At 62.9% G+C, this 57,671-nt stretch carries 52 protein-coding genes (2 of these 52 only partly in view); 2 read left to right on the top strand and 50 right to left on the bottom strand.

The annotated features are described in order from the left end of the window. The 22 genes from hflX to DMP08_RS01720 form a co-directional block, all read right to left on the bottom strand. Window positions 1-94: the start of a GTPase HflX gene (hflX, locus tag DMP08_RS01615; RefSeq protein ID WP_123191266.1), read on the bottom strand. It extends 1,220 nt beyond the left edge of the window; only the first 94 of its 1,314 coding nucleotides appear in the window; the start codon lies at window positions 92-94; the stop codon falls past the left edge of the window. Window positions 95-126: 32 nt separating this feature from the next. Continuing rightward, entirely contained in the window at window positions 127-1,083 is a 957-nt protein-coding gene (gene miaA, locus DMP08_RS01620) for a tRNA (adenosine(37)-N6)-dimethylallyltransferase MiaA (protein WP_123191267.1), read from the bottom strand. Then, entirely contained in the window at window positions 1,076-2,437 is a 1,362-nt protein-coding gene (gene miaB, locus DMP08_RS01625) for a tRNA (N6-isopentenyl adenosine(37)-C2)-methylthiotransferase MiaB (protein ID WP_123191268.1), read from the bottom strand. The genes miaA and miaB overlap by 8 nt, the downstream gene beginning before the upstream one ends. 13 nt (window positions 2,438-2,450) lie before the next feature. Continuing rightward, the gene (locus DMP08_RS01630) at window positions 2,451-2,798 is read right to left on the bottom strand and encodes a stage V sporulation protein S (protein ID WP_123191269.1); all 348 of its coding nucleotides are present in this window, start codon (window positions 2,796-2,798) and stop codon (window positions 2,451-2,453) included. A gap of 169 nt (window positions 2,799-2,967) precedes the next feature. Further along, a complete protein-coding gene (locus tag DMP08_RS01635; RefSeq protein WP_123191270.1) occupies window positions 2,968-4,068 on the bottom strand; it encodes an ATP-binding protein in 1,101 nt (366 codons plus the stop codon). Between the two features lie 12 nt (window positions 4,069-4,080). Next, window positions 4,081-5,613: a ribonuclease Y gene (rny, locus tag DMP08_RS01640; protein WP_123191271.1), complete on the bottom strand. Its 1,533-nt coding sequence runs from the start codon at window positions 5,611-5,613 to the stop codon at window positions 4,081-4,083. 302 nt (window positions 5,614-5,915) lie between these two features. After that, complete coding sequence (locus tag DMP08_RS01645) at window positions 5,916-6,569, bottom strand: regulatory protein RecX (protein ID WP_123191272.1); 654 nt, start codon at window positions 6,567-6,569, stop codon at window positions 5,916-5,918. A 6-nt stretch (window positions 6,570-6,575) separates the two neighbouring features. After that, window positions 6,576-7,634 carry a recombinase RecA gene (gene recA / locus DMP08_RS01650; protein ID WP_123191273.1) on the bottom strand — a complete coding sequence of 353 codons (1,059 nt, stop codon included), beginning with the start codon at window positions 7,632-7,634 and terminating at the stop codon, window positions 6,576-6,578. A 268-nt stretch (window positions 7,635-7,902) separates the two neighbouring features. Continuing rightward, the gene (gene pgsA, locus DMP08_RS01655; protein ID WP_211328367.1) at window positions 7,903-9,156 is read right to left on the bottom strand and encodes a CDP-diacylglycerol--glycerol-3-phosphate 3-phosphatidyltransferase; all 1,254 of its coding nucleotides are present in this window, start codon (window positions 9,154-9,156) and stop codon (window positions 7,903-7,905) included. 4 nt (window positions 9,157-9,160) lie between these two features. Then, a complete protein-coding gene (rimO, locus tag DMP08_RS01660; RefSeq protein ID WP_420541180.1) occupies window positions 9,161-10,498 on the bottom strand; it encodes a 30S ribosomal protein S12 methylthiotransferase RimO in 1,338 nt (445 codons plus the stop codon). 16 nt (window positions 10,499-10,514) lie between these two features. Further along, window positions 10,515-11,012 (bottom strand): YajQ family cyclic di-GMP-binding protein, encoded by a 498-nt coding sequence (locus tag DMP08_RS01665; protein ID WP_123191274.1) that lies wholly within the window; start codon window positions 11,010-11,012, stop codon window positions 10,515-10,517. Window positions 11,013-11,111: 99 nt separating this feature from the next. After that, entirely contained in the window at window positions 11,112-12,281 is a 1,170-nt protein-coding gene (locus DMP08_RS01670) for a helix-turn-helix domain-containing protein (RefSeq protein ID WP_123191275.1), read from the bottom strand. Window positions 12,282-12,285: 4 nt separating this feature from the next. Beyond that, on the bottom strand, window positions 12,286-14,814 hold the full coding sequence (locus DMP08_RS01675) for an FtsK/SpoIIIE family DNA translocase (protein WP_123191276.1): 2,529 nt from the start codon (window positions 14,812-14,814) through the stop codon (window positions 12,286-12,288). Between the two features lie 97 nt (window positions 14,815-14,911). Beyond that, window positions 14,912-16,816 carry a ribonuclease J gene (locus DMP08_RS01680; RefSeq protein ID WP_123191277.1) on the bottom strand — a complete coding sequence of 635 codons (1,905 nt, stop codon included), beginning with the start codon at window positions 16,814-16,816 and terminating at the stop codon, window positions 14,912-14,914. A 152-nt stretch (window positions 16,817-16,968) separates the two neighbouring features. Next, window positions 16,969-17,862 carry a 4-hydroxy-tetrahydrodipicolinate synthase gene (gene dapA, locus DMP08_RS01685; protein ID WP_123191278.1) on the bottom strand — a complete coding sequence of 298 codons (894 nt, stop codon included), beginning with the start codon at window positions 17,860-17,862 and terminating at the stop codon, window positions 16,969-16,971. Window positions 17,863-17,953: 91 nt separating this feature from the next. Then, window positions 17,954-18,727 (bottom strand): 4-hydroxy-tetrahydrodipicolinate reductase, encoded by a 774-nt coding sequence (gene dapB / locus DMP08_RS01690; RefSeq protein ID WP_123191279.1) that lies wholly within the window; start codon window positions 18,725-18,727, stop codon window positions 17,954-17,956. 118 nt (window positions 18,728-18,845) lie between these two features. Beyond that, window positions 18,846-21,077 (bottom strand): lectin like domain-containing protein, encoded by a 2,232-nt coding sequence (locus tag DMP08_RS01695; RefSeq protein WP_123191280.1) that lies wholly within the window; start codon window positions 21,075-21,077, stop codon window positions 18,846-18,848. A gap of 204 nt (window positions 21,078-21,281) precedes the next feature. Continuing rightward, window positions 21,282-23,522 (bottom strand): polyribonucleotide nucleotidyltransferase, encoded by a 2,241-nt coding sequence (gene pnp, locus DMP08_RS01700; protein WP_123191281.1) that lies wholly within the window; start codon window positions 23,520-23,522, stop codon window positions 21,282-21,284. 197 nt (window positions 23,523-23,719) lie between these two features. Further along, on the bottom strand, window positions 23,720-24,007 hold the full coding sequence (gene rpsO / locus DMP08_RS01705) for a 30S ribosomal protein S15 (RefSeq protein WP_114566115.1): 288 nt from the start codon (window positions 24,005-24,007) through the stop codon (window positions 23,720-23,722). Between the two features lie 257 nt (window positions 24,008-24,264). Beyond that, a complete protein-coding gene (locus DMP08_RS01710; protein WP_123191282.1) occupies window positions 24,265-25,434 on the bottom strand; it encodes a sensor histidine kinase in 1,170 nt (389 codons plus the stop codon). Window positions 25,435-25,469: 35 nt separating this feature from the next. Then, the gene (locus DMP08_RS01715) at window positions 25,470-26,165 is read right to left on the bottom strand and encodes a response regulator transcription factor (RefSeq protein WP_123191283.1); all 696 of its coding nucleotides are present in this window, start codon (window positions 26,163-26,165) and stop codon (window positions 25,470-25,472) included. Window positions 26,166-26,332: 167 nt separating this feature from the next. Further along, window positions 26,333-27,961 carry a hypothetical protein gene (locus tag DMP08_RS01720; RefSeq protein ID WP_148042316.1) on the bottom strand — a complete coding sequence of 543 codons (1,629 nt, stop codon included), beginning with the start codon at window positions 27,959-27,961 and terminating at the stop codon, window positions 26,333-26,335. Between the two features lie 304 nt (window positions 27,962-28,265). Here DMP08_RS01720 and DMP08_RS01725 point away from each other — a divergent pair, with 304 nt between their 5' ends. Beyond that, on the top strand, window positions 28,266-29,054 hold the full coding sequence (locus tag DMP08_RS01725; protein WP_244596742.1) for a C39 family peptidase: 789 nt from the start codon (window positions 28,266-28,268) through the stop codon (window positions 29,052-29,054). A gap of 36 nt (window positions 29,055-29,090) precedes the next feature. On the opposite strand, the gene DMP08_RS01730 is transcribed toward DMP08_RS01725, so the two are convergent. The 17 genes from DMP08_RS01730 to DMP08_RS01810 form a co-directional block, all read right to left on the bottom strand. Continuing rightward, window positions 29,091-29,339 carry a TIGR03905 family TSCPD domain-containing protein gene (locus DMP08_RS01730; protein ID WP_123191285.1) on the bottom strand — a complete coding sequence of 83 codons (249 nt, stop codon included), beginning with the start codon at window positions 29,337-29,339 and terminating at the stop codon, window positions 29,091-29,093. Window positions 29,340-29,357: 18 nt separating this feature from the next. Then, window positions 29,358-30,125 carry a DNA repair protein RecO gene (recO, locus tag DMP08_RS01735; protein ID WP_123191286.1) on the bottom strand — a complete coding sequence of 256 codons (768 nt, stop codon included), beginning with the start codon at window positions 30,123-30,125 and terminating at the stop codon, window positions 29,358-29,360. A gap of 7 nt (window positions 30,126-30,132) precedes the next feature. Beyond that, window positions 30,133-31,647 (bottom strand): PASTA domain-containing protein, encoded by a 1,515-nt coding sequence (locus DMP08_RS01740; protein WP_123191287.1) that lies wholly within the window; start codon window positions 31,645-31,647, stop codon window positions 30,133-30,135. Between the two features lie 157 nt (window positions 31,648-31,804). Next, the gene (era, locus tag DMP08_RS01745; RefSeq protein ID WP_123191449.1) at window positions 31,805-32,707 is read right to left on the bottom strand and encodes a GTPase Era; all 903 of its coding nucleotides are present in this window, start codon (window positions 32,705-32,707) and stop codon (window positions 31,805-31,807) included. 55 nt (window positions 32,708-32,762) lie between these two features. Next, window positions 32,763-33,221: a diacylglycerol kinase family protein gene (locus DMP08_RS01750; RefSeq protein ID WP_123191288.1), complete on the bottom strand. Its 459-nt coding sequence runs from the start codon at window positions 33,219-33,221 to the stop codon at window positions 32,763-32,765. Between the two features lie 33 nt (window positions 33,222-33,254). Further along, window positions 33,255-33,716, bottom strand: coding sequence for an rRNA maturation RNase YbeY (gene ybeY / locus DMP08_RS01755; protein WP_114565699.1), 462 nt, complete (start codon window positions 33,714-33,716; stop codon window positions 33,255-33,257). Window positions 33,717-33,719: 3 nt separating this feature from the next. After that, complete coding sequence (locus tag DMP08_RS01760; RefSeq protein ID WP_123191289.1) at window positions 33,720-34,676, bottom strand: PhoH family protein; 957 nt, start codon at window positions 34,674-34,676, stop codon at window positions 33,720-33,722. Between the two features lie 198 nt (window positions 34,677-34,874). After that, entirely contained in the window at window positions 34,875-35,999 is a 1,125-nt protein-coding gene (locus tag DMP08_RS01765; RefSeq protein WP_123191290.1) for a C39 family peptidase, read from the bottom strand. 130 nt (window positions 36,000-36,129) lie between these two features. Next, window positions 36,130-37,401 carry a MiaB/RimO family radical SAM methylthiotransferase gene (locus DMP08_RS01770; RefSeq protein ID WP_123191291.1) on the bottom strand — a complete coding sequence of 424 codons (1,272 nt, stop codon included), beginning with the start codon at window positions 37,399-37,401 and terminating at the stop codon, window positions 36,130-36,132. Further along, window positions 37,398-38,354, bottom strand: a complete 957-nt coding sequence (locus DMP08_RS01775; protein ID WP_123191292.1) for an RsmE family RNA methyltransferase — start codon at window positions 38,352-38,354, stop codon at window positions 37,398-37,400. The genes DMP08_RS01770 and DMP08_RS01775 overlap by 4 nt, the downstream gene beginning before the upstream one ends. A gap of 84 nt (window positions 38,355-38,438) precedes the next feature. Beyond that, window positions 38,439-39,575 (bottom strand): molecular chaperone DnaJ, encoded by a 1,137-nt coding sequence (dnaJ, locus tag DMP08_RS01780; RefSeq protein ID WP_123191293.1) that lies wholly within the window; start codon window positions 39,573-39,575, stop codon window positions 38,439-38,441. A gap of 75 nt (window positions 39,576-39,650) precedes the next feature. Continuing rightward, entirely contained in the window at window positions 39,651-40,664 is a 1,014-nt protein-coding gene (gene hrcA, locus DMP08_RS01785) for a heat-inducible transcriptional repressor HrcA (protein ID WP_123191294.1), read from the bottom strand. Between the two features lie 407 nt (window positions 40,665-41,071). Beyond that, a complete protein-coding gene (gene hemW / locus DMP08_RS01790; RefSeq protein WP_123191295.1) occupies window positions 41,072-42,184 on the bottom strand; it encodes a radical SAM family heme chaperone HemW in 1,113 nt (370 codons plus the stop codon). Then, on the bottom strand, window positions 42,174-43,145 hold the full coding sequence (gene dusB / locus DMP08_RS01795; protein WP_123191450.1) for a tRNA dihydrouridine synthase DusB: 972 nt from the start codon (window positions 43,143-43,145) through the stop codon (window positions 42,174-42,176). Before dusB ends, hemW begins: the two co-directional genes overlap by 11 nt. A 35-nt stretch (window positions 43,146-43,180) precedes the next feature. Next, a complete protein-coding gene (locus DMP08_RS01800; protein WP_123191296.1) occupies window positions 43,181-43,378 on the bottom strand; it encodes a hypothetical protein in 198 nt (65 codons plus the stop codon). 22 nt (window positions 43,379-43,400) lie between these two features. Beyond that, window positions 43,401-45,206: a translation elongation factor 4 gene (gene lepA, locus DMP08_RS01805; protein ID WP_123191297.1), complete on the bottom strand. Its 1,806-nt coding sequence runs from the start codon at window positions 45,204-45,206 to the stop codon at window positions 43,401-43,403. Window positions 45,207-45,299: 93 nt separating this feature from the next. Continuing rightward, window positions 45,300-45,737, bottom strand: coding sequence for a hypothetical protein (locus DMP08_RS01810; RefSeq protein ID WP_123191298.1), 438 nt, complete (start codon window positions 45,735-45,737; stop codon window positions 45,300-45,302). A 387-nt stretch (window positions 45,738-46,124) separates the two neighbouring features. On the opposite strand from DMP08_RS01810, the gene rpsT reads away from it, so the two are divergent. Further along, window positions 46,125-46,622 (top strand): 30S ribosomal protein S20, encoded by a 498-nt coding sequence (gene rpsT, locus DMP08_RS01820; protein ID WP_123191300.1) that lies wholly within the window; start codon window positions 46,125-46,127, stop codon window positions 46,620-46,622. Window positions 46,623-46,851: 229 nt separating this feature from the next. On the opposite strand, the gene holA is transcribed toward rpsT, so the two are convergent. The 11 genes from holA to carB all read right to left on the bottom strand — a co-directional run. Continuing rightward, window positions 46,852-47,826 (bottom strand): DNA polymerase III subunit delta, encoded by a 975-nt coding sequence (gene holA, locus DMP08_RS01825; protein WP_123191301.1) that lies wholly within the window; start codon window positions 47,824-47,826, stop codon window positions 46,852-46,854. A 9-nt stretch (window positions 47,827-47,835) separates the two neighbouring features. Further along, window positions 47,836-50,187, bottom strand: a complete 2,352-nt coding sequence (locus tag DMP08_RS01830; protein WP_244596743.1) for a DNA internalization-related competence protein ComEC/Rec2 — start codon at window positions 50,185-50,187, stop codon at window positions 47,836-47,838. Window positions 50,188-50,276: 89 nt separating this feature from the next. Then, the gene (locus DMP08_RS01835; RefSeq protein WP_123191302.1) at window positions 50,277-50,930 is read right to left on the bottom strand and encodes a helix-hairpin-helix domain-containing protein; all 654 of its coding nucleotides are present in this window, start codon (window positions 50,928-50,930) and stop codon (window positions 50,277-50,279) included. Window positions 50,931-51,159: 229 nt separating this feature from the next. Next, window positions 51,160-52,374 carry a tRNA uracil 4-sulfurtransferase ThiI gene (thiI, locus tag DMP08_RS01840; RefSeq protein ID WP_123191303.1) on the bottom strand — a complete coding sequence of 405 codons (1,215 nt, stop codon included), beginning with the start codon at window positions 52,372-52,374 and terminating at the stop codon, window positions 51,160-51,162. A 92-nt stretch (window positions 52,375-52,466) separates the two neighbouring features. Beyond that, window positions 52,467-52,727 (bottom strand): DNA-directed RNA polymerase subunit omega, encoded by a 261-nt coding sequence (locus DMP08_RS01845; RefSeq protein ID WP_114565713.1) that lies wholly within the window; start codon window positions 52,725-52,727, stop codon window positions 52,467-52,469. A gap of 7 nt (window positions 52,728-52,734) precedes the next feature. Then, entirely contained in the window at window positions 52,735-53,307 is a 573-nt protein-coding gene (gene gmk, locus DMP08_RS01850) for a guanylate kinase (protein ID WP_123191304.1), read from the bottom strand. A 6-nt stretch (window positions 53,308-53,313) separates the two neighbouring features. Next, window positions 53,314-53,622 carry an integration host factor, actinobacterial type gene (gene mihF / locus DMP08_RS01855; protein WP_114565715.1) on the bottom strand — a complete coding sequence of 103 codons (309 nt, stop codon included), beginning with the start codon at window positions 53,620-53,622 and terminating at the stop codon, window positions 53,314-53,316. Between the two features lie 208 nt (window positions 53,623-53,830). Beyond that, a complete protein-coding gene (pyrF, locus tag DMP08_RS01860) occupies window positions 53,831-54,556 on the bottom strand; it encodes an orotidine-5'-phosphate decarboxylase (RefSeq protein WP_114565716.1) in 726 nt (241 codons plus the stop codon). After that, entirely contained in the window at window positions 54,550-55,500 is a 951-nt protein-coding gene (locus DMP08_RS01865; protein ID WP_123191305.1) for a dihydroorotate dehydrogenase, read from the bottom strand. The genes pyrF and DMP08_RS01865 overlap by 7 nt, the downstream gene beginning before the upstream one ends. After that, window positions 55,500-56,300, bottom strand: coding sequence for a dihydroorotate dehydrogenase electron transfer subunit (locus tag DMP08_RS01870; protein WP_123191306.1), 801 nt, complete (start codon window positions 56,298-56,300; stop codon window positions 55,500-55,502). The genes DMP08_RS01865 and DMP08_RS01870 overlap by 1 nt, the downstream gene beginning before the upstream one ends. Window positions 56,301-56,432: 132 nt before the next feature. Beyond that, window positions 56,433-57,671, bottom strand: the 3' end of a protein-coding gene (carB, locus tag DMP08_RS01875; protein ID WP_123191307.1) for a carbamoyl-phosphate synthase large subunit. The gene runs 1,986 nt beyond the window's last position; only the last 1,239 of its 3,225 coding nucleotides appear in the window; the start codon falls outside the window, past its right edge — the gene reads right to left on this strand; the stop codon is at window positions 56,433-56,435.

Genomic DNA, 57,671 nt, shown 5'->3' on the forward strand with positions numbered 1-57,671 from the left:
CGGGGCGGTCGACTCCCACAAGAACGGCTCGCTCGCGCCTCACTTCAGCAGTAGGTGTCATGCCGCGCGTAATCACTGCTTCGAAATCGGACATCAAGCCATCCTTCCCAGAGAACATCGCTATCTTCAACAACCGCTTGCAAGCGGTTGGGTTTCTTCGAGAACCGTCAAAGACGCGCGCAGCATCGCGCCCATATCGAGGGTATTTGCATCGATCCAGCGGATGCGCGCATCTTTGCGAAACCAGGTACGTTGTCGCTTTGCATACCGGTGCGTTGCCGTTTTGATACCGAGAATCGCTTCCTCCATGGTAGTTTCACCGTCGAGCGCGGCAACGATCTCCTTGTACCCAATGGCTTGCGGAGCCGTGATCCCGTTTCTGAACCCCTTTTGGAGCAGGCGCTTCACCTCGTCGACTAAGCCGTCTTCGATCATCTGGTCGACACGGGCGTCGATCCGGACGCGAAGAACGTCGGGGTCGACGGCCAGCCCCACGAACACGGCGGGAATGTATTGCGGCAGCTGCGCAAGTTTGGCGCGCTGTTTGGCATACGTCGTACCGTCCTCGAGAAGCTCGAAAGCACGAGCAACGCGTTTCACATCGGCAGGCGGAATCAAGCCAGCGCTTTCCTTGTCGCGATCCGCAAGAAGCTTCCACAGAGCTTCGGGACCCTGCTCCCGCGCAAGACGGTTGCACCGATCTCGCACGGGGTTGCCGACCTGCTCTCCTTTGGGAAAATCGTAGTCGTCGATCGCCGCCCGCACGTAAAACCCCGTACCGCCGCAGAGCACGCTTCTTCGTCCGCGCGCGTCTACGTCGAGAAAACAATCTCGCGCATACGCCTGGAACAACGCCGCCGAATAAGGCTCACCCGGATCGACCAAATCGAATCCGTGATGAGCCACGATGCGATCCTGAACAGGAAGCTTTCCCGTGCCGATATCCATACCGCGATACACTTGCATCGAATCGGCGCTGATCACTTCGCCGTTCAATTTGAAGGCAAGCGCCTGCGCAAGTGCAGTCTTGCCCGATGCCGTGGGGCCTACGACGCATACAACAGGGGCCGAAAGGCTAAGCACCGTCTACAACCTCGCCCGCCAGATACCACGTTTTTGCTTCGTCGATGCGCACGCGCACCGTTTGGCCGGTCAGACTCTCCACCGAAAGCCCCGCAGGAACAGCTGCATGGACAGTTTGGTTCTTGGGGCTCTTACCCGTCAGAAGAGTGTCGTCGCGCTTCGATCCGCCCTCTACCAGCACATCCACCGTAGTTCCCAGGTCTTTCTGGTTCGCTGCGAACGCCTTGTCCTGCACAAGGTCCACCAAGCGATCGAAACGCTGCTGGATAACCTCGCGCGGCGTACCATCGTCCATGGAAGCGGCAGGCGTGCCTTCGCGCTTCGAGTAGATGAACGTGAACACCTGGTGGTAGCCTACCTCGTCAAGCAGCCGGTAGGTATCTTCGAAATCCTTGGCGGTCTCGCCTGGAAAGCCTACGATAATATCGGTCGACAGCGCGATATCAGGGCAAGCGTCGCGCAGCTTGGCGATAAGGCCCCGGTAGTGCTCGCGCGTGTAACGGCGATTCATTGCAGCTAAGACAGCATCGGATCCGGACTGAACCGGAAGATGCAAAGCGGGCATAAGGGAACGTAGCGAACCGAATTTCGCGATCACCTCGTCGGTCAAATCCTTCGGATGGCTCGTGGCAAAGCGGAGTCGCTCGATTCCCGTAGCATCGAGCGCGTCAAGCACCTGCGCGAAACGAGGCGATCCATACAGATCGCGACCGTACGAATTCACGTTTTGGCCCAACAGGGTGATCTCTTTTACACCAGCAGCCACATACCGCTCCGCTTCGCTGACGATGTCCTCGAGCGGACGCGACTTCTCCCGCCCGCGCACGTACGGCACGATGCAGTAAGAGCAGAAGTTGTTGCAGCCGATGGTGATGGGAAGCCAGGCCGCCCATTCGTGTTCGCGCGCCGTGGGCAACTCGGTCGGAAACGAAGAGGCCGCATCAAGCACTTCCACCTGATGTCCGCCCTCTTCTATAGCCGCTTGTAAAAGGCGCGGCAACGATCCTAAGTTGTGCGTTCCGAATACCACATCAAGATGAGGCAGTTCTTCGGTAAGCTTCTCTCCGTCACGTTGGCCGATGCAGCCTCCAACAGCCACAACGCGCTTGGAAAGGGGGGTGCCTTCGCGCAGCGGGATATTCTTGAGAGAAGCGACTTGGCCGTACAGGCGCGTATCGGCCGCTTCGCGAACGCAGCACGTCATGAACGCGACGATGTCCGCATCCTCGATGGAATCCACCATGAGAGCCCCCAGGCCCTCGAGCATCCCGGCAATACGCTCGGAATCATGTTTGTTCATTTGGCATCCGAACGTACGGATGCAGAACGTCAAGTTCGTAAAGGGAGTTTGCATAGGCTCGTCTATCTTAGAGGTCGGAAAGGGAGTCGCGACGCTCGTCGGAAACTGAAGTTCCGACGCCGCGCGTATAGCGAGGATCCACTGCGAATCGGATCGCGGTACGGTATTCACCGTCGATTACGATGTCGGCAAACGAAGGGACGCAGGCGATTTCGATTCCAATAGGTGACAGAAACCCCCGAGAAATAGCGATGGCTTTGACTGCCTGATTGACGGCTCCCGCTCCCACAGCTTGAATCTCGACAGAAACGCCGTCCTTCACCATGCCTGCGATGGCGCCCGCTACGGAAGCGGGAGACGATTTCGACGACACCTTCAGGCAGCCGACGTCTGGCTTATGCTCTGTAGTGGACATGCATATCCTTTTTCGTTTGGTCCGTTACGCGTGCGTTTAGTTCGATAAATATGCTTCGCTCAGCCTGCAATGTTTATGCATTCAACATTCTACCCATTCGATCTATGGCGTGCAACCTGCGGGTATGCCGAAACCATGGAGAACTCGAAGCAAGCAGGGCGTCCAGGCGTTATCGCAACTTGGCAATAGGAATGGTGATGCGAATGCACTCCTTCCCAACGCGAACCTCCGGGCTCACCCCCGATTCGAGGTAGTAGTCGCGCGCCACGTCTTCGAATGCTGCGGCAATGCGCCTCGAGAAGACCTCCAAGTCCTCGGTGGCGATTTTCAAGCCGCGTGCATCTTGCGTAGCTGCATGATCGCGCACGTTGCGCGGAGGCGTCGGGGCGCTGTCGGGTCCTCCAACAGCCTCGATGCGAATCCGATCGATAAGCGGCGACAACGGGACTATTTCTCCGTCCATGATGCGGCGTGCGCTTCGCTCGGACAATTCAAGACCCAATCGGGCTGCTTCCCGTGCGAACGAAGCGGGGTCAGCGCATACGGACAGCCGCTTGCTTACGGGAAGGCGAGACGGCTCTTTACAGAACGCCCTCGCTGACGAGGTCAGCGAAGCAAGCCCGAACGCGTATAGCGTGGCGGCTACGTCCGTGGCGGATCCCAGATACACCGTGCAGCTTGTTCTGCTCTCGATGGCGAACTCGCATGCCGTACGCAGTATGTTCTTAGGCCCGCGTACGACCACGCTCCCCGACTCGTTTCGCTCGAACGTGGGGAAACTCGACTGATCGGTCTTCTCCCCCACCTTGTCCAGGTTCGTCTCGACGTACAACGAAGATCCTTTGCCCGAATCCGAAGCCGCTACGTACGCAGACTCGGAATTGACGGCAATAGAGTACAGGGCCATGCCGCGTCCGTGAACGCCCCACTTATCCATGGACATGGTGTCGAGCTTCGAGGTAACGCGCGGTTCGAAGATGCGCTCGTGCATAGAAAGAGGAACGCCGTCTCCATCGTCGATCATGACCAATTTCCGCCGCCGATCCTCGCGGGTAACCGCGAGGAAGATACTGCGCGCATGGGCGTCGCGCGCGTTTCTCAACATCTCGATAACGATGTCTTCCGTTGACCGTATGTCATGCGCGGCTTGGCGCCGCTCGGCTTCCGCGCTCCTCAAACGGACGAAGCCATCCCCGAGGTCGGTTTCGACCCGGAGATGGCTTTCGCCGCAGACGTTCTCGATAAAGCTTTCGAGAGAGTCGTGCTTCACAGCAGATCCGCCTTACTTCGCGATGCCGACCGCACGGCTCTCGCGAATGACCACGACCTTCACCTGGCCGGGGTACTGCATCTCGTTTTCGATGCGCTGCGCAATATCGTGGGCGAGCACCGTAGTAGCCGCTTCGTCCACCGCTTCGGGTTCAACCATGACGCGCACTTCACGACCTGCTTGGATTGCGTAGGTGCGCTCAACGCCCTTGTACGAGTTCGCGATTTCTTCAAGTTTCTCAAGACGCTTGATATAGGCGTCAAGCGTCTCTTTGCGCGCACCGGGGCGTGCGGCAGATACGGCGTCTGCAGCCTGAACCAGAACGGCAAGCACGCTCGAAGGTTCTACGTCATTGTGGTGAGCTTCGATAGCATGCACGATATCGCCCTTTTCGCCGAAACGGCGAGCAAGGTCGGCGCCGATCACGGCGTGGCTTCCCTCGACCTCGTGGTCAACGGCCTTTCCCAAGTCGTGCAGCAAGCCGGCGCGCTTGGCCGGAATGGGATCGAGTCCCAGCTCCGAAGCCATGACGCCCGACAGGTACGCGACTTCGAGCGAATGGTTGAGCACGTTCTGTCCGTAAGAGGTGCGGTACCGCAAGCGACCGAGCGTCCGCACGAGCTCAGGATGCAGGTCGTGAATTCCCGTATCGAACGCAGCCTGTTCGCCGGCCTCCTGGACTCGTTGGTTCACGAACGCCTCGGCCTTGCCGAACATCTCCTCGATACGAGCCGGATGGATACGGCCGTCTGCAACAAGGTTCTCCATTGTGACGCGACCGATCTCGCGGCGCACCGGATCGAAGCAGGAGATCGTCACGCACTCGGGAGTGTCGTCGATGATGAGGTTCGTGCCTGTCAGCTGCTCGAACGAGCGAATGTTGCGACCTTCGCGGCCGATGATGCGGCCCTTCAGGTCGTCCGATGGAATATGGATGGTCGATACCGTGGTTTCAGCGGTATGATCGGCCGCAACGCGCTGGATTGCCAGGCTCAGGATCGAACGCGCCTTCTTGTCAGCCTCGGCCTTCGCGCGCGCTTCGGCATCGCGGATAATAGCTGCGGAGGCATGCGTGACCTCATCTTTCAACGTATCGAGCAACTCGGCTTTTGCCTCGTCAGGGCTCATGCCTGCCACGCGCTCTAAACGGTGGTTGATCTCCTGCTCCGCCTCGGACAAATCGCGTTCGCGACGATCGAGCTGCCCTTGCATCGACGAGATCTGATGTTCGCGCGAATCGAGCGATTCCACGCGACGGTCAAGCGATTCCTCGCGCTGGGATATGCGGCTCTCGGCGGCGCGCACTTCGCGCATGCGCTCCTTGCTTTCAACTTGCGCTTCCTGCTTGAGCCTAAGCGCTTCGTCCTTCGCCTCGACGATTGCTTCTCGGCGCAATGTCTCCGCCTGTCGTTTCGCATCGGTCACCACGGATTCCGCTTCTTGCGCCGCACGCTTAGTGGACGCATTGACGAGAAAACGCGTGATGACGAATCCGAGGGCGATGCCAGCTGCGGCTCCAACAACGAGCCAGATGATTTCAGGCATACGCTCCCCCCTTTCGTTTCGCATTCTGTCAGTGTGCTTCAAATTACTCGTAGGCATAAAAAATCCCGGCAAAACCGGGCATGAGCGAACGCACGCGATACGGGAAGCATCGTATGAATTTGTCTATAAGAAGTACCCTCATCAGGTACGTTTCACCCAAGCTTCTATACATAATAAGGCTTGTATGCGATTTGTAAAAGCCCTCGACAAGAAATATTCGGAAACGACAAGGCGAAACGCACCTTCACGAACAGGGCGGTAAAACGGAGGCATCGGACGCGCAAGCCATCCGACGCCTTGCCTTATCCTGTCTGATCGAACTGCGACGAGCGAAGGGATTCGTGCCATTGACGGGCAGCTGAGGAAGCGACCGAAGAACCGTAGCCCTTCTGGATGAGTTTTCTATACGCCGCCTCCCGAGCGTTCTTCGACCGAGGAGGCTTTCGTTCGAGCAAGGCGATGGCACGAGAGACCTCCGCGGCATCGTCGCCGACCCTCTGCCCTTCGGACAACGACGCAACTTCGTCAACGGCAATGCCAAGGTCCTCGAGTTCGGCGACGATGCCGCGGCGTCCCTTGCCCTGCGAAAGACGGCTTCGAACGAGCACGTCGGCATAGCGAAGGTCGTCGACAAGGCCGCATGCCAAAGCGCGCGCCACAGCCTCCTCGACGGCATCCTCGCAAAATCCCTCGCGCACCAAACGTCGGCGCAAAGCCTCGCTTGCCTGTTCGCGCACGCAGGCAAGGCGCTCGATCTTGCGAAACGCGCGTTCAGGCGAATCGTCCGACTCTTCTTTATCCCGGTCGGCGAAAACGCTCTCGTTCGAGGCGGGTCGAGCTTTTCGCTTGGAGCTCGCTGTTTGACGCGCGCCCGGCAGCGAGCTCCGCTTCCCTGATTCGATCGCAGCGATATTCGCCCGTAAGAGAGCTTTCACGTCGTCAGAGCCATGCGACATGACGCGCTACTTCTTTCCCTTGGGCTTCGCTACCGGAGAGAGGATGTCCGCTTCTTCTGCCGATCGCGTGATAATGGGGATATCGAACGCCTCGCGCACCTTGTTCTCCAGCTCGTCGCGCAGGTCGGGGTTCTCCCTAAGCGTCTGCTTCGCGGCCTCGCGCCCCTGTCCTAAGCGCTCTTCGCCGTAGGTGTACCATGCACCTGACTTTTTCGCGACGCCGGCCTCTACCGCCATATCGACGATGCAGCCTTCGCGAGAAATGCCCTCGCCGTACATGAGATCGAATTCAGCCTGGCGAAACGGCGGCGCCACCTTGTTCTTCACGACTTTTGCGCGCACGCGGTTGCCCACGATCTCGCCGTCTTTTTTAATGGAGTCGATACGTCGGATGTCGATGCGCACGCTTGAGAAGAACTTGAGCGCCCGTCCGCCGGTCGTGGTCTCGGGATTGCCGAACATGACGCCGATCTTCTCGCGCAGCTGGTTGATGAAGATGCACGTGGTGTTCGACTTGGAGAGCGAACCTGCCAGCTTGCGAAGCGCTTGAGACATAAGGCGCGCCTGCAAGCCAACCGTAGTATCGCCGATCTCGCCTTCGATCTCGGCCTTGGGCACAAGAGCCGCCACGGAGTCGATAACGATACAATCGATAGCGCCGCTTCGCACGAGCATGTCGCAGATTTCAAGCGCCTGCTCGCCGGTATCGGGCTGGGATATAAGAACTTCGTCGATATCAACGCCAAGACGCGCCGCGTACACCGGGTCGAGCGCATGTTCGGCGTCGATGAAAGCGACGATGCCGCCGAGCGCCTGCGCTTCGGCAAGCACCTGAAGCGCAAGCGTCGTCTTGCCGCTCGACTCGGGACCGTAGACCTCCACGATGCGTCCGCGCGGCACCCCTCCGATGCCCAATGCAGCATCAAGAGGAAGCGAGCCTGTGGGTATAGCGCCTATATTGAGGCTCTGATCGCTTTCGCCGAACTTCATGATGGAGCCTTTTCCGAACTTGGTCTCGATCTGATCGGTGGTCAGCTTGAGCATCTTCGATTTTTCTTCGTTCATGCGCTTCCTTCTCTTTCCGCAGGTGCGCCAAAGCGCCGCTTTTCGACTTCTCCTATTATACGAACATCTGTTTGTCGGTCAAGCATTTTTATCAGCAAGTCCGCAATTCAAGTATAGAAGCCCTTTCTAGCTGAATCATGACGTGCATACAGCCGAAAACCCGCTCGATCCTTTTCGGATCAAACGGGTTTCCAACATGGCTCTATCGAGGATCTGCACCGAATCTTGCTGAAGCGTCACGCGAATCTAGCAGAAACCTATCGCCGTTCTAGCGGCTCTCCAACGCATGCTGCATGACCTGGAGCGCAGCGCGCACCGTTTGGAGCCGCACCTGCTCGCGCGTGCCGGCAAAGCAGCGCATCTCCGCTTTGACCGTGCCGCAGTCGTCAGCGCAGCCGAGCCATACCGTCCCCACCGGTTTGCCCGGCTCCGCTCCCCCCGGGCCGGCTATGCCCGTCACAGCCACTGCCACGTCGCAGCGAAGCTCTGCGCGCGCACCTTGAGCCATGGCCTTCGCGGTTTGCTCGCTCACTACGCCATGCGCGGCGATCGTGTCGGGATCCACCGCAAGCACTAGGCTTTTGACCTCGGTCGCGTAACTGACCACGCTTCCGCGCATTACATCGGAACTGCCCGGGATCTGCGTAAGCGTAGCGGCGATCAGCCCGCCCGTCAGGCTTTCCGCCGTTGCGATGGTCTTTCCAGCCGCGCGCGCCGCGGAAAGCACGGTGGAGGCAAGGGTTTCAAGCGCCTCGGGGGCTATTCTGGCAAGATCCGCATCGGAAAGGCCCTGGCTCTCTGCGGGCGCGACGGGCGACACCGGTTCGGGCGTCACCGCGCGCGCATCTTTCGATCCCCGACGCTTCCGCTTCGGCTCCTTGGGCTTCAGCCCGATCAGGTGACGCGCTTTGTCGATGTAGTCCAGCATGGACACGATGGTCAGCACGAGCGCCACGATCATGACGAGCCAGCTGATCATCCACATCCAGTCCGAGAACGCAGCGTGCACGCTGCCCACCATATAGCTGTCCTTGATGGTGAACAGCACGATGGCCACCATCTGCGAAACGGTTTTCGCTTTGCCGTACCAGCTGGCAGCGATAACCACGCCCTCGCTGGCCGCCACCATGCGCACGCCCGAAACGATGAACTCGCGAGCCAAGATGACGAGCACCACCCAGCTGGGCAGGGCTCCCAGCTCGATGAGCGCCAGCAGGGCCGCTGCAACAAGGATCTTGTCCGCCAGCGGGTCCATGAACTTTCCGAAATCGGTGACTTCCCCCCGGCTGCGAGCCAGGTAGCCGTCAAGCCAATCGGTGCATGAGATCAGGATGAATATGCCAGCAGCGATGAGGCTCTTGGAGTCGTCCGCCACCTGCGGCAACCCGAACCACTGCGGCCAGGGACTGAGCAATGCTACGACGAACAGGGGCACCAGGCAGATGCGCACAAGCGTCACGATGTTCGCCGGCGTCCACAGCTTGTCGGTCGGCGTAGGCTTCATCTGGCTTGAGCTGGCCATGGGACTACTCCCCCTCCATCTCGTACAGCAGCGTGTCCGTGATTTTCACGCGCTTGATCTGCCCCGGCTCGCCCGCCTCCACGTACGTGACGCCGTCCACCTCGGGAGCTTGGCACATGGCGCGGCCGAACAACTGCCCGTCCTCCTCCACGCCCTCCACAAGCACGTCCAATTCGAGCCCCACGCGGGCGGCTATACGCGGACAGCACACCGCATCGGCCAAGTCGCGCAGACGCTGGGCGCGATCGGCCTTCTCGTCTTCATCTACTTGATCGGGCAAATCATAGGCCTTTGTACCCTCTTCGCGCGAATACGGGAAGACGCCCACGTAATCGAACAGGCCCTCCTCCACGAAATCGCACAGATCCTCGAACTGATCGTCGGTCTCTCCGGGGAACCCGGCTATCAAGGTAGTGCGCAGCGTAGCATGGGGAATGCGCGTCCTTACGCGGTTCGCAAGCGCCTCGAACTCGGCGCGCGAACCCGAACGATTCATAGCGCGCAAGATGGAGGGGTCGACGTGCTGCAACGGGATGTCGAAGTAGTCGCACACGTTTTCGTGCGAGGCTACCGCATCGAGCAGCTGATCGGTCAGTCCTTGCGGCTGGATATACATCACGCGGAACCAAGTATGGGAAAACTCTTCGGCTAAAGCGGAAACCAGCCATGCTAGAGAAGAAGGTTCATCGAGATCCCTGCCCCACCTGCCAGTGTCCTGGGCAATCAGAACGATCTCGCGAACGCCCCCGGCAACCAACCCGGCTACTTCGGCGCGCACGTCCTCGTACGCGAAGCTACGGTATCGACCGCGGATGTACGGAATGGTGCAGAAACTGCAGAATCGGTCGCACCCGTCGGATATCTTCACGTAAGCCGAGACGCTCGCTGAAGCTGCTTGTTTCGCGCAGACGGCTTCCACCGTATCGAAGCAATTCGATGCAGCGGGTTCTTCGCCGAGTCCGAGCGCGTCCACGAGAACCTGCGCTATGTCGTCCTCGCGGCTGCACGGAACGAACGCGCGCGCTTCGGTCAGCTCGCCTGCAAGGTCGTCGCCATAGCGGGCCGGCATGCATCCGGCAACGATGAGCGCGGCCCCCTTGGCCACGTTGGGAAGGCCTGCCACGTCGAACACGGCCTCAAGGCTTTCCTCGGTAGCGCTTTGGATGAACGAGCACGTATTGACCACGACGGCGTCCGCAGCCGCGGGGTCGTCCTCCAGCGCGAACCCTGCTTCCGCAAGGCGCGCTTTCATGTGCGCCGTATCGACCTCGTTTTTCGCGCACCCGAGCGTAACGAACGCCACGGCGGGAGCCGCGGCGTTCGGCTTTGTTGCTGACATCATGATAGGGCTGCCGTCCTTAGCGGTAGTTGACGTACTGAAGGGGCTGGCCGTAGTCCTTCTCTTTAAGGAAAGCGATGACCTCCTGCAAAGCATCGCGGGATGCGGAGCTTACGCGCAGCTTGTCGCCTTCGATCTGCACCTTCACCTTGAACTTTTCGGCCTTGATGTCTTTGTTGATCTTGCTGGCGGTCTCCTTGTCGATGCCTTCGACGACGGTGCCCTTCTGGCGCACGCTCTGCCCGGCGGCGGCCTCCGGATCGGCCCATTTGATCGCGCCCAGGTCGATGCCGCGGCGAATGATCTTGGAAGCGATCACGTCGATGACCTGCTTGGCCACGAAGTCGGCCGGAGCCGCCACCGTCATGGTCTTGTTCGCCTTGTCGAGCGAGATCTCGGCGCCCGAGTCCTTCAGGTCGTAGCGCTGCGCAAGTTCCTTCTTCGCCTGCTGAAAGGCGTTGTCGACCTCCTGCATATCAACCGTGGAGACGACGTCGAAGCTAGATTCCTTGGCCATGGAGACCGTCCTTTCCGTACAACGCGGCCTGCAAGAGCGCAGGCCGCTTGAGCGTTCGCATCATGACAGCATACCGCATTTCTGCAGGTGCTTGTTCGTTTATTCGGTGGAGGTGCCCGTAGATCCCGTCGCGCCGGTTGCCGTGCCGCTTCTCGAACCGGCACCCGTCGATGCACTCGAACCGGTCGACGCAGCGTCGGGATGATCGGCCTTCCATTGCTCCAAATACGCTTGGAAGTCCACCGTGCACTGCGGCATGCCGGACGCATCCTTGCCGTCGAAGCTCACGGCCTTGCCGTCCACCGTGATGGTCACCGCGTCAACGACCCATGTGGCAAAGCTCCACGTGCCCGTAACGTCGACGGTTTCGGTCACCGGGCCGGTGATCATCTGGGGCGTCTGGGTCCCGTCAGCCGTTATGACCGCGTACACTTCCTTTCCGGTTGCAACCTTGTACTCCACGGTCACCTTGGTGGGCGCGGTTTCCACGGGCTTCGCCTCCTGCGGTGCGGGCGTTTCCTGCCCGCCGCTCGACCCTTCGCCGTTCTGCGTCGTGTCCGTCACGCCGGTGATGGGGACCTTCGGAGCGTCGTCGGTATTGCCGCCTTTGCCGCCGAACGCCAGCACAAGAACCAGGATCAGCAGGATCAGGATGACGCCGCCCGCAATGATGAAGGGGAGTTTCGATTGCACGGCGTTGGGGGCCTTGGGCCCGGCATAGAAATTCGTGTAGTGTCCGTTAGGAAGCGCCGCATGCCTGCTTGGATGCGTGCGATCCTCTGAGTACAGACGCCCGGGTGCGCCGGCGCGCGAGCCGTAATCGCGCACGTATTCGCGGCGGTCGTCGTACATCGTGCGCCCGAGCGCGTTTTGGCGCGGCGGGCGTTCGGCCTCTTGCTGGGCAGCGCGCTCGCGCGGACGGACGGGTCCGCTGCTCCTTCCCGACGAGCTTTCCGCACGTCGGGACCCCGTCCCCATGTCGAAGCGCGCGCCGGTTTTCGTCTCAGTGCGCACACGCCCCACCTGATAAGCGTACGCCTCGTCCAGATACATGCGCGTCATTTCAGTGGGATTGAGTCCCACGAGGCGCGCGTAGGCGTTCACCATGTTGCGCGCGTAACCGCGCGGAGGCATGCGCGAGAAGTCGTTTTCCTCGATCGCACGCAAGATGTCGGGCCTGATGCGCAGCCGACGCGCGGCCGTGGCCAGATCGTAGCCTTTGCGCTCGCGCGCCTCGCGCAGAATCATCCCGAAATTAACCTGAGCCATCCTGTTACTCCTCCGGACCCGACGCGTCGTTCGCTTCGAACGCTTTCAGCGTTTCGAGCTCCATGGCGTCTACCAGCACTTCGCGGGGCTTGCTGCCGTTCGGCGGCCCCACGACGCCTTTTTCCTCCAGCATGTCCATTATACGGCCAGCGCGCGAATAACCCACCTTGAGACGGCGCTGGATGTTCGACGTGGATCCCAAGCCGCTCGACACCACGATGTCTGCAGCCTCCCAGATGAGCGGATCGTCCGAAAGCCCCGAGCCGCCGCTGCCGTCGGGCTGCGAGGCTCCCAAGGTGATGAGATTCGTTTGCAGGATCTCGGAATGATACTCGGGCTCGCCCTGCTCTTTGAGCATGTCCACCACGGCATTGATCTCGTCTTCCGAGACGTAGCAGCCCTGGATTCGCTGAGGCTTGGCGTATTCGGGCTTCGACAGCAAAAGGTCGCCCAAGCCGATCAGGTTCTCGGCTCCGGGCGTGTCCAGCACCACGCGGCTGTCGATGCCCGACGCCACGTTGAACGCGATGCGGTTCGTGATGTTCGCCTTGATGAGGCCTGTGACCACGTTCGTGGACGGACGCTGCGTGGCCACGATCAGGTGGATGCCCGCCGCACGCGCCAGCTGCGCGATGCGGCTGATGGAGAACTCCACCTCTTTGCCCACGTTCATCATGAGGTCGGCAAGCTCGTCGATGATGATCACGATGTAAGGCAGTTCGCCGCCCAGGTCGTTGGCGGGAGGCTCCTCGCCCGCTTCCGCAGCACGCTCGGCCTCGGCTTGCGCCGCTTGCACCTTGGCGTTGTACTGCCCGATATTGCGCGCGCCTACCTTCGAGAACACCTTGAGGCGGCGCTCCATTTCCGCCACGCCCCATGACAGGGCGCTAGCCGCCTCGCGCGGCTCGGTCACCACGGGCACGTACAGATGGGGAATGCCGTTGTAGGGCGTGAACTCAACGCGCTTGGGGTCGATCATGATGAAACGCACCTCGGACGGCGTCGCGCGCATGAGGATGGACATGATCATCGCATTGATGGACACCGATTTACCCGAGCCCGTGGTGCCGCCGATAAGCAGGTGCGGCATCTTGGCCAGGTCGGACACGATGGAGCGCCCTTCCACGTCCTTGCCGATCACGATTTGGAGCGGCCCGGCGGGCGCGTCTTTGATGACATCGCCCAGAAGCACGCTTTGGCGGGTTCGGTTCGGCACCTCGATGCCCACGTAGTTCGTCCCGGGAATGGGTGCGAAGATGCGCACGCCCGGAGCGGCCAGCGCAAGCGCGATGTCGTCCTCGAGCGCCGTAATGCGGCTCACGCGCACGCCGGCGGGCAGGTCGACCTTGAACAGCGTGACCGTAGGCCCGGCCACCCAGCCCACCACTTCCGCGAATATCTGGAAGCTCTCGAGCGATTCCTGCAGGCAGGCCGCAGTCTCCTTCAGTTCGACGTCCGACGCGACGTCCTTCTTCGCGTTCTTGGACGTGGCCAACAAGCTCATGGGAGGAAGCTCGAAGCCGTCTTCAGGGCGCGGAGCGGCCAACGGCGTGCTCGAACCCGACGAGGGCTTCGGCATGGAGGCGGTAGCATCAGCCTCGCGCTCGTGCTTGCGGCCAAGCTTGCGCGTAAGCGTCTGGGGAGCCTCTCCTGCCGTATCGGCGGCGGGGCCTACGCGCCCGATGGCTTGCGTGGCCAGGGACTGCGAGCTGCGGCGAGCCTTCGAGGACCGCTCCTTTTCGGCTTTGCTGCCCTTAGGAAGCACGTTGGTGGCCCCCTGCGAGAATGCGTCGCCCATCGTGGGAACGACGGGGATCTTCGAGCTTGCCGAGCGCTTGACGCGCGCGAAGGGCGGTGCAGCCAGCACGTCGTCGCCCTCCCCTGCTGCCGCCGCGCGCGCGTCCTGCACGCGCTCGATGAGCTTGGAAAGGGAGAAGCCGATGACGATCAACCCGGCCAAGATCACGCCGAGCATGATAATGCATGATATGACCTGGCCGAACAGACGAAGGCCAACCCAGGCGATGCCGGCACCCACGTATCCGCCGCGCGAAACGAGCTCCGCCTCGACGAACAGGCGATCGACGGCGTCAGGAACCTGTTCAGGCGTGAACAGGGCAAGCAGCACGAGCACCGCCACGAATATCATGACCAACCCCACCGTCACTCGCAAGGGAACGCGCTCGCGCTCGAACCGAGCTAGAAAGCTCGCCCCTACGACCAGCAGGAAGAACGGCAGAATGTACGCGCCCAACCCCAGCAGCAGATGCAGGGCGCTCGAAACGAACGAGGTCACCACCGCGTCGGAAGGCAGAACAGCCGTCACGAACAAGACGATGCCCGCAATGGCGAACGCGACGCCGGTGATGTCGCGACGCACGCGATCGTCGAACAGGCGCCGCTCGTCGGCCGCCGCCTTCGCGCGGCTCGAAGAGTTCTTGCCGCCGCGCTTCTCTGCGGGCGAAGCGGCACGTCCCTTTGACTTCGAAGCCGCTGCCTTAGATTTCGATGTGGTTGATGAGTTCCGGGCCACGCCCCGCTCCTTCGTGCTGCATTTGATCTACGTTTGATGAGTTCGTTTTTCGTCGGCGAGGGCCGCATGCGCCCAAGGCACATGCGGCCATTATAGCTTAAACCTCCAGCAAATTTACAATTACCATGGGGCGCGTCTTCGTGCGCTCCCACAGCAGCGAAAGGAGCGCGTCGCGCGCGGCCTTCTTGATCTCTTTAACGCCGCCATCCTTGGAAAGCGCGCGCCCGATGGCGTTCTTCACCGTAGTCTGAGCTTCGCGGACCAGGTAGTCGTCGTCTCCGCCCGTGATGCCGTGCATCTCGACCTGCACCGCTCCCGCCACGGACTTCTTCTTCCCCGAAACCGCCGCGGCCACGGCGGCGAATCCCTGCGCCGCAAGCGCGCTGCGCTCGTCGAGCACGCCCTGGGACGTATCGCCCACCGACAGCCCGTCCACGAACACGATGCCCGACTGGACGATCTCGCCGCGACGGACGCCGCGAGAGGTCAGCTCAAGGCTTTCGCCGTTTTCGCAGATGAACACATTGTCCGCGGGAACCCCGGTCGCCTCCGCCAAACGCGCATGAGCGCGCAGGTGCGTGGCCTCGCCGTGAACGGGCATGAACGCCTTGGGCTGCACGATGGAAAGAACGAGCTTCAGCTCCTCCGCTCCCGCATGGCCGGACACGTGCACGCGGGCACGGTTCTTGTCATACACGTCGGCGCCGATCTTCGCAAGCGAGTTGATGACGCGCGTCACGGCCTTCTCGTTGCCGGGAACCGGCGTGGCGGACACGATGACGGTGTCCCCTTCGTCTATGGAGATGGTGCGATGGTCGCCGTTGGCGATGCGCGCCAGGGCGGAAAGGGGCTCGCCTTGGCTGCCGGTGCACATGATGACAACCTGATCTGCGGGAATGCCTTTAAGATCGTACGCATCCACGATGTCGGTGTCGCTGATGTCCAGATAGCCCAGACGACGCGCGATATCGGTGTTCTGGATCATGGAACGGCCCGTGACCACCACCTTGCGCCCGTTGGCGACCGCCGCATCGCAGATCTGCTGCATGCGATGGATATGGCTCGCGAACGATGCGATGATGACGCGGCCCTTCGCCTGGGAGATGATCTTCGCCAGTTCCTTGCCCACTTCAGCTTCAGAGGGCGTGAAGTTCGGGTTCTGGGCATTGGTGGAATCGCTCATCATGAGGTCCACGCCCATGCTGCTGAACTTCGAAAGCGCCCCGAAATCGGTGGTCACGCCGTCGATGGGGGTCTGGTCCAATTTGAAGTCGCCGGTATGCAGCACGTTGCCGGCCGGACTCTGGAAGAACACGCCCACCGCGCCCGGGATGGAGTGGTTCACGGCGAAGAACTCGGCGGTGAAGCAGCCCAGCTTGACCTGGTCGCCCGGTTTGACTTCCACGAGCTTGGCGTTCTTGATCCTGTGCTCGGCGAACTTGCCCTCGATCAAGCCGAGCGTCATCTTCGTGCCGTAAATGGGAACCTGGCGGTCCAAGTCCTTCATCAAGTACGGCAGCGTGCCGGTGTGGTCCTCGTGCCCGTGCGTGATGATGATGCCGCGCAGCTTGTCGGCGTTCTGCAGCACGTAGGTGTAGTCGGGCAGGATCAGATCAACGCCCGGATGATTGTCGTCGGGAAACATCAGGCCGGCATCGTCGAGCACCATGTCGCCTTTGCACTCGAACGCGGTCATGTTCTTTCCGATGGCGTCAAGGCCTCCTAGGGGGATGATCTTGAGCGTGGCGTTCGGGTCCTTTTCGGGCGACGCGAAGTTGCGGCGCGCGTTCTGCTGGCCCGTCCCCGTAGTGCGACGGTTTCCGGAGCCCTCTTTCGAAAGCTGCGGACGCTGGCGGTCCAGCTTCACATGCTTGTACGAACGCGTTTTCTCGTTCGTCTGCGCCTTCCCGCCCTCGGCTTGAGCGTTCCCGCCGTTTTGACGGGGCTCGGTTTTGCGCGCACGACCGTTTCCGCGTTGCGCGCGCGGCTTGTTTTCTTCCATATCATTCCTTTTCATCATGCGCGCGCATCAGCGCATACGCAAGGAGCCGGGAGACCCGGCTTCCTCGCGCGAAGCCTGAACCAAAACGGCCAGCTTCTACGCTTCCGCACGTCGCGGCTATGTCAATGCGTCGTGACCGACGCTACATTCCTTTATTGCAGTACGCCCGTCTCGCGCATGATCTGCGCCAAACGCTCGGACTGTTCGGGCGTCGCGTCCACCAGAGGAAGACGGACGCCGCCTACGGGGAAGTCAAGCAGGCGAAGCGCCTCTTTGACGAGGATCGGGTTCGAGGTCTCGAACAGGCCCGTCATAAGCGGCATGAGACGCTCGTTGGCAGCGGCGGCCGCCTCCCAATCGCCAGCGGCGCACAGATCGACGATTTCCTTCATGCGAGCAGGCGCCACGTTGCCGATCGTCGAGATAACGCCGGCACCGCCCATCTGCATGATATCGAACGTGGCCGAGTCATCTCCCGAATATACGTCGAAGCCTTCGGGGGCAGCGTCGACGATGGCCTTTACCTGGTCCATCCTGCCCGACGCTTCCTTCACGGCTACCACGTTGTCGAATTCATTGGCCAGACGCAGCGTGGTTTCCGCCTCCATGTTGACCACGCAACGACCCGGGATGTTGTACAAGATGATAGGCAGCTCCACCGAACCCGCGATGGCGCGAAAGTGCTGGTAGATGCCCTCTTGCGGCGGCTTGTTGTAGTACGGCACCACGCACATGAAGCCATCGACGCCAAGTCCTGCGACATCGCGCGCGAAGTCCACCGTGTCTGCAGTGCAGTTGTCGCCAACGTTGGCGATGACGGGAACGCGCCCGCCCACCGCCTCCACCACCGCGCTGAACAGCTTCATCTTCTGCGGGTAGAACACCGTCGGGCTCTCGCCCGTGGTGCCGTTGATGATGAGCGAATCGCTGCCGCCATCGACCAGACGAACGGCAAGGGCCTGCGCTTTATCGAGGTCCAGTTCGCGGTTCTCATCGAAGGGCGTCACCATAGCCGGAATCATGCGACCGAAACGGGGCTGCGACATGCTCGTGCTCCTCACCTTGCTGCGATGCGACACCGTGCCGCACGCTCGTCCTACATCTTGTTCAAACCATCATTATGCCACGACGCAAGCGTCATGACATGAAGTTCTCCAAACCTACAATGAGACCCTCGCGCGCACCTACGCTGCGGATGCCCAGCAGCACGCCCGGCATGTACGACGTGCGATCCCACGAATCATGGCGAATCGTCAGCGTCTGACCGAGCGATCCGAACATGACCTCCTGACTTGCCACGTAGCCCATCGAGCGCACCGCATGCACGGGAACGCCCTCGACGAGCGCGCCGCGCGCACCCTCCATGCCCTCCATCTCGGTTTCGCGACCCGGAGCCTCGCTTGCGCGCCCGCCGCGGGCTTGTGCGATGATCTGCGCCGTGCGCACGGCCGTTCCCGAAGGAGCGTCCTTCTTGTTGCAGTGATGGAACTCGATGACCTCGGCCTCTGGGAAATACGGAGCCGCCGCCTTCGCGAACTCCATCATGAGCACCGCGCCCGTGGTGAAGTTGGGGGCGTAGAACAGGCACGTGCCCGGTGCTGCCGATGCGGCAAGCTCCTCGAGCACCTGGTTCGAAAGCCCCGTGGTGCCCACGACGCAGTCGACGCCGGCCGGAAGGGCCGCCCGCAGGTTGTCGGCCACCACGTTCGGTTGCGTGAAGTCCACCAGCACGTCGAACGCAGCACCTTCGAGCGCCTCGGAAACGTTCGCGAACACAGGCTGCGAAGCGTCGAGATCCGCTCCGTGCGGATCGATGCCGCAGACGACTTCCATGTCCTCGGCCTTCCCGACGGCGTCCACCACCGCGGTGCCCATACGTCCCGCGCAACCTGCCACTGCAACTTTGATCATGCTCTTCCTTTCCACTTTCGTTTGCAGCATAGTACCACGAGCCGGAAAGGAACGGCGCCTTTTCGGCCCATCGGGCCTTCGGCGGCAGGATCGAGCGGCGTCCGCGCAAGAAACTCCGTCAGCGGCGCGATGGCGAACGCCGCGACCAGGCAAGCGCTGCGACCGAGCATGCGGCAAGGGCCGAGCAGACGAAGCCGCCCGCCGCCGCGCCGTCTCCGGTAGCCGCCAAAAGCAGCCGGGCGCTCCGGTCGCTTTCTTCGCCCTTCCCCACCGCCGCGCTCACGGTCACCTCGACCGTGCCCGGAGTCTCCCGGTAGTTCGACGGGTCGCCCGGAACGGCAACTGCCTCGTACGCATGCGTTCCCGTCTCTGGCATCAAATCCGGCTGAGTCCAGCGATACGCCGCAGCTGGTCCGGAAATAGCCGAATCGCCAAGCCGCTGCCCTGCTTCGAGCGGGCTTGCAGAAGGCCGTCCGAAGTCGACCGGCGCCTTTTCAAGAAGCATCCTCACGTTGCATTCGATCGCCTCGGCCCCTTCTCTTGGCGTATAGAGGGCAGGATATCCTATCTCGTTGAAATCGCAGGCGGGAACGGTTGCCGGGTCCTTCCATTCCCACCTTCCGGCCCCGGGAGCCGCGAGCGCGTAGTCCGCCAGCGTCTTAGTGGGATCGTACACGCCACCCGTCGCAACCGGCACATCGCAGGTGAGCATCTTCGCAAGGGCGTTGCCGACGGTCACCTGCTCGCCCACTACGGAGGCGACTCTGTCAAGCGGAATCCAGTCACCCACCGACTCCTCCATGAAGTAGCTCTGGCCTTCTTCATACGAAATGTCGGCACCGCCGCCCTCCACGCTGGACTCAGCGGACAAGGCGAAGATTCCGGGAAAGGAGCCGAACTCCACGCGTACCGCAACCGCGACGACGTCACCTTCCTCGACGGCGAACGCCTCCGACCCCAAATCGATTGTATGATAGCCCCCGTAATCGAGCGTTCGATCCAAGACGGCTTTAAGCTCGCCGCTTGCCGGGTTTCCCGGATCAGCCGGATTGAGGTACAGCTTCACGGTAACGCGATCGCGAGCGCCATACGTATAGGTTCCCACGGCGCGCACCAGTTCGGTGGAGCGAGCGGTGTACAGGTTCGCGCAGTACGCCGGCTCGTTCAAGTAAAACACGCGGTCTCCTTTGCCCACTCCGTCGTACTGATAGAAATTGTCGTATTCGTGCAGGGTTCTCGACGCGCCTCCAGCGCTGGGCTGGTAATCTGCATCCTCCACGATGAACGAGGTTGGCTCGCAAATGCTCTTATCGTAATAAGAAAGGTAGAAGCAACCCTCGTCTCCCCATTCCCCGCCCCAGCTGTTCTTGACGATCCATGCGCCGTCGCCTTCGGGCTTCGAGGAAAACCAGTCCGATGGAAAGCCGTCATCCCATCCGATAATGACGACTTCATGATTCGCTGCCGCGATGCCCCCTTCCCGCTCGATCGGCCTACCGTCGTAGAATGTCGAAAAATGCTCGTCGTTCCAGAACGGATCGCTTGCCACGCTTCCGGCGAAGGCGTCGCTGGCATAGTAGCCAACATCCACTGCGCCGTTGTCCATCACGGCCCGTTTAATAGCGGCAAGAGAGATTCGGTTCACTTCAGACGCCCCATCCCAGCGACCATTCTGCAAGACCAACGGCTCAGGCAGATAGAGGGCTTCGCTAAGGCGCAAGTCCGATCTGGTCTGCATGCTGGGATCGGGAGCAAGGAACTCCGGCGGCCAAGAGCCTTCGATATGTCCGTACGGAATCGTAGCCTCATCGGTCATGCCATAGCCTCGCGCGAGCGTCGGAACGGAATAGTTGCGGCTTCCTCCGATGTTGATCGGATCCGACGGAATGAACCAACTGTCGCCCCCTGCATAAAGACTTGCATCCGGGTCGTTGTTTTTGCCATTGGCGTTGAACCAGGCCAGTTGAGACTCGGAGAGGTCGAGGTCCGAAGACGCCAGCCCCCTCGACAGCGCATTCGACTCCGCGGAACCCAAAGCGGCGAACGCCCAGCAAGTGCCGAAATAGGATTGATCACGAACGCCGGTCGCCCGTCGCTCGTCGCGAAGGTCGTAAGATGCGGGCAACGCCGCGCGCGCATCGACGGCATGAGGCGCCCTGAGCCAGGGGTCGCTATAGACCATGGTCGGCCGCCCGTTGATGACCTCCAGGCGCCCTGCCACCTCCAGCCTAGCCGATACGCCGTTTTCCCCTGCGCCATAGGCGCACGGGATCAGCGCCCCAATGGAGACGAGCACGGCAACGAACAAGGCCGGCACGACCCTTCTCTTCGCCGTTCGCCCAACACCCATGCCAGTCCCCCTTCGTCGATTTCACAAGCACGACGATACCATAATTCGCCATGAAGTTCGCATTGCGCATTCGAGCCAGGCGGTCGATTGACTCGGATTCGAAAGCGAAACGGGCGCCGGCGACCATGCGGTCGCCGGCGCCCGTCGTCAAGCGAAATCGCTCAAAGCCTTCGAGCGGCCGCTTTGGCGGCCTCCCTTGAGAACTTAGCCTTCGTGGCGCCTGCGCGGAGTGCGTCCGCCGTTGCCGTTGCCGTTGCCGCCACGGCCCTCGCGTCCGCTGCGACCGGGACGGTTGTCGCGATCACCGCGATCCTCGCGGCGAGGGCGATCGCCGCGCTCGGGAGCGGAACCGGCAGGAGCCTCCGGCTTGTCCAGGCGATCGAGCGAGATCTTGCCGGAGTTGGGATCGACCTCGAGCACCTTCACCTTGACGATGTCGCCCAGGTTCAGCACGTCTTCCACCTTGCCCACGCGGCCGTTGGCCACGCGGCTGATGTGCAGCAGGCCGTCCTTGCCCGGCGTCAGCTTGACGAACGCGCCGAAGTCCTTGATGCCCACGACTTCGCCGTCGAACTCCTCGCCCACCTCGGGCTCCTTGACGATGCCCAGGATCATGGCCTTCGCAGCGTCGCCGGCCGGACCCTCGATGGCGGCGATGTGGATGGTGCCGTCTTCCTGGATGTCGATGTGCGCGCCCGTCTCCTCCTGGATGCCGCGGACGACCTTGCCGCCGCTGCCGATGACGTCGCGGATCTTGTCGACGGGAATGTGGATGGTCTCGATGCGCGGCGCGAACTGGGAAAGCTCTTCGCGCGGCGCAGCGATGGTCTCCAGCATGGCGCCCAAGATGTGAGCGCGGCCCTCGCTTGCCTGCTTGAGCGCGCGGGCGAGGATGTCGACGGACAGGCCGCGGGCCTTGTTGTCCATCTGCAGGGCCGTGATGCCCTTCTCGGTGCCGCACACCTTGAAGTCCATGTCGCCGAGGAAGTCCTCGATGCCCTGGATATCGGACAGGATGACCACGTCGTCGCCCTCTTTGATGAGGCCCATGGCAATGCCGGACACGGGAGCCTTGATGGGCACGCCGGCGTCCATGAGCGCCAGCGTGGAGCCGCAGGTGGACGCCATGGAGGACGAGCCGTTGGACTCCAGCACCTCGGATACCACGCGGATGGCGTAGGGGAAGTCGTCCTCGCTCGGCAGAACCGGGATGAGAGCGCGCTCGGCAAGGGCGCCGTGACCGATTTCGCGACGCTTCGGAGCGCCCATGCGGCCGGTTTCGCCCGTGCAGTACGGCGGGAAGTTGTACTGGTGCATATAGCGCTTGCCCTCGGCGGGGTCGATGGTGTCGAGGCGCTGCCATTCGTTCAGCATGCCGAGCGTGCAAATGGAAAGCGCCTGCGTCTGGCCGCGCTGGAACAGGCCCGATCCGTGCACGCGGGGCAGGTAGCCCGGCACGATGTAGAGCGGGCGGATGTCCTCGGGGCGACGTCCGTCGGCGCGCTCGCCCGTCTCGATGACCATGGCGCGCATGGCCTTCTTCTCAAGCTTCTTGAGCTCGGCAGCGATGTCGCCCTTCCAAGCGGCGCGCTCATCTTCGGAGAACTGCTCGTCCTTGATGCGCTCCTTGAGCTCTTCCACCTTGCCCATGCGAGCCTGCTTGTCGGCGTCGCGCAGCGCGGCGGCCATGTCGGCCATGAACGGAGCGACGCGCTCGGCGATAGCCGGATCGGCCGCATGCACGGGCCACTCGCGCGGCTCGATGTGGGCGCGGTCGAGGAAGCGCTGCTGCGCCTCGCAGAACGCGGCGATGGCCTCCTGGCCGAACGTCATGGCTGCCAGCATGTCCTCTTCGGAGATCTCGTCGGCGCCGGCCTCCACCATGGAGATGTAGTCGGCCGTACCGGCGATGGTCAGCTCGAGGTCGGAGTTCTCGGATTCCTCGAACGTCGGGTTGACGATGAACTCGCCCGTTTCGGGGTTGCGGCCGATGCGCACGCACGCAGCAGGGCCGTCGAACGGAGCGGCGCCCAGCATGAGGGCCGCGGAAGCGCCCATGACGCACACGGTGTCGGGCGGGTTGATGCTGTCCACCACGAGCGTCGTGCACACGATGTGCACCTCGCGCTTGAATCCGTCCACGAAACCGGGGCGGATGGGACGGTCGACCATGCGTGCGGTCAGCGTGCCCTTGTCGGACGGACGCGCCTCGCGCTTGAGGTAGCCGCCGGGGATGCGGCCGACGGCGTACATCTTCTCGATGAAGTCGACCGTAAGGGGAAAGAAGTCGTAGTCTTTCTCCTGGTTCGAGATGACGGCCGTCACCAGCACGGTGGTGTCGCCCTGCGTGACGACGACCGAGCCCGTGGCCTGCTTGGCCAGCTCGCCTGTCTCCAAACGGTACTGCTTCCCGTACAGTTCGAAGGATTCGACGATTTTCTCCATATGCTTCTTTTCTTTCTCTTCACCTGAGCAGCCCTAGTGCCGCTCAGCTTCTTCGGCGACGAGGTACTTACGTTTTCTCTCTGCCGCGAGCGAATGCGCCCTTGCGCTTCCGACCGCTTCTATTTCCAACCCCGCTCGTGCGGGGAAAGATCCCTGCGTTTATGCGAAAAAGCCCGCCGGGGCGGGCTTCTCGGAGCTTAGATGTTGTCGCGGATGCCCAGCTTCTTGATGAGCACGCGATACTCTTCGATGTTGCGGTTCTTGACGTACTTCAGAAGACCGCGACGCTTACCGATGAGCATCATGAGGCCACGGCGCGTGTGGTTGTCCTTCTTGTGCACCTTCAAGTGCTCGGTCAGGTTGCGGATGCGCTCGGAAAGAATCGCGATCTGCACCTCGGGGCTACCGGAGTCGCCCTCGCCCTTGCCGAACTCCTTGATGAGCTCCGCGGTACGCTCCTTGCTGATGCTAAGCCTATCAGCCATGTCTCCACCTTTCTTGCGGGCCTCGCGGCTCCGCGTTTTCTGCGCTCGTCCGAAAACGGAGCGCGGGGTACGCGCTTTCCTCTGGGTGGACATACGGTGGACGTATGCAAACCAAGCAGAAAGTGCCTGCGTTTTCGCAGCCTGCCTATTGTATGGCATGCGCACTCGACAGGCAAGCCGGCGGCGGAGGCGCGCCACAGCTTGCCCACATCTGGCTGGCCGGCCCTTCGCATGCACGGAGCACGAAGCGCTGCTGATCAGATGCGATCGCCCGGCGCCGGCGCGGCCACGCTCGGCCCTTGCGGGATCCAGATGGTGAACGAGGTGACGCCCGCGTCGCTCGAAGCGTAGATGTCGCCCCCATGGGCCCGCGCTATCTCGCGGGCGATGGCCAAGCCCAGGCCGGCCCCGCCGGATGAGCTGCGCGCCTCGTCCGCGCGGAAGAACTTCTCGAAAATTCGCTCGAGATGCTGGGCGGACAGCTCGCGGCCTTGGTCGGTCACCGTAAGCTCCCACCACACGAACCCATCCACCGCCACCGTCAAGCCCGTCCGTACGCGCACGTCGGTCCCGGAGTCGGCGTACGCCACCGCGTTCTTCATGACGTTGTTGAGCACGCGCGCCACGCGGCTTGCGTCCGCGAAAACCGAAAGCTCGTCGGGTCCTTCGTAGACCAGGTTCAAGGCCCGTCCTTCGGCCAAGGGGTAGAATTCCTCGATCACCTGGTTCACGAACAAGGCGCCATCGAAGCGCGAGCGCTCGATGGGAAGAGCCTGCAAGTTGTAGCGCGTTATCTCGAAGAACTCTTCGAGCAGCTCCTCGAGGCGATACGCCTTCGAAAGCGTGACGCCCGTGTAACGGGCCCGCGCCTCCGCGGGCAGGTCGGGCGACTCGTCGAGAAGCGAAAGGTAGCCGATGATGGACGTGAGCGGCGTCTTGATATCATGCGCCAAATAGACGACCAGCTCGTTTTTGCGCTCTTCAGCGGCCTTCGCCGCGCGCTCGTTCTGCTCGGACTCCAGCTTGATGCCGTTGAGCGCCGCAGCCGTGGGACCCAGCTCGGCCGGCAGCACCACGGGGCCTTCGCGCTTCGCCAGAATGTCCGACACCGAGTCGAGCAGCAGATCGAAGTATTCGAGGGCCCGTTTGATGCCCGCGCGCACCACCAGCACGATGCCCAGAACGAACCCGCATACCGCCAGGACGATGAACAGCATGGCGACCAGCCCGTGAACGCGGTCGTTGTAGAACACCAGTCGATACACAAGGTTCGACGCCGCGCTGCCCAACGTGGCCATGAAGAGGAAGAACCCCGTCATGTACGCCATCGAGAACAGAACGACGTTCACGATCGTGCGGCGCAGGATGGCGTTCGCGAGCCTGCGCGTCTGATCCTGCCTGGCCTGTGCGAGCATCGACGCATCCATGGCATCCTCCTTCTTGTCTTGCGCGAGCAAGCGCGTCAGCCTAACTTGTACCCGACGCCCCACACCGTCTCGATGAACTCTTGCGACGAATCGATGGCGGCGAGCTTCTTGCGCACGTGCCTGATATGGACCATGACCGTGTTGTTGCTTTGAGCGTTCGCCGCCTCGCCCCATGCGCCCTCGAAGAGCGTCTTCGATGCGACGGGACGGCCTTTCGCGCGCAGCAGCACCGCCAAGACGGCGAACTCCTTGGGGGTGAGCGCCAGCGCTTCGCCGTGCAGCGCGGCCGTATGGGCCTCTTCGTCCAGAACGATGCCGCAAGCCTCCAGCACAACCGGGATTGCTTCGGAGGCTGCTGCGGGCGTCGATCGGCGCAGGCGCGCCCGGACGCGCGCCACCAGCTCGCGCGGCTTGAAGGGCTTGACCACGTAGTCGTCGGCGCCCAGCTCGAAGCCAACCACTTTGTCGATCTCCTCGTCTTTGGCGGTAAGGAAGATGATGGGGACCGAGCTTTTGCGCCGGATCTCGCGACAGCAGGCGAACCCGTCCATGCCGGGCATCATGATGTCGAGCACGACCAGGTCGAACGCCTCGCGCTCGAAAGCATCGAGCAGATCGACGGCCGCATAGAACACCGAAACGTCGAAGCCTCGCTCGGAAAGCAGCTGTCCTACCAGGTCGGCGATGGCTTGCTCGTCATCGCATACGGCCACCCGGCTCCTCGACTCCACGTCCAGCCCCTTTCCTTGCCGTTTCACGCCCTCCCGGACGATGGGCTGCTGCGCGCGGCCCTTGTTTCACCTTGAGGCCATTGTATCGACTCCACTCTTGCATACGGTGCGCAACGCGGCATTATTAAGGAAAACTTAACCTTTTGACCAGCAAAAACATATCGGCATCAAACGCTGTGCCCTGTATCGCTCACCGCAGCAAGCGCGTCTTCGCGAACGCTCTCCACGAGTTCCACCACTCTCGCCTTCAAGGTTTCGCGATCGGCGCTGCCAACGCCCAGAAGCGCAGCCCCTGCTTTTTCGGCACCGCGTTCTCCCTCCAAGCTCGCCCATAGATCAAGCGACGTATCCGTGGTGCCCTGTGCGTATTGGCCTGCAAACTGTTCCGTATCCACCAATTCACCCGGCACGAGCGCAAGGGGAATTGCCACGCTATTGGCCTTCAGTCCCTTTAGTTCCTCTTGATACTCGGCAAACCTGCCTTCGATGGCAGAAGCATCGAAGCCGTTTCTCATCTGATTTCGGAACTCGTCCCTCACGGTCCCCGCGACGGGGACGCCCATGGAGTTGAGCATCTTGAGCGCACCGCCGAAAAAACCCTCGTGCCAGTCCAGGTACGCATCCACGTTGCCCAAGCATTCATCGAAATAGGAATCGATCATGGGCCTCAGCTCTTCAGTCCTCCTTCTTTCGCAGTCGGCAACCAACTGTCCCGCCTTGTCGATTCGCTCCTGCATAGCAGCAAGCCGCTTTGCATCCCCGATACCGTTCTTTTGCAGGAAGGTAATGTTCTCCGTCTGCTCGTCGACGAAGGTGTCGATGGCCGTTCGTCCGTTTGCCGCCCGAACATTTGAAACCCGGTCTTCCGCCATCCCGAAGGCAAAAACGGAAACTACAAGCAATACGGCAAGCACGCCAAGATACCACCCGCGCACGGGTTCGGACTCCCTGAACTCGCCGTCGATCGGAAGCAACTGCAGTTCACGCTTAGCCTCCTTCCAGCTGAGCAAGCACGAGCCGAGCAAGCCCGCGATGCCCATGAACACGGAAAAGTAGACGACGAACCTGACCGCCAAGACGATCACAAGAGGCGCAGTGGATATCTGGTTCAGACCGAATGCAGTCAGCGCGTTGCTGAACGCCGTCGCTTTGCCCAGTTCTCGCAGCAGCGCAGAAGACGACTCCTCAAACGGCTGATAGGCGCTCTGCACTAATTCGCTAAACGGCGTGTCGTACTCGGTACCGAATTCAGCGCTCGCAAACGTATACGCAAGGCACAGAAAGGCAGCGACGACGAACAGACTCGCCCTCATCGCGTCCGCCTTGCAGAACTCAGCCTTGTATTCTTTTGCGAGACAGCACTGCACGCAGCGGAAAACGACGTAATACACGGGTACCGCCAGCCAAACCATCGCCCACTCGGTGGCATCCCACCGCGGAGATTCAAGCATGAACATGAACCCCGAAACCAGCGACAGCGCAAAGTACCCGACAAGCCAGAAGGTCCATCCTCTGTTCCTTTTGGAAAGCTGGCCGCTCTCTTTCAATTTGTACTGCCGGTGAAGCCTTCTTACCACCACGCCGTACATGACCCCTGCCGTCGAGAAGACGGCAAACGCCGCAACGATGAGCGGAATCGCCGCCGAAGGAATATACGCTGCGGTTTTACCCACGAAAATCAAGATCCCCGCAACGATGACGGCCTTGAGAAAATACCGCCCCGATTCGGGCATGGTGGAAAGCAGCGTATCGATCCTTCCGCCCCGCGGCGTACCAGAGACTCCCTTGTTCTTCATGCAAACGTATCCGATCTCGCAAGGAGCGTCCCGCCCCTCAGGCAAGCGAACTGCTTCCCTGTACCCCGAACGGCAAGCATACCTCATCGCCCCATTTTTGAGCAATTCCTAGCCGCGAGCGGCAACCTCCATCGAAGCAACGAACCTCTTGACAGCGCCTTCTGCGCTCGCCACGACGACGGCGTAGCAGGCGTCGCGCTTCAAATCTTCAGGAAAACATAAGAGACCTGTAGACGGTTCTTAGGGGACTCGGGCGCACCGTTTAGAGATACTGATACGGAGGAGACGAGGAAAGGGGAAACCTATGACGTACGCGAATTCGTACCGTACGACCGATCGGAGGCCGACGTACCGCGCATCGATGCCGTCAGGCAGCTGCAGCTATGCGAAGTCGTACGCGCACTCTCGCACCTTCTGCCGCGCGTCAGCTTCCTCCGCAGCGCGCAAACGTCGCGCGCTCGCAGCGTGCGCCGCACTGCTCGTCATGCTCGCAGGAATCGGCTGCTACGCGACAACCTCGCTCGCGGCGCTGATCGAGGGGGCGCAGGCAACCGCGAGCGCCGCGCCCCCAGCGCAAAGCGCGCCGCGCAGCACCTGGCGCGCCGGCGAGGCGCCGATCCTGTACCAAGAAGATCCCGCATGGTCGAACGCGACGTACGCGGGAGACTCGTTCGGGGAAACCGGCTGCGGCCCCACGTGCATGACCATGGCATACGTAGCTTTGACAGGGAAAAACGATATGACCCCGGCCGATATGGGAGCGCTTTCGGAAAGCCTGGGGGCGGCTTCGACCGAAGGCACCGCCTGGACGTTCATGACCGACGGCGCAGCCAGGCTGGGACTTGCCGCAACCGAACTGCCCGCCGACGAGGCCAGCGTCAGGCGGGCGATCGTTTCAGGGTCGCCCGTTATATGCAGCGTAGGACCCGGGGACTTCACCACCACGGGGCATTTCGTCGTGCTTGCCGGCATCGACCGGCAGGGTCGGCTCATCGTGCGCGACCCCAACAGCCCCGAGCGCACCGCGCAAAGCTGGGATTTCCAAACCGTTCTCAGTCAATGTCGCGCCATCTGGGCATACCGAGCAGCGTAATCCGCTAGAATCGCGGCCGGTTCGCAAGGCGCGACCCTAGCGGGCAGCCTGCGCCTCGCGAAGCCCCTTCACCAGCTGATCGGCGCACGACGTGGAACGACGCCCGCACGTGTTGCCTTCGAGCAGCGCAGCAACCTCATCCACCGACATGCCCTGAACCAGCTTCGAGATAGCCTTCAGATTACCGTCGCAGCCCCCCACGAAGTCGATATGCGACACCGAGTCGCCCTCAAGCTCGATGTTGATCTCGCGGGAGCACGTTCCCCTCGTCTTGTACGTGTACATGTCAAACCTTTCCTCTTGTTAGAATAACCCGCATGTGAACAGGAAGTTCAACGATTTCAAGCGCGTCCCAACATGTTCGTAGATCCATTCCTGGCAAAAACGCAGAACCGCGAAAGCTTCGGAGGGCCCCGCCTCCATGTCTTCGATGGCGGAGAACGTGGAGCACAGCAGTGCTTTGCTCCAGGCTACCACTTCGCCGGGCACCAGCTGCGATTCAACCTGGGACGCGCAATTTGGGCAGAGCACCCCGCCCTCGCGATACGACACGAACACCTCGCCGCATTCAGCGGAAGCAACGTCGCAGGCGCATCCCGCGCAGATGCTCAAACTAGGACGCAAACCTGCAAATGACACGGTCTTGAGCAAGTGAGCTGCGCAGATCAGCGGAGCCTGCGATGCGTCCACCCGTCCCAGAGACGAGAGCGCGGTGCAGGTCAATGCGAACAACCGAGGACTCTCCAGATCCATCTGCGTAACGCGGTCGAGCAGCTCGACCATGGGGGCCGCGCAGGCCGCGTGCTCCATGTCGCGGCGCAAGCGCTCGTTGCTCTCCACCAGACGTGCTTCCTTCACCACGTCAAGGCTGCGCCCCCGCGCTAAAAGCACGTCGGACACCGAATAGAGCTCCAAGCGCGAAGCGAAAGAGCTCGCAGGCTTGCGCGCCCCTTTCGCCACCGCGCGCACCTGCGATCCGTCCTCGACGAGCAGCGTCAGGATCAGGTCGCTCTCGCCCAGCTTCGTCTTGCGCAGCACGATGCCGCGCGCATCGTAGGTTGGCTGAGCCACGCTGCGCCTACGAAATGCTCACGATGTTGTTCGCGCTGTCCCAAACGATCACGCCGCTCTTCTGCTTGTACGAGCCGCGCACCGTCTCGCCGTCGAGCGTGGTTATCGCGGCAGCCGTGATGGTGAAAGCGGTCGTGTCGTTTCCTTGGTACGTTATGCCGTCGACCGACTGGATCGCGTAAGTGGTCCCCCCGATGCTCACCGTGCCCGCGCTTGCCAGGTACGCCTGCGCCGCCGCCGTCAGCTCGGCCCCGCGCGAACGCGCGATGTTGACGGTAACGCTCGAACCCGACGCGACCTTCTCGCCTGCTGCAGGCGACGTGCCCAGGATGGTCCCATCGGCCGCAGCGTCATCGTAAACGTAGGCGCTCGTGGCCGTCAGGCCCTCGGCTTCGATCGCGGCAACCGCCTGATCCCAGGTCATCCCCGTGATATCGGGAACCGTGTACGCAGCGGCCACCGTAACGGTAACGGGCTCGTTCGCCTTGGCCTTCGTACCGGCTTCGGGGGAAACGGCCAAGACGATGCCTTCGCGCTCGTCTGATTTCTGCGTCACGAACTTCACGTTCTCGAAACCGAATTCCTTCAGCTTCGCGGCGGCTTCATCACGCTGGATGCCTACCGTTTCGGGCACGACGCGCGCTTCCGACACGTGTATCACAACTTCGGTTCCCTCGTCTTGGCGCGCGCCGGCGCCCGGATCCATAAGCAGCACGACGCCTTCGGTCTCGTCGGATTTCACCTGCATGGTGCGTACCGTGAAGCCCTTTCCTTCAAGCACGTAGGCGGCATCGGTCTGCGTCATGCCCACAACGTTGGGAAGAATCCTCCCGCCCCAAAGCTCCATCTGGTACGTCGCAACCGCTGCGATTCCCGCGGCGGCCACCAAGCAGGCGAGCACGATGGCGACCACCTTGCCCTTGCCGGCTTTCTTCGCGTTCGGATCGGGTGCGCGGAACTCCTTTTGCTTCGGCGCGGCTCCGCCTTCGATACGCGGCATCTCCATCGTGCCGCCGGAACGCCACGACGATTGCGGCGGCACGTAATTGGAATCGACCAGGCATTCGTCAAGACCGGAAAGATCAGCTGTGCGCCCCGCCTCGAAGTCTTCCTGAGAACGCTTCGGAACGAACGGGGTCAGATCGTCGTCACGTGCCGACGGCTCTTCGGAAGCTTCATCAAGAGCAGTTTCTTCGTCGGACGGACTCAAATCGAACGCGTTGCCGTCTTCGTCGACGTTCACGCCTGCAACGTCTATAGCGGGAAGCTTGGCAGGGTCGAGCGGACCGGATGATCCCGCCTGCACGCCGGCGTTCGGCTCCTCCTCGTCGGAAGAGACCGAGCCTGCGAAATCAGGATCGAGCCCGTCGTCGTTCGTGGCTTCGGGTTCAGGCGCAACCGACTCGCGATCGGCATCGACCGCGGCGGCGACTTCGGCTATTTTCCCCGACAGCGGCAGTCCGCATTCGTTGCAGAACTTCGCGCCATCGCGGTTTTCGGAATGGCAATGAGGACAGATCATGCTGACTTACTCCCTCGCAGGTGACGGTACGAAAAGATTGTAGCCGAAAAACCACGAGAGCACCCGAACAACCCGGCGAACCTCCGGTTCACGACAATACTTGCAAAAAAACGCGGGCAAGCTTGCTGCAGCGCGCCGCAGCAAGCTTGCCCAAGCCCTACAAGCCCTCGCCGTAGCCGAAGCGGCGGATCTGGTTCTCGTCGCGGCGCCAGTTCTTCTTGACCTTCACCGAAAGGTCCAAGAACACGCGCGTGCCCAAAAGCTGCTCGAGATCCTCGCGGGCTTCGGTGCCGATCTGCTTGATGGCGGCGCCGCGCTTGCCGATGATGATGCCCTTTTGGCTGTCGCGTTCCACGTAGATGCGCGCGAAGATGCGATGGAGATCCTTTTTGCGGTCGTACTCCATCTCCTCGACCTGCACGCCGATAGCATGGGGCACTTCGTCATGGAACGAGCGCAGGATCTTCTCGCGGATGAACTCCGCCACCACGACCTCGATCGGCTGGTCGGTTTCCATATCGAGCGGAAACCACGCCGGGCCCTCGGGCAGCAGGAACACCACTTCCTCGATGAACGCGTCCACGTTCTTGCCCGTTTCCGACGACAAGCCCACCATGGCGTCCCAATCGCCCAGCTTCTCGGCCGCCTCGCGCTGGCGCGAGAGCTGGTCGGGGTTCACGAGGTCGGTCTTGGACAGCACGCAGATCTTCTTCGCTCGCGACCGACGCAGCTGCTCGGCCACCCACTCGTCGCCGCGGCCCACGGGCTTCGACGCATCGATGAGCATAGCCACCACGTCCACGTCCTCGAGCGCTTTGAGCGCAGAGACGTTCAGCTCCTCGCCCAGCGCGTCATGAGGCTTGTGAAGGCCGGGGGTGTCCACGATGATCATCTGGTAGTCGTCTTTCGTGTAGACCGCACGGAAGCGATGCCTCGTGGTCTGCACGGTGTTCGACGTGATGGCGATCTTCTTGCCCATGATCGCATTGAGCAACGTCGACTTGCCGGCGTTCGGCCGGCCCACCAGCGTAACGAAACCGGATTTGAAATGTTCGGGCAGTTCCAAGGTTGTTTCCTTCCAACCGATTCGATATCTTTGCGCGATGCCGAAGCCCCTACGCCCCGAGCAGCGCCGTTAAGCGAGGAACGAACACGAGCGCAGCCACCGCCACGGCGGCGAGGGCGAACACAAGCACGGCCGCCGCTGCGCAGTCCTTCGCGCGCCGCGCCAACTCGTGGTATCCAGGCGACACCAGGTCGACCACCGATTCAAGCGCCGTGTTGAAGCATTCCGCCGCGAACACCGCGGCGATGCACAGAACGATCGCGATCCACGATGCGACGTCGATGCGCAGCAGAACGCCCAAGATCACGGCCACCGCGGAAACAGCCAGGTGTATCTTCATATTGCGCTGCGAGCGCAGCGCGAAGACAAGTCCGTCTCCCGCGCATGAGAACGCGCGACCAAGCGAAAACCTTGCGTGCGATTCCTTCGACGCCCGATTACGGACGAACCCCTCTTCGTCCCGCACGTCCCTTTGCGCAAAAGCGCGCTTCTCCCCGTCCTCATCCATGATATTCGACGCTTTCGCGAGCACGCCGAGCGCTTAGCGCTTCGACCATGCTTCGAGGATCTCGGCCTCGCGCTTTTCCATGACCTCGGCCTCATCGTCCTCGATGTGGTCGTAGCCGCACAGGTGCAGCAGACCATGCACGAGAAGCAAGCTGATCTCCTCTTCGAAGGTAGTGCCGAACTCGCGCGTCTGCCTGCTTGCCACATCCGGGGCGATGATCACGTCCCCCAATTCGAACACGGGATCCTGGGCCAGCGTCATGGCGGACAGATCGTCGTCCACGCCGTCGCACTCGAACGACAGCACGTCGGTAGGACCGGATTTCTGACGGTACTTCTCGTTCAGCTCGGCGATAGCCTCGTCGGTGACGAAGCTGATGGACACCTCGGTGTTGAAGGGCTTGTCCTCGCGCGTCAGCACGAACTGGGTCAGCTCGTGCAGCGGCAGCTTTTCCAGCTCGTCTTTTCTAAAATCGTAGTTGATCTGGATATCCATGGCTTATCCCTTCTTGCTTGCCTGGTCGTAGGCGGATACGATGGCGGCCACCAGGGAATGGCGCACCACGTCTTTGCCGGAGAAGTCGCAAAACGCGATATCGTCCACGTCTTCGAGAATGCGCCGAACGCCCTTGAGCCCGGAAATGCCGCGTGGCAGATCGAGCTGGGTCACGTCGCCCGTAATCACCATCTTGGAACCGAATCCCAGACGCGTCAAGAACATCTTCATCTGCTCGGGCGTGGTGTTCTGCGCCTCGTCGAGGATAATGAAGCTGTCATTGAGCGTGCGCCCGCGCATGAACGCAAGCGGGGCGATCTCGATGACGCCGCTTTCGATAAGCTGCGTGGCGCGCTCCATATCCGTCATGTCGAACAGCGCGTCGTACAGCGGCCGGATATAAGGATCGACCTTCTCGGTCAAGGTGCCGGGAAGAAAGCCGAGGCTCTCCCCTGCTTCGACCACGGGACGGGTCAAGATGATCCGTCCCACTTCCTTGCGCTTGAGGGCGGCGACCGCCATGGCCATGGCCAAGTAGGTTTTGCCCGTGCCGGCCGGCCCGATGCCGAAGGTGATGGTGTTTTCGCGAATCGCATCCACATAATGCTTCTGACCGGCGGTCTTCGGCCGAATAGCGCGACCGCGGTACGTCAGGAGAATGTCTTCGCGCAAGGCGCGCGGAGAAAACTCGGCCGTGCGCAGAAGGTCGATGGCGCGACGGACGTAGTCCGAAGTGGGCTCGTCGCCGCCTTCGACCAGCTTGATGAGATCCGAGAACAGAACGGTAAGCGACTGCACCTCGATGGGGTCGCCTTCGAGAACGATGGAATCGCCCCGCACCGTGATGCGCGCCTCGAACGCGCTTTCCACGATGTGCAATAGCTCGTCGGCCGGGCCTACGATGAGCGCCATGTTCACGCTCTGAGGAGCCGTAAGAGTGATGTGCGTCTGATCAGTCATAGCGGTCATTGTACCATGCGCCCGCCCGCTCGGAGACGATGTCACCGAACCGACAAGGGAATATGGTGCAGGTGCCCAAAACGGGTGCTCGAAACGACCGCTCGAAGCGGTCGCGCATGGTCGATTCGCATTGTCGCCCGAAACGTACGTTCTGGAGCTGAAAAACGTACGTTTCGGGCGACAATGCGACCTACGAGGCTATCCCTGGGCCGGGCGGTACGCCCAGAGCGCCTTCGCTTGGCCGATCACCTGGTCGATGTTCCATGTGCGATTCGATCGCTCGGCGGAATACGGGTCGTTCACCTTGAGCGTGCCGTCATCGGCAAGGCCCGTTATGACGAAGAAGTGGCCGTTGTCGGTGAAGTCGCCGGGCCCGACGTTGCAGATGACGACAGCGCCGCCCTGGAGCGTCGCCCGCAAACTGGCCGCATCGACCCCGATCGGCGTGCAGGACAAGCCGAGCGACGCCGCTTCGTTGGCCAAGAAGGACGAATCCGTACCGTCGAAGGCAGCCATGTAGCCGCCCTGCTTCGCACGGACCCCCATGTCGTAAGGAGACAGGTCGCTCTTGCCCGTCAATCCCTGGTACACCATGGAAAGCGCCGTCGGGCAGCACCCCGTGAGCGCGAACGTCGTGGAGCTGTACACGGTGAAACCCCAGCGCCTATCCCATTGATACAGACGGGGAACCTCGCCTTTGCGGGCCTCGTCGCACGATCCGGCTTCCTCGGCAGGGTACGAGTCGGGGAACAGCCTGACGAAGGGAACGGCCTCGGGTTCGGTAGCCGCCAGCTTGAGCAGCTTGTACTGCACGGCCTCGCCATCGACCGCGAACGCTTGCGGATGCGCGGCGATCCAAGCCGCATCGTCGCTGGTCTCGGCCGCTTTTACAAGCTGCGCGGTCAGATCGTCTCCGAGTATCGCGGAAAGAGCCGCCTGGTCGACGGGATCTTCCGGTGGCTGCTGCGCTTCGGAGACGGGGTCGGAAGCCGGCTCGGACCGCTCGGCGGCGCAGCTTGCGCAGCTGCGAACCCCCGCCGCGGCAAGCACGGCCAAAAACACGATCGCAAGCCCGATGGCCAAGCGTTTGGGACCCAATGCGCGCACGACGCTCGAAACCGCCTGGCCGATCGCGAACAGAAAGTCAGCGGGTCGCGCGTCCCAATGATGGCGCCCCGCCGCGCCCGGATGGCCCGAACGTCGAGATCCCCCGGACGGCGACGCCTCGCGATGCGCGCGCGAGTGCGCCTCGCCCGCATCGCGTCGAGCGGTCCGCTCTTCCAGCCGCTTGCGCGCGCGTTCGCGCGCCTCTTCGTCGGTCATGGCTTCCCCGTTTCGCGATTGCCGTCGAGCGAGAGTATAACGCGACGCGCACCAGGGTGCCAGCGGCAAGGCCGGCCGGCGGACAAGCCCGGGCCATGCACAAGATGCAAAGTCCGGAGGCGAAGACGCGTTACAGCGGAACTTCCACCAGGGTTCCCACGACAGCCCCTTCGGGCGCAGGAACCTCGAAGTAGCTTTCCGTCATGGCTGCACCGCCCTCTTCCACCAAGGCAAGCTCGACCGTTCCCGACCGTGACGAACGATCGGCCGCGCGCAATTCGTCTCCCAGTGCGCGAAGAAGCGCTGCGCGAGCGGCCTTGACTTCAGGTTCGACTTGATCGAGCCGCGCCGCCGCAGGCGTTCCTTCGCGTCGAGAATACGGAAACACATGGATCTTCGAGAAGCCGCATCGACGGCACAGATCGAGCGTTTCTTGGAACTCGTCGTCGGTCTCGCCTGGAAAACCTACGATGACATCGGTCGACAGGCTGATCCGGGGCACGCGGGTCCGCAGGTCCCGCACCAGCGCCTCGAAGCGCGGCGCATCGTAGGGGCGCGCCATCTCCCGAAGCACTTTGCTGCTGCCGGCCTGCAATGGAAGGTGCACATGGCGGCACACGCGCCCGTCCGCACGGGCCAGCAGATCCATGAAAGAGCCGTCCACGTCGCGCGGCTCGATGCTCGAAACGCGGAAGCGCACGGGCGGCTCGCCCTCTTCGTGCATGCCTTCCGTCTCCTCCAAAAGCCGCGCCAGCAGATCCGCCAGCCGGACGGCATTCGGATCGCGGCGCTCGCCGTCGCAGTACGAGCCCAAGTTGATGCCCGTCAACACGATCTCCCGCGCGCCCGCGCTTGCAAGCGCCGCGCACTCGCGCGCCACGTCGTCCGCAGGACGGCTCGTCGCGCGGCCGCGCGCAACATGCACGATGCAGTACGTGCATGCGTTGTCGCACCCGTCCTGCACCTTCACGCCCACGCGCGTTCGAAAGCCCTCGCCAAGCGGCAACGCCACCTCCTCGGCAGCGCTGATCGCAGGCCGGACGGTCGCAGCCGCCGCTTCTTCAGAGCATCCGTCCCATGCGCCTTGCTCGATCTGCTTCAGGAACTCGCCCTTGCCCACGATGCGCACGCGCGGGTCCATGGCCTCGTACGTCGCGGCGTCGATGGCAACCGCGCAACCGGTCACCGCCACCGCGGCTCGATCGTTGCAACGCAGCGCGCGCCGCACGGCCTTGCGCGTCTTCTTCTCGGCCTCGCCGGTAACGGTGCACGTGTTCACCACGATAAGATCCGCATCGGCTTCGGCGACGGGCACCGCGCCCCGAGCCAGCAGCGCGGCAGCGAACGAGTCGGACTCGACCCGGTTCACCTTGCATCCCAGATTCACCACGGCAAAGTTCATGCCAAGCCCTTTCTTGGAAGACGAGCGAAACCGGACCCCTTGCGCACGCCTTCGCCAAGCGCATCGGCAATCGGCATCGTTGGCCCCGATGCCCGCGAATCCCCTTCCGCATCGAGATCGAGGTCGAACGCTGCGGGCCTCGCGTCCTCCAGACCTCGACGCCGCGCATCGGCCATGCGCCTCAGCTCGTAGAGCACGAGAGCCGGCGCCACGATGCCCGCCGTTTCCGTGCGCAAGATGGAAGGTCCCAACGTGACGAGCGCCGCCGAAGGGTTGCACTCCAAAAGCGCGTCCACTTCTCGCTGCGTCAGGCCGCCCTCGGGACCTACCACCACGGCGATGCGGGCGTCGCCCGCGAGCATGCCGTTGCGCGCGAGGCCGTTCGAGATGGCGTCGGACAAGCTTGCGGTTTGGGGGGCCTCCTCCCAACACACCAGCACGGCCGTCGCGTTCTTTACGAGCGAGCACGCTTCGGCAAGCGCCATCGGCTCATTGACCTCCGGCATCGAACGCTGGCCCGACTGCATGGCCGCGCTCTTGGCAACGGCGCGCCATCGCTCGGCCTTGGCCGCGCCCTTTTTCGCATCGAGCTTGACGATGGACCGCTCGCACGCAAGCGGCACGAACGCGCTCACGCCCAGTTCGGTCGCATGGCGAATCACCGTCTCCATCTTGTCGCCTTTGGCAAGGCCCTGCACGAGCACGACCGACGGGCCGCTTGCGCCGTCGTCGAACCGTCGGGCGACGCAGACGACGGGAATCTGGTCTTCGAACGACACGATCTCGCACTCGAAGTAGTCCTGCGCGGCGTCGACGACCGCAACATGCTCGCCCGGCGCCAGCCGAAGCACGCGCGCATGCTTGGCGTCGTCGGGAGCCAAGCGCAGGGGAAACTCCTGGCCGGGCTCGTCCGCGATCACCTGATCATGCAGGTAGAAATGTGGCAGGGACATGGGGTATCCGAATCTCGCAGCGCAAGCCGAGGCGCATGGGCTTTCGGCTTGCGATCAGGCGGGCAAGGCAACGAGGCGCGCGTCCTACTGGAACGCGTCGCGCAGCTTCTGCAAAGGCGTGCGCGCATCGGCCACGTCCTCGCCCATTTCCTCGGCAAGCTGCTCCAAAAGCTCGCGCTGCTTCTTCGTGACCTTCTTCGGAACCTGCACGTTCACATGCACGAACATGTCCCCGCGCGCATCGCTGCGGAAACGCGGCATGCCGAAGCCCTTCACGCGCACCACCTGCTCGTTCTGGCAGCCTTCGGGAATGCGGACCTGCACCTTCTCGTCCTCGAAGATGCCGTCGATCTCGATTTCCGAACCAAGCGTTGCCTGCACGATGGACACGTTCGCGCGCGCATGCAGGTTGTCGCCATCACGCTCGAAGAACTCATGCGGCTGGATGCGGCAGGTTACGATCAGGTCGCCCGGACGCGCGCCGTGCATGCCCGCTTCGCCGAAGCCGGACAGACGAAGCTGCTGGGAATCGCGGATGCCCACGGGAACCTCGACGGTCACGCGCTGTCGGTCGGGCACGCGGCCCTGGCCCTCGCATTCCGGACACGGGTTCTCGATGGTATGGCCCGTGCCGCCGCAGGTCTTGCACGTGGTGGCCGTCTGCATGTCGCCCAAAAACGTACGCTGCACGGTGACCACGCGGCCCTGGCCGTTGCAATCCGGGCACACGACCTCGCGACCATCGGGGCCCAAGCCCGAACCGTCGCAGTCGGGGCACGGAGCTAGGCGGTCGTACACGATCTCCTTCTTGGCTCCAGCAGCCACTTCCTCAAGCGTCAGGCGCAAGCCGACGCCCATGTCGCGGCCTTCGCGGCGCTGAGGCGCATGGCCGGCGGCCTGCCCGCCGAAGAACGAACTGAAGATGTCGCCCATGCCGAAGCCGCCGCCGAACAGATCCTCGAAGTCCACGTAGCCGCCGCCGTAAGGGCTGCCGCCGCCTGCCGCGCCCGGCATGGTTCCGAAGCGATCGTACTGCGCGCGCTTCGCCGGATCGGACAGCACGTCGTACGCTTCGTTGAGCTCTTTGAACTGGTCCTCGGCATCGGGAGCCTTGTTTACATCGGGGTGCAGCTCGCGCGCGCGACGGCGAAACGCCTTCTTGATTTCGTCTTCGTTCGCATCCCGCGACACTCCCAGAACTTCGTACAGATCCTTGGCCATCTGTCGTTGAAACCTTTCTTCACCAGCGGAAGGACCGCCCCTTCCGCTGCACTCGATTTTGCTTCTATCTAACCGTTATACGTCTTCGAGCGCGGAGCTTGCTATGCGCACCGCGCGAATAACCTTCGAGTAGTCCATGCGCGTAGGGCCCACCACGGCGACCACGCCGGCAGACTCGCCCCGTCCATATCGGCTGGCGACCACCGACACGCCCGAAAGCGCCGCGGCATCGTTTTCGCTGCCGATGCGCACGCTTGGAACGCCAGCGGCCTGACGGGACGCCTCGTCCATGATCTGAAGGAGCACCGTGTCGTCCTCGAGCACCTGCATGACGGGCAGCAACGCCTGCGACTGGCTGAATTCAGGCTGGCTGAGCAGCGAGCTTACGCCTAGGCGATGCGCGCGAGACTGCTCGCTTTCCTGCAAGCACGACAGCACCTCGTCGAGCGCCATGCGCACAAGCGGGTCGCGAAACGCCTCGACCATGCCCTGCCCCAACCCGTCTTCGATTTCCTGGAGCGACTTGCCCGTGAAGACGTCGCTCAGGAAATGCTGCACGTGCGCCAGATCGTCGCCCGAAACCTCTTCGGCGAACTCCATCTGGCGATTGAATACTTGGCCGTCTTCGGTCACCAACACCACAAGCGCCCTCATGGACGACAGCGATATCAGGGAAAGCTGCTTGATATGCAGGTTGAGGACCGAGGGGGCAATCACAATGGAAAGGCAATCGGTCAAGCGCGTCAGGGCCGACGACGTCTGTTCGAGCAGGGCGTCCAGCTCGCTTGCACTGCGGCGCAACTGGTCCACCACGGGGCTGTATCGATCATCGTCGCCCGCAAGGTCGGTCTGCAGCAGGTTGTCGACGAACGCACGGTACCCGTGATCGGTCGGGATGCGCCCCGCCGACGTGTGCGGCTGCGCAATGTAGCCGCCGTCCTCGAGAACCGACAGCTCGTTGCGCACCGTCGCGGGGCTCACGCCCAGCTGGTAGCGCTCCGTCAGCGTGCGCGAACCCACCGGCAGAGCGCGCGCGACGTATTCTTCGATGAGGGCTGCAAGCACCCTTTGCCTTCGATCCGAAAGCACGCTTCTCCACCTTTCCTCTCTCTTCCACCACTCAAGTCACCGTTTCATCGGCACCAGGCGATGCAATACCAACGTGTCATTTTAGCAGCCGATGCAAGAGAGTGCTAAAAAAGGTGGCGATTATGGAGAATCTCAACGGAAGCGCCACAGAACGCGGCTGCTCGCCGCCAAATCGGAGCCCCCGGAAGGCAGACGACCGCGAACGTGGGCGCAAGTCGGGACCTGTGGCGCTCCGTGCGCCCGTTTCGCGTTGCCTTTGCGACGTTCGATTGACAAAAGCCCAGGTGACGGTTTTTCGCAACGCGCGCAGCGCTCCGTTTTCGCGCTCGACGGTGTCATAGGTCCCCGTTTGCGCCCAAAACGCGTCGTGCACGCTACCTTCCCCCTGGCAGCGTCCCGTGCGGCGGTTACGGAGCCAGGTCGAACAAGTCGCCGTACAGCTCGTTGCCGCAAAGCCAACCGCGCTCCGTGGGGCGCCAGCGGCCGCCTTCGTGAACGACCAGGCCCCGGTCTTCCAGATCGGCAAGCGTTTCGCTTGCCCGCGGCAGCAGCTCCGCCGCGCGTTCGACGCGCTCGTCGGACACGCCGCGCGTCATGCGCATGCCCAGCATGAGGTCCTCCGCCGCCATCTGGCGCGCATCCAGATCGTCGGTGACCGCACCGTCCTTCACCCGCATGCGCCGTTCGGCGTTCTGCGTCATGGTGGCGGCGCTGCGGCCCAGGCCCAGGTAGGGCACGCCCGTCCAGTACGCGACGTTGTGGCGGCATTGAAAGCCCGGACGCGCGTAGCTGGCAACCTCGTAGCGCTCGAAGCCGGCTTCGCCCAGAACCCGCGCGGCGATCTCCATGTGCGAAGCCTCCACGTCGTCGTCCGGCTCGTCCATCTCGCCCGCCAGAACGGCTGCATCGAACGGCGTATGGGGCTCGACGATGAGCGGGTACACGCTCACATGCGCCGCCCCGAGCGCGACAGCCTCGCGCACGCCCGCTTCGAAGCTTTCTTCGCTCTGACCCGGAATGCCGCACATCAAATCGACGCTCACGTTGTCGAACCTGGTCATCGCCGCTTCGATGGCCCGGCGCGCATCGCCGGCGGAATGCGCGCGACCGAGCGTGCGCAACACTTCGTCATCGAAGCTCTGCACGCCGATGGACAGCCGGTTCACGCCCAGCGCCCAGATGTCGCGCACCATGCGCTCGGTCAGGCTTTCAGGGTTCGCTTCCATAGTGCATTCCACGTCCGGTTCCAAGCGCATCGAGAGCGACAACGTGTACAGCAGCATCGACAAGCGGGAAAGGCCCAGGTGGCTCGGCGTCCCTCCGCCAAGGTACACCGTTTCGACGGATCCGAGCTCGCCTTCTTTCGCCTTGCGGCGGATTTGCAGGCAGAGGTCTTCCACGTACGCGTCGATCTCCGGCGCATCCGTCGGCACCGCCGCCGTGGCGAAATCGCAGTAAGCGCAGCGCTTCACGCAGAACGGGAGGTGCACGTACAGCGCACGGTACGGATCATGAGGCATGGTGCGCCCTTTCAACCAGCTCGTCGAATACGGAATCGAAATCCTCCACGGTCACGCAGGCGTTGATCTTCCCGCGAGCCGCCGCCGCGCCCGGCAGACCGGCCAGATACCACATGGCGTGCTTGCGCATGCGCACGATGTTCTTGCCCTCGCGCTCGGAAAGCAGCCGCGCATGGCGTCGCGCCATGGCTATGCGTTCGTCTACGCTCGGCATCGCGGGCTCGGCGCGCCCGGCAAGCGCCGCCTTCGCCTGCGCGAACAGCCAGGGGTTTCCCTCAGCGGCGCGCGCGATCATCACGGCGTTGCAGCCGGTGCGCTCCAACATGGCCACTGCGTCGGAACCGCTCCGCACGTCGCCGTTTCCCACCACCGCAACGCTCACGGCCTCGCGAACGCGCGCGATCACGCCCCAGTCGGCGCTGCCGCGGTACAGCTGCTCGGCGAACCGTCCGTGCACGGCCACGGCCGCCGCGCCCGCATCTTCCATGCGGCGCGCGAACTCGGGCGCGGACTCGTCGCCCATGGCCCAGCCGCGTCGGAACTTCACCGTCACTGGATGCTCGACGGCATCCGCCACGGACCGCACGATGCGCGCCGCCAACGCAGGGTCCTTCATGAGCGCCGAGCCGTCGCCTTTCGATACGATCTTGCGAGCCGGACAGCCCATGTTTATGTCGAGGTAGGCGAGGCTCTCCCCCATCTCCTGCTCGATCCAGGCGGCTTGCGCCGCCATCGTGTCGGGCTCGTGCCCGAACAGCTGCACGGCCACCTGCTCCTCTCCGGCAGCCAGGTTCAGCAGATGGCGCGTCTTCTCGTTCGCGTACGAGAGGCCTTTCGCGGACACCATCTCGGTATACGTGAGATCGGCCCCCTGCTCGCGGCAGAGCGTCCTGAACGCCTCGTCGCTCACGCCCGCCATGGGGGCGAGCAACAGGCGATGCTTTTGGAAATAGTCGTGCATAGGCGCTTTTTCGCTCACGTGAAACCACACGCCCCTTACAGGCTCGACAAGATGTCCAAAGCGCTCACGCCGGCGAATATGAACAGCACGACCACGGCCACCACGGCGAACAGGCACCCGCAGCCAAGGGCGGCCTTCGCGCCGCCTCCCATGCCGGCCTCCTGCTGGGCGGCCTTCTTGTCGTTGAACGGATCGTCCAGCCAGTCGAATTCTTCTTTGCCTTTGCGTGCCATGCAGCCTACCTCGCGCTTTCGCCTACTCGTCCACTTTGAGGATCGCCATGAACGCCTCTTGAGGGACTTCCACGTTGCCGATGTTCTTCATGCGCTTCTTACCGGCTTTCTGCTTCTCCAGCAGCTTTCGCTTGCGGCTGATGTCGCCGCCGTAGCATTTCGCCAGCACGTCCTTGCGCTTCGCCTTCACCGTCTCGCGCGCCAGCACGCGACCGCCGATGGCGGCCTGAATGGGCACCTCGAACATCTGGCGCGGGATGATGCCCTTGAGCTTCTCGGTCAGGATGCGGCCGCGGTCGTACGCCTTGTCCTTGTGCACGATGAACGACAGCGCGTCCACGGGCTTCCCGGACAGCAGAATGTCCAGCTTCACCAGCTTGGAAGGCTTGTACCCGTCCATCTCGTAATCGAGCGACGCATAGCCCTTCGTGTTGGACTTGAGCTTGTCGAAGTAGTCCATGATCAGCTCGGACAGCGGGATCTCCCACAGCATCTCCACCGTGGTGGTGGACAAATAGTTCATCGTGACGAAAGTGCCGCGCCGCGCCACGGTCAAGTCCATGACCGCGCCCACGTAATCGGGCGGGATGAGGATCTTGGCCTTGAGGTAGGGCTCTTCCACGCGCTCGATCTCGCCAGCGTCGGGCATCTCCTGCGGCGAATGCAGGCTCACCATCTCGCCGCCCTGCTTGTACACGTGGTACTCCACGGAAGGCGCCGTGGCCAGCAGGTCCAGGCCGAACTCGCGCTCAAGGCGTTCCTTGATGACCTCCATATGCAACAGGCCCAGAAAGCCCACGCGAAAGCCGAAGCCCAGCGCGTGCGATTTCTCAGGCTCCCAAATGAGAGCCGGATCGTTGAGGGAAAGCTTCTCGAGCGCTTCTTTGAGGGGTTCGTACTGGTCGCCGTCGATGGGGTACAGGCCCGTGAACACCATGGGCTTGACCTCGCGGTATCCGGGAAGCGGATCGCTCACGCCGCCGTGCGCCTGCGTGATGGTGTCGCCCACCTTCACCTGCGAGACGTCCTTGAGGCCCGTCACCAGGTACCCGACCTCGCCCACGCCGAGCGCCGGAAGCGCCGTCTCGGCAGGTCGGCGCGCGCCGACCTCTTCCACAAGCGCCTCGGCGCCGGTGGCCAGCATGCGGATGCGGTCGCCCTTCTTCATCTGGCCGTCCACCACGCGCACGAGCGCCACCACGCCGCGGTACGCGTCGAAGTACGAGTCGAAGATGAGCGCGCGCAACGGGGCGTCGGCCACGCCGACGGGCGCGGGCACGTTGTACACCACGGCCTCCAGAAGATCATGCACGCCCACGCCGGTCTTTCCCGAGGCCAGCACGGCGTCGTCGGCCGGGATGGCCAAGCCGTCCTCGATCTCCTCGCGCACCCGGTCCGGCTCGGCCGCCGGCAGGTCGATCTTGTTGATGAGCGGGATGATCTCCAGATTCGCGTTCATGGCCATCATCGCGTTGGCCACCGTCTGCGCCTCGACGCCCTGCGTGGCGTCCACCACCAGGACGGCGCCCTCGCATGCGGCCAGCGAACGGCTCACCTCGTAGGTGAAGTCCACATGGCCAGGCGTGTCGATCAGGTTGAACTGGTAGGTCTGGCCGTCGTCGGCCGTATAATCCACGCGCACGGCCTGGCTCTTGATGGTGATGCCTCGCTCGCGCTCGATGTCCATGCTGTCAAGTAGCTGCTCCTGCATGTCGCGCTTCGACACCGTGCCGGTCAATTCCAGCACGCGGTCGGACAGCGTCGACTTTCCATGGTCGATGTGCGCGATGATCGAGAAGTTTCGTATGAGGTTCGGGTCGGTGGTCATAGCCTGTCTTTCAAAACGTCAGCCCGCACGCGGGCGCTTGAGAAACGAAAGCCTATTCTACCTCATTCGCCCCGGGTGGAAAGGGCGCGCCCACTACAGTTCCACGACAGCGGCGTGCGGACTCGACGAGCTGACGTGCACCAGCTGCGCGCGGACGGAACCGTCATGGTCCGTGCAGAGAGCCCATAGACCGTCGGCAAGTCGCACGATCGTCTCTTCCCCGCGCGTCGAGACCGCGGAGTCCAGCACGGGAACGAACGACGAACCGTCCTCGGACGTAAAAGCGGGTTCGCATACCAGAACGGACACAGCGTCAGTCCTCACCGTCACGGCAGTTCCGCTCTCGATCACGTCGGCCGGAACGTCCGCGCCCCAAAAGCGCACGGCCTTGCCATCGGGATGGCAGCTCACGCACGCCTCGTTCGCGTCGATCACCTGATGCTGCCCGGACGTGCAGCCCGAAAGCGCTGCCGCAAAGACGGCAAGCGCACATACGCCTATCACGCTGAAGCGGGGTTTTGCGAAGGGCATGGGCGGGCTTCCTTTCAGCCTTTTTCGGCCAATAGATGGTTTCGTGTGCGGTTTCGACAAATTATCGTGCAATCTCGGCCAACCTTTGCTATTCTATCGCATTGTGTATCCAGCGATACGTACGCGCGATGGCATTTCCATCGCCGAATCAGCAGACGTGGCTGCGCTTTACGATTCGTTCAGCTGGGTGGCCGGTAGGTCAAAGGAACAGAGAAATCCCGCCTGTTCCACATGCATCAAGCGCTTCGGCTTGCAGAAGTGCGGGTCCTCGCGGATCGCATGCGTGGCTATCGGAAACCTCGGCGAAGGCGCGCGACGCTGGAAACGCAGGAAGTCCGAAGACTTCGCAGAAATCTAGATTCGTGATTCATTGGAGGAAACACACACATGGCGAACATCAAGAGCCAGAAGAAGCGCATCATCACCAACGAGAAAGCCCGCATGCGCAACCGTGCGGTCAAGAGCGAGGTCAAGACCGCGATCCGTCGCGTCAAAGAGGCCGTTGCCGCCGAAAACGGCGCCGAGGCATTCGCCGCCGCCATGGCTGCTTGCCGTCTGCTCGACAAGGCTGCTTCCAAGGGCGTCATCCACAAGAACCAGGCCGCCAACCGCAAGAGCGGCGTCATGCTGCTCATCAAGGACCTCGTAACCGACGCCGATCGCGCCGCATACGTGAAGCCCGCCAAGAAGGAGCAGAAGACCGGTTCCAAGAAGGCCGAGCGCAAGGCTGCCCGTCTCGCAGAGATGAAGGCCGCGTCCGAGGAAAAGGCGAAGCGCCGCGAGAAGCACATGGCCGAAGTGAAGAAGGCCGAAGAGCGCAAGGCGAAGGAAGCTGCCGAAGCCGCCAAGGCCGAGGCCGAGAGCGCCGAGGAAGCCGCTGAATAGCGACCACTCTATCGGAGATCGCCCCGCGATCCTTCCGCATATCAAGAGAGAGCAGGCCCCGAAACCGGGGCCTGCTCGCATTCTCGCGCCAGGCTCGCATCCCGGCTCACGGCTCCGCGCTGCCCCTGCATGCGAAAGCGCCGCCGCAGTTCGCGTCCCAGCGTAAAGACATGAACTGCGGCGGCGCTTGACGCACGCGAGAAGCACGGTACAAGAACGTTCGCACGCGCTAACGCGCAACCACTCCAAGCACCCATTCGAGGAAGGCGGCGTCCGGATCGGCCCCGCTTTTCATGGCGCGCTCGGTATCGCGCGCGGCGACGATGGCCGCGCGCAGCTGAGCAGAGGTGAACCCGCGCGCCCAGGTCGCGTGGTTCTTCACGCGCCAATCGGGCATCTTGAGCGCCGCAGCCACGCCGCGCGGATTGCCGCGATCGGCCAGCGCGCGGGCACAGACGAGCTCGCGCAGGCGCGTCGTGCACATGGCCAGCAGCGCGTGCGGAGACACCGAGTCCATGCGCCCCAAGTACAGCAGGCATTTGCGCGCATCGCGCGCCGCGAAAGCGTCGACGAACTCCCATGGCTTGACCTCGGCGGTGCGGCTGACCATAGCGACGATCTCATGCTCGTTCACGGCATCGGTTCCGCGATGCGCAAGCGCGATCTTCTTGAGCTCGCTGTCGAGGTGCACCGTGTCCTCGCCCACCAGATCCACCAGCTTCGCAGCGGCGCCTTCGGTAAGCGTGACGCCGTGGCCCACCGCCATGGCCCGAACGGCCTTGGGAAGCTCGAAGCGCTTGAGCGGCGCGCAGTCGATCACGGCCGTCTTGCCGTGCTTGGCAACGGCTTTGTACAGACGCGTGTTCTTTGCCAGCTTTTCAGCTATCAGAGCGAGCACGGTGGTTTCCGCCGGTGAATCGAGGTATGCTACCAGTTCCTCGGAATCGGCTTTCTTCAGCTTGTCGACGGCGCGCACCTCGACAAGGCGCACGGGGCTTGCGAACGGCACGGTGTTGCACGCCGAGACGATGTCGACGCCGGTTGCCGTCTCGCCGCTGAATTCGTCGGAATTGAACGACAGGTCCCCCAAAGCGGAAAGACGAGCACGGAGGCGCTTCGTCACCGTGTCTCGCTTTAGGGCGTCTTCGCCGCATATCAGGTAGACGGGGAGCAAGGGTGCGTTTTGTTTCTTCTGAGCAGTCATGGTTTCATTCTACCGCAGCGTCTCCACGACGATTCTATCGGGTTCCAATTTGCATGAAACATCCCCCGACTCATCGGTTCGCAGCACGCGAGACCCTGCACGTTCCAAGATCTCGAGGGTCTCGGCGGCCGGATGTCCGTAGCGATTCCCCGCCCCTGCGCTCACCAGGGAGATTCTTGGAGACAGCGCAAGGGCAACCTGCTCGTCCAACGCGTTCTTCGATCCATGGTGGCCCACTTTGTAGATATCGACCCCCTCCACCGCTCCTACGTTCAGCAACTCTTTCATCTGATCGCGCTCGGCATCGCCGACCAGCAAGGCCGTCCAGTCCGTCGAGCCGTCGCCGTCTACGTCCGCGAGCGCTTTGAGGCACAGGCTGTCCGCGTTCCCACCCTCGTCCTCGAAGCGCTGCGGCCAAATAACCTGCAAATCGATCGACCCCACGCGAACGCGATCGCCCAGCGCAAGGCCGCAGACGCCACCCTCTCCCGCCACGGCAACGGCGTCTTCCCGCAGGCTTCGACACGCATCGCACGGGCAGGCGAGCGCGTCTTGCGCAACGAAGACGCGCTCCGTGCGGACCACGCCCGCCAGAGAGGAAAGCGACCCTTTATGATCGTCGTCCCCGTGGGTCACCACGACGGCGTCGAGGCGCGAGATCCCCTGCCGCGCAAGCGCTTCGAACAACCTTGCATCTTGATTTCCGGTGTCGACGAGCACGGCGGCTCCACGGCTTCGCACGACGATCGCATCGCCTTGTCCGACATCGAGCATGACGATTCGATCGCCGCCTGCGGGCGGCACGACCAGCCAGCAGGCGGCCGCGAACGCGACGCACGCCGTACCGCCCAGAACAACGCGCCGAGTTGGCAGCGGCCATGCGATCCAAAGCACCGCCGCCAGCGCAAGCGATACCGCTAGCGCGGCAAGAACCGGAACGGAGACGGGAGCGCTTGCGTACGGGATGCGCGCCAACGCTTCGACGGCTGAAGTCAAAACATGCGACCCGGCGCAGGCGACGTCGAGCAGAACGAAGGCGACCCCGGGGGCCGTCGTCGCAGCTCCCACGCACAGCAACCCAAGCGTGCACGCGGGCGCGAACAGAGGAGCAGTGATCACATTGGCCAAAGGAGCCACCAGCGAAAACTGCGAGAACAGCGCGGCTGAAAGCGGCGTTGCCAGCACAGAGGACGCGAACGTGAGCGAGAGCGCTTCGCAGGCAAAACGAGGGACCCGCGGCGTCGCATGGGCGATCCAAGCCGAGAACAGGCTGGCGAACAGCACGATTCCCAGCGTCGAGAGCGCCGAGAGCGCGAACGAAACCGACAGGGCGGCACGCGGATCAAGGCTCACGAATCCCATGATGCAGACCGACAGGGCGCTCAGCGCTGCAGGGCGGCGCCCGACCGCGAACGAAGCCATGCCCGCAAATGCCATGACGGCAGCCCGAACCGCTGACGACGGCGCAGCCGTCAAAACGAGGTAGCTCAAAAGAAGCACCGTCTGGGCGGCCCCCGCCACCGCGCGGGGAGCCTTCAGCACACGCAGCGTCGCGCAGCAGAACGCGGAAACGATGGAAAGATGCGCGCCCGACACCGCCACCACATGCGCCAAGCCCGTAACCTTGAACGTTTGGTACGTCGATTCGGGAAGGTCGCCCCTCCACCCGCAGACCAGCGCCGCAAGAACCCCGCTCTCGGCACCTCCCCGGTCGGCAAGAAGCCCGATAGCGCGCCCCCGCAGATCGACCAACGTCCCCATTGGCCCGCCGCGATCCACCCGCTCCAGGCCGAAGACGCGCGCCGACGCCACTGCGCCGTTGCGCCAGCAGTATGCTGCCGAGGAATCGGAGGGAGCCGAGAACGAGGCCTGTGCCTCGAACGCCTGGCCGTACTGCAGAACCTCTTCGCCTTGGGGAAGCTGCACGCGCACGAGAAACGACTCGCCGCCTTCAACGGTTGCGCGCGCAAGGCACGTCGAGCCGAACATGCCCGCAGACCCGTCGGCCACGGCCTGGAAAGCCGCGCGGGTCGAAAGGCCCTGCACGCGCTCTTCGAAGCCATGCTGCACCGCAGCGTGCCAACCGCCGCAGCACACTCCCAGGGCGCACCCCAAGACGACGACCCCCGCCAGCGCGCCCCGACGCCGCCACACGAGCGCCAAACATGCAAGCGAGGCGACCAACCCGACGGCTCCAACGGCAGCGCAGGCCGAAGCCGACAAGAGACGAGCGGCTTCGACCACGGCCGCGCACGTTGCCCAAAGTCCCAGCGCGCATCCGAACGCAGGCGGCAACGCAGGGCGAACGGGAATGCGCCCAGCACCCGCGCGCAACCCGTCGGCGTATTCGGCTTCGGGCACGAAAGCCGTCCGCGCCCGCTTGGGCGGATTCGGCACAAGCTGCGCGGAAGCCCTGATCGCGACCCTGCGCATTGCGCGCGCGAGCGCGCCTAGCCCACGCATATCGAATCGGCCAGAGCGGCGTACTTCTTGTCGCCGATGCCCGACACGCGCTTCAAATCCTCTATCGTGGCGAACGGCCCGTTAGCCTGCCTGTCCGCAACGATCTTCTCGGCAGTCGACATTCCTATGCCAGGAAGAGCATCCAGTTCCGCAGCGGATGCCGCATTGATGTTCACCTTTCCCCCGCCGGGCGCTGTCGCTGCCCCGCCGGGCGCAGCGACAGCCTCCTCCACCTCGGACTGCGTCGGAACCACCACGCGCTCGCCGTCGGCCAGAACGCGCGCCAGGTTCAGTGCATCTGTTGCGGCTTGCTCCCCGAACCCTCCCGCAGCCTCGATGGCATCCCGTACGCGAGCGGATTCCGCAAGCTCGTATACGCCGGGCGCAAGGACCGAACCGCCCACATGGACCACGATGGTCTGCGCCTGCTCCTGAGGCTGATCAGGCGCAGCCTCTTCAGCGTCGGCCTCCCCCGCCTTCTCGACCACAAGGGCGTCCGAAGAAAAAGCGGACAGGAAGCTTGCCCCGGCCACCACCAGCACAACCACCGCTAAAGCCGTTACGCCGACGAGCACGGGAAGACGCACGCCGCTCAGGTGCGCTTTGGCTCGCAACGACTCCGCCTGTTCGGTAAACGACATCCCGACCTCCGATCCTCTCGAAGATCAAGCATAGCAACGCGATCTAGCGAAAACATGAGAGGAATCCAACAGGAAAGCCGCCGAAAACCAAACGGCTCCAGCGGCTTTCCTAATCCGTTTCAATGCGGATCCCCACCGAATGCAACGCAGGTCCAGCGTACATCCAGCCACAATCTAGCAGCTTTCCAGCGCGCATCCAAACGCGCTGGTCAAAAGCGTGCGGTTACTGCTAAGAGCGCTTCTTCTTGCGCTTGAACGCCGGGCAGGCGTAGTCGCGCACCTCGGCGGCGGCGGCAATCTCGGCCACCCACTCGTCCACGGGAAGCGCGCTTTCCGCCTCTTCCACCACCGCGAGCTTCGCATGCGTCTCGGGACTGCGCGGCATGAACAGCGTGCAGCAATCGGGCGCGTCCTGCGCCGAGATCTCGAACGTGCCCAGGCGCTCGGCCTCGGCGATGATCTCGAGCTTGTCGGTGCCGATCAAGGGACGAAACACTGGAAGGCTCACGGCAGCGTCGGTGCAGCGGATGTTGTCGAGGGTCTGCGAAGCGACCTGGCCCAGGCTCTCGCCCGTGACGAGCGCGCCCGCCCCTTCGCGATGCGCCAGCTCCTCGGCCACCTTGAACATAAGCCGTCGGTACATGATGACGCGCAGTTCGGGCGGGACGGTCAGCGCGATCTCGCGCTGGTAGTCGCCGAACGGCACCGTGTACACGCGCGCAATGCAGCCCGTGCGCTCGAGCACCCGCGCTATGTCGTCTACCAAGTACTCGCTCGCATCCGAGGTCTGCGGACGACCGGAGAAGTGGACGCCGATGCACACCGCACCCCGTCGCGCGAGCTTCCACGTAGCCACCGGCGAGTCAATGCCCGACGACAGCAGGCATGCCACAACGCCCGAACTTCCCACCGGCAGCCCACCGATGCCAGGAAGCGAGCGCGCGTACACGTACGCAGCGTTCTGCACGACCTCGACGCCTACCGTGAGGTCGGGGTTCTTCATACGCACGCTCTTCTCGGGAAACGCCTGGCACAGCGCCGCGCCCACGATCTGGTTCATCTCCATCGAGTTGGTCGGAAAATCGGTATGGTTGCGTCGAGCAGCCACCTTGAACGACTCGAAGTCGCCTGCTTCGAGCATCGCCGCACGAGCGACCTCGGCCATGACGTCCAAATCGCGCGGGCACTTGAATCCGCATGAGACGCGTGCCACGCCCGGCACCTTGCCCATGACGTCCGCAACGGCCTTCGCCGTTTCCCAATCCGTGCCTTCACGCAAGAACACGCACAGACGCCCCGCTATGCGATGGACGGTCACCACGGGAAAATCGCTCAGCAGGGCTTCGAGGTTCTTGAGCAACCGCATTTCAAACGTCGAGCGATTATGGCCCTTCAGGCCGATCTCATGGTAGTGGGCAAGGCAAATGCGCTGGTAATCAATCATGGAATGCTCCGTCGTGCCAAGGGCGAATGGTCGTAACGCACAAATAGGCGGGCCCATGCCCGCCTACTCGATCAACCAGTACGTGTTTCGTACTAGTGGTTCTTGATGTCGATGGACGAAGGATCGTACGAAACTTCGCCGCGCGCAATCTCGTTGAAGGCAAGAGACAGCGGCTTCTTGTCGGCAGCGCGCGCGATTTCCACAGCGGTCTGCAACTGGATGGCGCGATCGCGCTGGCCGCGCATCATGTCGTTGATATCGTGCGCACGCTTGGAAGCAAGGGCGCACAGCAGGAAGCGGTCGTTGTCGGTTTCGTCCAACAAAACGTCGATCTTCGGTTCGATAATGCTCATATCGTGTTTAACCTCGTGTTTTCTCGGCTTGTTCGTTCACGTAGCCAACCAAGGCGGCGGTGGCTACGTCCAAATCATCGTTCACAAGCCGTATATCATACTCCATTTTACGAGAAAGCTCCACCCGTGCGGTTTCCATACGGGCGGCAACGGCTTCTTCGGTCTCTGTACCGCGCCCTCGAAGGCGCTTCTCAAGCTCTTCGAGCGAAGGCGGCTCGATGAACACCAGATGCGCCGCAGGGAACTTCTCGCGCACCTGAAAACCGCCTTGCACGTCGATTTCCAGGATGACCTGGTCTCCTCGAGCGATATGCTCCTCAACGCTCGCACGCGGGGTGCCGTAACGATTCCCCCCGTACGTAGCCCACTCCAGCAGGCCGTCCTCGTTCACAAGCCGTTGGAATTCCTCGCCGGATGCGAACTGGTAGTGAATGCCGTCCACCTCGCCCTCGCGCGGTAGGCGCGTCGTGACCGAGACGGACACCCAAGCATCCGGAACCTCATGCAACAGACGGGCCACCAGCGTGCCTTTCCCAGCACCCGATGGCCCCGATATAACGAACAGATTGCCAGCGCGCATGCGAATTTAGCCCAAGCGCTCCAGCAAGGCGGTCTGCTGACGCTCGCCCAAACCGCGCAGGCGGCGGCTCTCGGCGATCTGCAGTTCCTTCATGATCTTCTCGGCCTTGGCCTTGCCGTAGCCGGGAAGCGTCTCGATGAGCGTGGAGACCTTCATACGACCCACGATGGGATCATCCTTCATCTCGATAACCTGCTTAAGGCTGAGTTTGCCGGACTTCAGATCATCGCGAACCTCGGCGCGCTTGATGCGAGCCGCCTTCGCCTTCTCCAAAGCCGCCTGGCGCTCTTCAGGGCTGAGTTGAGGAATAGCCATCAGTTTCTCTCCTTCTGTTCCAAAAGCGATGCCGTGATACTAGCATGCAATCGCTCGTTTGACCTTGTAGATTGCTATAAATTCAAAAAATTTCAGGTCGCAGTCACACATTCTAGGCTCAAATCGCGCAACCGTGGTTCTTTCGTCGACCAATCGTCACTTTCGGTGACCATCTGGGGAAACGTTGGAACAGCACCCGTTTCGGCTTTTACAGCTCCGCCACGATCGCGTCGAACGCGGCGGCAGGGTCCGCCGCCTGCGTGATGGGCCTGCCGACAACGATATGGGAAGCGCCGTTCTCGAAGGCCTGGGCAGGCGTTGCCACGCGGCTTTGATCGCCCTTGTCGGCACCTGCCGGGCGCACGCCCGGCGTGACGATGTAGGCGTCGGGGCCCAAGATGTCGCGCAGGCGCGCAGCCTCCTGCGGGGAGGCGACCACGCCGGAAATGCCGGAACGCTTGGCTTGCTCGGCCAGCACCACCACCTGGTCGGACATGGCGCGCGAAACGCCGGTTTCCGCGAGCGCGGCGTCGTTCATGCTGGTAAGCACCGTGATGCCCAAGGTCGCGGGAACCTCGTGACCGTACTCCGCGGCCGCGCGCTCGGCGCCGCGCTGGGCGGCGGCCATCATGTCCACGCCGCCGACGGTGTGCATGGTCAGCATGTCGGCGCCGCTGCCAGCCGCCGCGTACGCCGCGCCTTCGACCTGATGGGGAATGTCGTGGAACTTGAGGTCGAGAAACACCTTGAAGCCGCGCTCTTTCAGCGCGTAAACGATGGCGGGGCCGTTCGCATAGAACAACGTCATGCCCACCTTCACCCATGTCGCTTTGCCTTGCAGCTGATCGGCCAAATCGAACGCCTCGTCGATGCCGCAGTCGAGGGCCACGATCACGCGATCGCGCGCCGGCACGTTCTCGAACGTATTTACCATTCCAACGCTCCTATCAAATCCTGCACGTCGTCCACGCCGTGCTGCTCGCAATACTGCGCTACTCCATCGATGATTTCAACCGTCGCGAAAGGATTCACGAAGTTAGCGGTGCCCACGGCTACGGAAGTGGCTCCCGCCAGCATGAACTCAACCGCGTCGGTGGCGTTCGAGATGCCGCCCATGCCGAGAAGCGGAACCTTCACGGCTTTCGAGCACTCCCACACCATGCGCAGCGCCACAGGCTTCACGGCGGGGCCGGAGAACCCGCCCACGCCGCGCGCGAGCACGGGACGTCGGCGCTCGACGTCGATGGCCATGCCCAGAAGCGTATTGATGAGCGAGACGGCATCGGCTCCTGCAGCCTCGGCCGCGCGCGCGATCTCCGTGACGTCGGTGACGTTCGGGGTCAGCTTCACGATGAGCGGGCGCTTCGTGGCGGCGCGGCAGCGACCAACCACGTCCTCGACGCTCGCGGCGCACGTGCCGATGGTCATGCCGCCGGCGTCCACGTTCGGACACGAGATGTTCACTTCGTAAGCATCCACGGGCGCGTCTTCGAGCGCCTCGATCACCTGCACGTACTCGTCGAAGCTGTGGCCCGACACGTTCACGATGGTCGTGGCGCCGCGCTCGTGCAGCCACGGAAGCTCCTCCGCCTTGAGGTGAGCCACGCCGGGATTCTGCAAACCGATGGAGTTAAGCATGCCGGAAGGCGTTTCCGCGATGCGCGGACTGGCGTTTCCTTCCCAGCCATGCAGCGACACGCCCTTCGTGGTGACGGCGCCCAAGCTTGCCACGTCCACGAAGTCGTTGTACTCCATCCCTGCGGCGAACGTGCCCGACGCCACCGTCACGGGATTCTTCATCTCCAACCCGCCCAGGTTCACGGCCATGTTCACGCTTGTAGGAGCGGGCACGAGGGGCAGCGCGTTCTCGATAACCATTACCACACCACCTTCGCAGCGTCGAATACGGGACCGTCCACGCAGGCGCGCAGCTTGCCGTCCACCGTGTCCACCACGCACGACAGGCAGGCGCCCACGCCGCAGGCCATGCGCTTCTCCATCGAGAGCTCGCAGGGCACGCCCGCCTGGGCGGCCATGCCGGCCACGATCTTCATCAGGGGTTCAGGGCCGCATACGGCCAGGTAGTCGTACGGCTCCCCCGAAGCCGCAGCCTCCTCCAGAGCTTCGGCCACGAGCGAGGTGCAGAAGCCCTCGCGACCGAAGCTGCCGTCGTCGGTGGCGCAGCGCGGCGGCTCGGCCAGCAACGCCTCGTAGCGTCCGCGGCACGTGAGCGCCGCCCCGGTCTGCGCGCCCAGCACCACGTCCGTGCGCACGCCGGCCGCAACCAGGCTCTCGCACAGCATGAACAGGGGCGCCGCGCCCACGCCGCCGCCCACTAAAAGCGCGCGCTTCGCGCCGGCGGCAGGCTGCCACGTGCGGCCGACGGGCCCGATGAGCTCGGCGTCCGCGCATTCGCCCGGCACGAGACGCATCATATGGTCGCTGCCGAAGCCGACCACCTGGTACAGCACGTCAAGCGTGCCCTCGACCGCATCGCGTGCGTACACCGAGAACGGACGGCGCAGGATGTGCGCCTCCATGCCCGGAACCTTCATGTGAACGAACTGCCCCGGCTCGATGGCCGCTGCGATTGCAGGCGACGAAAGCTGCATAAGATAGAGGTTCGGGCCGACGCATTCGTTCCCCAGAATGCGCGCCCGCTCGTTGACAAGCGCCACGTTGGTCCTTTCATGCCCCCGGGCCGCACGCGCAGCCCCACGTCTCATCTTCTGGCCGATGATTGTACCATTGACGTAACCGCCGAGCCGTTGAAGTGCCGAAATGCACGGGAAGCGCATGGAAGCTGCAGCCTACCATTGGGGAAGATCCTGCAAGGCCACGATGGAAAGGCCGCCCAGGCGGGCCGCTTCCATGCCGGCCACCATGGCTTGGGCGCCGGCGAGGTTCGTGACGTGGGTCACCCCGTGCTTGACGGCCTCCAGGCGCAGCTCGTAGCCATCGGCGCGCGTCGCATGCCCGAACGGCGTGTTGATCATAAGCGACACGCCTCCGTTGGCGATCATGTCGCGCACGTTTGGCCGACCTTCGTGAATCTTGTTGACCTGTTCGCAATCAACGCCCGCCGCACGAAGCGTGCGCGCCGTCCCGCCCGTAGCCACCACGCGAAAGCCCAGGCGCACGATGTCGCGCGCGATGGGCACGATGGCGCGCTTGTCGCGGTCGCATACGCTGACGAACACGGTGCCGCCCTCTGGCAAAACGTAGCTGATGGCCAGCTGCGTTTTCGCGAATGCACAGGGGAAGTTGCGCGCGATGCCCATGACCTCGCCCGTGGACTTCATCTCAGGCCCCAGCACCGTGTCGGCGCCGGGGAATCGACCGAAGGGCATGACGGCTTCCTTCACACTGAAATGCTCGAGCCTGCGATCGTCCGCGGGCAGCCCCAAGTCGGCCAGCTTCTCCCCCGCCATCACGCGCGCGGCCACCTTGGCCAGCGGCACGCCCGTGGCCTTCGAAGCGAACGGCACCGTGCGGCTCGCTCGAGGATTCGCCTCGATAATGTAGATGACCTGGTCCTTGATGGCGAACTGGATATTGACGAGACCCACCGCGCCCAGCCGCAGCGCAAGCCGGCGCGCCATAGAGCGCAACTGCGCTTGCACGGCCTCGGATAGCGCGAACGGCGGCGTGCAGCAGGCGGAATCGCCCGAATGGATGCCGGCCATCTCGATGTGCTCGAGCACCCCTCCGACGTATGCCTCTTCGCCATCGCACAGCGCATCGAGATCCACTTCCACCGCGCCTTCCAAGAACCGATCCAGGTAAACGGGATGGTCGGGGGAAACGCGCGTAGCTTCCGCCACGTACTTCTCCAGCTGGGCGCCATCGTAGACGATGCCCATGCCCCGCCCGCCCAACACGTAGCTGGGACGCACGAGCAGCGGGAAGCCGATCCGGTCAGCCACGACGCAGGCTTCTTGATAGGTGGAGGCCATGCCGGCTGCCGGATACGCGATGCCCAGCTCGTCCAAGACGGCGCTGAAGCGATCGCGATCCTCGGCCAGGTCGATCGCCTCCGGCGGCGTCCC

The sequence above is a fragment of the Paraeggerthella hongkongensis genome, assembly GCF_003726035.1.
Lineage (GTDB): Bacteria > Actinomycetota > Coriobacteriia > Coriobacteriales > Eggerthellaceae > Paraeggerthella > Paraeggerthella hongkongensis.

What these genes read in the sequence shown, in the direction of transcription:
- miaB (WP_123191268.1), bottom strand. Translation starts at nt 2,437, where the DNA reads ATGCAAACTCCCTTTACGAACTTGACGTTCTGCATCCGTACGTTCGGA.
- DMP08_RS01630 (WP_123191269.1), bottom strand. Translation starts at nt 2,798, where the DNA reads ATGTCCACTACAGAGCATAAGCCAGACGTCGGCTGCCTGAAGGTGTCG.
- rny (WP_123191271.1), bottom strand. Translation starts at nt 5,613, where the DNA reads ATGCCTGAAATCATCTGGCTCGTTGTTGGAGCCGCAGCTGGCATCGCC.
- DMP08_RS01645 (WP_123191272.1), bottom strand. Translation starts at nt 6,569, where the DNA reads ATGTCGCATGGCTCTGACGACGTGAAAGCTCTCTTACGGGCGAATATC.
- recA (WP_123191273.1), bottom strand. Translation starts at nt 7,634, where the DNA reads ATGAACGAAGAAAAATCGAAGATGCTCAAGCTGACCACCGATCAGATC.
- pgsA (WP_211328367.1), bottom strand. Translation starts at nt 9,156, where the DNA reads ATGGCCAGCTCAAGCCAGATGAAGCCTACGCCGACCGACAAGCTGTGG.
- rimO (WP_420541180.1), bottom strand. Translation starts at nt 10,498, where the DNA reads ATGATGTCAGCAACAAAGCCGAACGCCGCGGCTCCCGCCGTGGCGTTC.
- DMP08_RS01665 (WP_123191274.1), bottom strand. Translation starts at nt 11,012, where the DNA reads ATGGCCAAGGAATCTAGCTTCGACGTCGTCTCCACGGTTGATATGCAG.
- DMP08_RS01670 (WP_123191275.1), bottom strand. Translation starts at nt 12,281, where the DNA reads ATGGCTCAGGTTAATTTCGGGATGATTCTGCGCGAGGCGCGCGAGCGC.
- DMP08_RS01680 (WP_123191277.1), bottom strand. Translation starts at nt 16,816, where the DNA reads ATGGAAGAAAACAAGCCGCGCGCGCAACGCGGAAACGGTCGTGCGCGC.
- dapA (WP_123191278.1), bottom strand. Translation starts at nt 17,862, where the DNA reads ATGTCGCAGCCCCGTTTCGGTCGCATGATTCCGGCTATGGTGACGCCC.
- dapB (WP_123191279.1), bottom strand. Translation starts at nt 18,727, where the DNA reads ATGATCAAAGTTGCAGTGGCAGGTTGCGCGGGACGTATGGGCACCGCG.
- DMP08_RS01695 (WP_123191280.1), bottom strand. Translation starts at nt 21,077, where the DNA reads ATGGGTGTTGGGCGAACGGCGAAGAGAAGGGTCGTGCCGGCCTTGTTC.
- pnp (WP_123191281.1), bottom strand. Translation starts at nt 23,522, where the DNA reads ATGGAGAAAATCGTCGAATCCTTCGAACTGTACGGGAAGCAGTACCGT.
- rpsO (WP_114566115.1), bottom strand. Translation starts at nt 24,007, where the DNA reads ATGGCTGATAGGCTTAGCATCAGCAAGGAGCGTACCGCGGAGCTCATC.
- DMP08_RS01710 (WP_123191282.1), bottom strand. Translation starts at nt 25,434, where the DNA reads ATGGATGCGTCGATGCTCGCACAGGCCAGGCAGGATCAGACGCGCAGG.
- DMP08_RS01720 (WP_148042316.1), bottom strand. Translation starts at nt 27,961, where the DNA reads ATGAAGAACAAGGGAGTCTCTGGTACGCCGCGGGGCGGAAGGATCGAT.
- DMP08_RS01725 (WP_244596742.1), top strand. Translation starts at nt 28,266, where the DNA reads ATGACGTACGCGAATTCGTACCGTACGACCGATCGGAGGCCGACGTAC.
- DMP08_RS01730 (WP_123191285.1), bottom strand. Translation starts at nt 29,339, where the DNA reads ATGTACACGTACAAGACGAGGGGAACGTGCTCCCGCGAGATCAACATC.
- DMP08_RS01740 (WP_123191287.1), bottom strand. Translation starts at nt 31,647, where the DNA reads ATGATCTGTCCTCATTGCCATTCCGAAAACCGCGATGGCGCGAAGTTC.
- DMP08_RS01750 (WP_123191288.1), bottom strand. Translation starts at nt 33,221, where the DNA reads ATGGATGAGGACGGGGAGAAGCGCGCTTTTGCGCAAAGGGACGTGCGG.
- ybeY (WP_114565699.1), bottom strand. Translation starts at nt 33,716, where the DNA reads ATGGATATCCAGATCAACTACGATTTTAGAAAAGACGAGCTGGAAAAG.
- DMP08_RS01760 (WP_123191289.1), bottom strand. Translation starts at nt 34,676, where the DNA reads ATGACTGATCAGACGCACATCACTCTTACGGCTCCTCAGAGCGTGAAC.
- DMP08_RS01765 (WP_123191290.1), bottom strand. Translation starts at nt 35,999, where the DNA reads ATGACCGACGAAGAGGCGCGCGAACGCGCGCGCAAGCGGCTGGAAGAG.
- DMP08_RS01770 (WP_123191291.1), bottom strand. Translation starts at nt 37,401, where the DNA reads ATGAACTTTGCCGTGGTGAATCTGGGATGCAAGGTGAACCGGGTCGAG.
- DMP08_RS01775 (WP_123191292.1), bottom strand. Translation starts at nt 38,354, where the DNA reads ATGTCCCTGCCACATTTCTACCTGCATGATCAGGTGATCGCGGACGAG.
- dnaJ (WP_123191293.1), bottom strand. Translation starts at nt 39,575, where the DNA reads ATGGCCAAGGATCTGTACGAAGTTCTGGGAGTGTCGCGGGATGCGAAC.
- hemW (WP_123191295.1), bottom strand. Translation starts at nt 42,184, where the DNA reads ATGCCTCATGATCCGTACCGTGCGCTGTACGTGCACCTCCCGTTCTGC.
- dusB (WP_123191450.1), bottom strand. Translation starts at nt 43,145, where the DNA reads ATGCACGACTATTTCCAAAAGCATCGCCTGTTGCTCGCCCCCATGGCG.
- DMP08_RS01800 (WP_123191296.1), bottom strand. Translation starts at nt 43,378, where the DNA reads ATGGCACGCAAAGGCAAAGAAGAATTCGACTGGCTGGACGATCCGTTC.
- lepA (WP_123191297.1), bottom strand. Translation starts at nt 45,206, where the DNA reads ATGACCACCGACCCGAACCTCATACGAAACTTCTCGATCATCGCGCAC.
- DMP08_RS01810 (WP_123191298.1), bottom strand. Translation starts at nt 45,737, where the DNA reads ATGCCCTTCGCAAAACCCCGCTTCAGCGTGATAGGCGTATGTGCGCTT.
- rpsT (WP_123191300.1), top strand. Translation starts at nt 46,125, where the DNA reads ATGGCGAACATCAAGAGCCAGAAGAAGCGCATCATCACCAACGAGAAA.
- holA (WP_123191301.1), bottom strand. Translation starts at nt 47,826, where the DNA reads ATGACTGCTCAGAAGAAACAAAACGCACCCTTGCTCCCCGTCTACCTG.
- DMP08_RS01835 (WP_123191302.1), bottom strand. Translation starts at nt 50,930, where the DNA reads ATGTCGTTTACCGAACAGGCGGAGTCGTTGCGAGCCAAAGCGCACCTG.
- thiI (WP_123191303.1), bottom strand. Translation starts at nt 52,374, where the DNA reads ATGATTGATTACCAGCGCATTTGCCTTGCCCACTACCATGAGATCGGC.
- DMP08_RS01845 (WP_114565713.1), bottom strand. Translation starts at nt 52,727, where the DNA reads ATGAGCATTATCGAACCGAAGATCGACGTTTTGTTGGACGAAACCGAC.
- gmk (WP_123191304.1), bottom strand. Translation starts at nt 53,307, where the DNA reads ATGCGCGCTGGCAATCTGTTCGTTATATCGGGGCCATCGGGTGCTGGG.
- mihF (WP_114565715.1), bottom strand. Translation starts at nt 53,622, where the DNA reads ATGGCTATTCCTCAACTCAGCCCTGAAGAGCGCCAGGCGGCTTTGGAG.
- pyrF (WP_114565716.1), bottom strand. Translation starts at nt 54,556, where the DNA reads ATGGTAAATACGTTCGAGAACGTGCCGGCGCGCGATCGCGTGATCGTG.
- DMP08_RS01865 (WP_123191305.1), bottom strand. Translation starts at nt 55,500, where the DNA reads ATGGTTATCGAGAACGCGCTGCCCCTCGTGCCCGCTCCTACAAGCGTG.